This window comes from Gordonia sp. (in: high G+C Gram-positive bacteria), assembly GCF_052106715.1.
Classification (GTDB): domain Bacteria; phylum Actinomycetota; class Actinomycetes; order Mycobacteriales; family Mycobacteriaceae; genus Gordonia.
On sequence record NZ_JBQEDL010000004.1, the window covers coordinates 1 to 57302 of the forward strand.

The 57302-nt window shown below is 66.1% G+C and carries 52 protein-coding genes and 1 pseudogene (1 of these 53 running past the window's edge); 22 read left to right on the top strand and 31 right to left on the bottom strand.

The window, feature by feature from the left end:
* Both ACTIMF_RS02980 and ACTIMF_RS02985 read right to left on the bottom strand, forming a co-directional pair.
* A partial coding sequence (locus tag ACTIMF_RS02980; protein WP_442348790.1) for a DnaB-like helicase N-terminal domain-containing protein occupies positions 1-1113 on the bottom strand: 1113 nt, incomplete at its 3' end.
* 347 nt (positions 1114-1460) lie between these two features.
* A complete protein-coding gene (locus tag ACTIMF_RS02985) occupies positions 1461-2660 on the bottom strand; it encodes an oxygenase MpaB family protein (protein WP_442348937.1) in 1200 nt (399 codons plus the stop codon).
* A 123-nt stretch (positions 2661-2783) separates the two neighbouring features.
* Between ACTIMF_RS02985 and ACTIMF_RS02990 the strand changes: the two genes are divergently transcribed.
* Positions 2784-3338, top strand: a complete 555-nt coding sequence (locus ACTIMF_RS02990) for a TetR/AcrR family transcriptional regulator (RefSeq protein WP_442348791.1) — start codon at positions 2784-2786, stop codon at positions 3336-3338.
* Positions 3339-3341: 3 nt separating this feature from the next.
* On the opposite strand, the gene ACTIMF_RS02995 is transcribed toward ACTIMF_RS02990, so the two are convergent.
* From ACTIMF_RS02995 to ACTIMF_RS03045, 11 genes and pseudogenes are all read right to left on the bottom strand, one after another.
* Positions 3342-4037 (bottom strand): hypothetical protein, encoded by a 696-nt coding sequence (locus ACTIMF_RS02995; RefSeq protein WP_442348792.1) that lies wholly within the window; start codon positions 4035-4037, stop codon positions 3342-3344.
* 16 nt (positions 4038-4053) lie between these two features.
* Positions 4054-4698 (bottom strand): hypothetical protein, encoded by a 645-nt coding sequence (locus ACTIMF_RS03000; protein WP_442348793.1) that lies wholly within the window; start codon positions 4696-4698, stop codon positions 4054-4056.
* The gene (locus ACTIMF_RS03005) at positions 4674-6080 is read right to left on the bottom strand and encodes an MCE family protein (RefSeq protein WP_442348794.1); all 1407 of its coding nucleotides are present in this window, start codon (positions 6078-6080) and stop codon (positions 4674-4676) included. Before ACTIMF_RS03005 ends, ACTIMF_RS03000 begins: the two co-directional genes overlap by 25 nt.
* The gene (locus tag ACTIMF_RS03010) at positions 6077-7177 is read right to left on the bottom strand and encodes an MCE family protein (protein ID WP_442348795.1); all 1101 of its coding nucleotides are present in this window, start codon (positions 7175-7177) and stop codon (positions 6077-6079) included. The genes ACTIMF_RS03005 and ACTIMF_RS03010 overlap by 4 nt, the downstream gene beginning before the upstream one ends.
* A gap of 1 nt (position 7178) precedes the next feature.
* Positions 7179-8315, bottom strand: coding sequence for an MCE family protein (locus ACTIMF_RS03015; protein ID WP_442348796.1), 1137 nt, complete (start codon positions 8313-8315; stop codon positions 7179-7181).
* A 169-nt stretch (positions 8316-8484) separates the two neighbouring features.
* Positions 8485-9300: pseudogene (locus tag ACTIMF_RS03020) on the bottom strand (MCE family protein); the annotation flags it as partial.
* 1 nt (position 9301) lies between these two features.
* Positions 9302-10342, bottom strand: a complete 1041-nt coding sequence (locus tag ACTIMF_RS03025; protein WP_442348797.1) for an MCE family protein — start codon at positions 10340-10342, stop codon at positions 9302-9304.
* A complete protein-coding gene (locus ACTIMF_RS03030; protein WP_442348798.1) occupies positions 10339-11505 on the bottom strand; it encodes an MCE family protein in 1167 nt (388 codons plus the stop codon). The genes ACTIMF_RS03025 and ACTIMF_RS03030 overlap by 4 nt, the downstream gene beginning before the upstream one ends.
* A complete protein-coding gene (locus ACTIMF_RS03035) occupies positions 11502-12371 on the bottom strand; it encodes an MlaE family ABC transporter permease (RefSeq protein ID WP_442348799.1) in 870 nt (289 codons plus the stop codon). The genes ACTIMF_RS03030 and ACTIMF_RS03035 overlap by 4 nt, the downstream gene beginning before the upstream one ends.
* Before the next feature lie 63 nt (positions 12372-12434).
* On the bottom strand, positions 12435-13211 hold the full coding sequence (locus tag ACTIMF_RS03040) for an MlaE family ABC transporter permease (protein WP_442348800.1): 777 nt from the start codon (positions 13209-13211) through the stop codon (positions 12435-12437).
* 299 nt (positions 13212-13510) lie between these two features.
* Positions 13511-14344 (bottom strand): SDR family oxidoreductase, encoded by an 834-nt coding sequence (locus ACTIMF_RS03045; RefSeq protein ID WP_442348801.1) that lies wholly within the window; start codon positions 14342-14344, stop codon positions 13511-13513.
* 205 nt (positions 14345-14549) lie between these two features.
* Between ACTIMF_RS03045 and ACTIMF_RS03050 the strand changes: the two genes are divergently transcribed.
* From ACTIMF_RS03050 to ACTIMF_RS03070, 5 genes are all read left to right on the top strand, one after another.
* On the top strand, positions 14550-15938 hold the full coding sequence (locus tag ACTIMF_RS03050) for an aldehyde dehydrogenase family protein (RefSeq protein ID WP_442348802.1): 1389 nt from the start codon (positions 14550-14552) through the stop codon (positions 15936-15938).
* Positions 15939-15999: 61 nt separating this feature from the next.
* On the top strand, positions 16000-16995 hold the full coding sequence (locus ACTIMF_RS03055) for a PDR/VanB family oxidoreductase (RefSeq protein WP_442348803.1): 996 nt from the start codon (positions 16000-16002) through the stop codon (positions 16993-16995).
* Positions 16996-17069: 74 nt separating this feature from the next.
* The gene (locus tag ACTIMF_RS03060) at positions 17070-18377 is read left to right on the top strand and encodes a cytochrome P450 (RefSeq protein WP_442348804.1); all 1308 of its coding nucleotides are present in this window, start codon (positions 17070-17072) and stop codon (positions 18375-18377) included.
* Between the two features lie 3 nt (positions 18378-18380).
* A complete protein-coding gene (locus ACTIMF_RS03065) occupies positions 18381-19919 on the top strand; it encodes an acyl-CoA synthetase (protein ID WP_442348805.1) in 1539 nt (512 codons plus the stop codon).
* A gap of 40 nt (positions 19920-19959) precedes the next feature.
* Positions 19960-20523 carry a TetR/AcrR family transcriptional regulator gene (locus tag ACTIMF_RS03070; RefSeq protein ID WP_442348806.1) on the top strand — a complete coding sequence of 188 codons (564 nt, stop codon included), beginning with the start codon at positions 19960-19962 and terminating at the stop codon, positions 20521-20523.
* A 12-nt stretch (positions 20524-20535) separates the two neighbouring features.
* Here ACTIMF_RS03070 and ACTIMF_RS03075 read toward each other — a convergent pair whose 3' ends face one another.
* Genes ACTIMF_RS03075 through ACTIMF_RS03085 form a run of 3 tightly spaced genes read right to left on the bottom strand, consistent with a single transcriptional unit; the run spans position 20536 to position 22410 of the window.
* Positions 20536-21192: a TetR/AcrR family transcriptional regulator gene (locus ACTIMF_RS03075; protein WP_442348807.1), complete on the bottom strand. Its 657-nt coding sequence runs from the start codon at positions 21190-21192 to the stop codon at positions 20536-20538.
* A gap of 34 nt (positions 21193-21226) precedes the next feature.
* Entirely contained in the window at positions 21227-22012 is a 786-nt protein-coding gene (locus ACTIMF_RS03080; protein ID WP_442348808.1) for an SDR family oxidoreductase, read from the bottom strand.
* The gene (locus tag ACTIMF_RS03085; RefSeq protein ID WP_442348809.1) at positions 22009-22410 is read right to left on the bottom strand and encodes a nuclear transport factor 2 family protein; all 402 of its coding nucleotides are present in this window, start codon (positions 22408-22410) and stop codon (positions 22009-22011) included. Before ACTIMF_RS03085 ends, ACTIMF_RS03080 begins: the two co-directional genes overlap by 4 nt.
* Positions 22411-22536: 126 nt before the next feature.
* Here ACTIMF_RS03085 and ACTIMF_RS03090 point away from each other — a divergent pair, with 126 nt between their 5' ends.
* Positions 22537-23493 carry an NAD(P)H-dependent flavin oxidoreductase gene (locus ACTIMF_RS03090; protein WP_442348810.1) on the top strand — a complete coding sequence of 319 codons (957 nt, stop codon included), beginning with the start codon at positions 22537-22539 and terminating at the stop codon, positions 23491-23493.
* An 81-nt stretch (positions 23494-23574) separates the two neighbouring features.
* Here ACTIMF_RS03090 and ACTIMF_RS03095 read toward each other — a convergent pair whose 3' ends face one another.
* From ACTIMF_RS03095 to ACTIMF_RS03105, 3 genes are all read right to left on the bottom strand, one after another.
* Entirely contained in the window at positions 23575-24366 is a 792-nt protein-coding gene (locus ACTIMF_RS03095) for an enoyl-CoA hydratase-related protein (protein ID WP_442348811.1), read from the bottom strand.
* The gene (locus ACTIMF_RS03100; protein WP_442348812.1) at positions 24363-25520 is read right to left on the bottom strand and encodes an acyl-CoA dehydrogenase family protein; all 1158 of its coding nucleotides are present in this window, start codon (positions 25518-25520) and stop codon (positions 24363-24365) included. The genes ACTIMF_RS03095 and ACTIMF_RS03100 overlap by 4 nt, the downstream gene beginning before the upstream one ends.
* 198 nt (positions 25521-25718) lie before the next feature.
* Positions 25719-26927 carry an acetyl-CoA C-acetyltransferase gene (locus ACTIMF_RS03105; protein WP_442348813.1) on the bottom strand — a complete coding sequence of 403 codons (1209 nt, stop codon included), beginning with the start codon at positions 26925-26927 and terminating at the stop codon, positions 25719-25721.
* A 77-nt stretch (positions 26928-27004) separates the two neighbouring features.
* Here ACTIMF_RS03105 and ACTIMF_RS03110 point away from each other — a divergent pair, with 77 nt between their 5' ends.
* Positions 27005-28189: an acyl-CoA dehydrogenase family protein gene (locus ACTIMF_RS03110; protein ID WP_442348814.1), complete on the top strand. Its 1185-nt coding sequence runs from the start codon at positions 27005-27007 to the stop codon at positions 28187-28189.
* 83 nt (positions 28190-28272) lie between these two features.
* Here the strand turns inward: ACTIMF_RS03110 and rplI are convergent, their stop codons facing one another.
* The 4 genes from rplI to rpsF form a co-directional block, all read right to left on the bottom strand.
* A complete protein-coding gene (gene rplI / locus ACTIMF_RS03115; protein ID WP_442348815.1) occupies positions 28273-28722 on the bottom strand; it encodes a 50S ribosomal protein L9 in 450 nt (149 codons plus the stop codon).
* Between the two features lie 18 nt (positions 28723-28740).
* Positions 28741-28995, bottom strand: a complete 255-nt coding sequence (gene rpsR, locus ACTIMF_RS03120; protein WP_442348816.1) for a 30S ribosomal protein S18 — start codon at positions 28993-28995, stop codon at positions 28741-28743.
* A gap of 42 nt (positions 28996-29037) precedes the next feature.
* The gene (locus ACTIMF_RS03125) at positions 29038-29601 is read right to left on the bottom strand and encodes a single-stranded DNA-binding protein (protein WP_442348817.1); all 564 of its coding nucleotides are present in this window, start codon (positions 29599-29601) and stop codon (positions 29038-29040) included.
* Between the two features lie 133 nt (positions 29602-29734).
* Complete coding sequence (gene rpsF / locus ACTIMF_RS03130; RefSeq protein WP_236998199.1) at positions 29735-30016, bottom strand: 30S ribosomal protein S6; 282 nt, start codon at positions 30014-30016, stop codon at positions 29735-29737.
* Positions 30017-30155: 139 nt separating this feature from the next.
* Between rpsF and ACTIMF_RS03135 the strand changes: the two genes are divergently transcribed.
* The gene (locus ACTIMF_RS03135) at positions 30156-32228 is read left to right on the top strand and encodes a GNAT family N-acetyltransferase (RefSeq protein ID WP_442348818.1); all 2073 of its coding nucleotides are present in this window, start codon (positions 30156-30158) and stop codon (positions 32226-32228) included.
* On the opposite strand, the gene ACTIMF_RS03140 is transcribed toward ACTIMF_RS03135, so the two are convergent.
* The 3 genes from ACTIMF_RS03140 to ACTIMF_RS03150 form a co-directional block, all read right to left on the bottom strand.
* Positions 32182-33717 carry a glycosyltransferase family 87 protein gene (locus ACTIMF_RS03140; protein ID WP_442348819.1) on the bottom strand — a complete coding sequence of 512 codons (1536 nt, stop codon included), beginning with the start codon at positions 33715-33717 and terminating at the stop codon, positions 32182-32184. The two genes, ACTIMF_RS03135 and ACTIMF_RS03140, sit on opposite strands and share 47 nt — an antisense overlap.
* A complete protein-coding gene (locus tag ACTIMF_RS03145) occupies positions 33717-35942 on the bottom strand; it encodes a transglycosylase domain-containing protein (protein WP_442348820.1) in 2226 nt (741 codons plus the stop codon). Before ACTIMF_RS03145 ends, ACTIMF_RS03140 begins: the two co-directional genes overlap by 1 nt.
* A 144-nt stretch (positions 35943-36086) precedes the next feature.
* On the bottom strand, positions 36087-36476 hold the full coding sequence (locus tag ACTIMF_RS03150; protein WP_442348821.1) for a DUF5318 family protein: 390 nt from the start codon (positions 36474-36476) through the stop codon (positions 36087-36089).
* A gap of 149 nt (positions 36477-36625) precedes the next feature.
* Between ACTIMF_RS03150 and ACTIMF_RS03155 the strand changes: the two genes are divergently transcribed.
* A complete protein-coding gene (locus ACTIMF_RS03155; RefSeq protein WP_442348822.1) occupies positions 36626-37273 on the top strand; it encodes a PadR family transcriptional regulator in 648 nt (215 codons plus the stop codon).
* Positions 37266-38360, top strand: a complete 1095-nt coding sequence (locus ACTIMF_RS03160) for an inositol-3-phosphate synthase (protein WP_442348823.1) — start codon at positions 37266-37268, stop codon at positions 38358-38360. Before ACTIMF_RS03155 ends, ACTIMF_RS03160 begins: the two co-directional genes overlap by 8 nt.
* 88 nt (positions 38361-38448) lie before the next feature.
* Here the strand turns inward: ACTIMF_RS03160 and ACTIMF_RS03165 are convergent, their stop codons facing one another.
* From ACTIMF_RS03165 to ACTIMF_RS03175, 3 genes are all read right to left on the bottom strand, one after another.
* Positions 38449-39114: a hypothetical protein gene (locus ACTIMF_RS03165; protein WP_442348824.1), complete on the bottom strand. Its 666-nt coding sequence runs from the start codon at positions 39112-39114 to the stop codon at positions 38449-38451.
* On the bottom strand, positions 39111-39842 hold the full coding sequence (locus ACTIMF_RS03170; protein ID WP_442348825.1) for a hypothetical protein: 732 nt from the start codon (positions 39840-39842) through the stop codon (positions 39111-39113). The genes ACTIMF_RS03165 and ACTIMF_RS03170 overlap by 4 nt, the downstream gene beginning before the upstream one ends.
* Before the next feature lie 202 nt (positions 39843-40044).
* Complete coding sequence (locus tag ACTIMF_RS03175) at positions 40045-41844, bottom strand: hydroxysqualene dehydroxylase (RefSeq protein ID WP_442348826.1); 1800 nt, start codon at positions 41842-41844, stop codon at positions 40045-40047.
* A 352-nt stretch (positions 41845-42196) separates the two neighbouring features.
* Here ACTIMF_RS03175 and ACTIMF_RS03180 point away from each other — a divergent pair, with 352 nt between their 5' ends.
* From ACTIMF_RS03180 to ACTIMF_RS03225, 10 genes are all read left to right on the top strand, one after another.
* Positions 42197-42772 carry a TerD family protein gene (locus ACTIMF_RS03180; RefSeq protein WP_442348827.1) on the top strand — a complete coding sequence of 192 codons (576 nt, stop codon included), beginning with the start codon at positions 42197-42199 and terminating at the stop codon, positions 42770-42772.
* Positions 42773-42905: 133 nt separating this feature from the next.
* On the top strand, positions 42906-44015 hold the full coding sequence (locus ACTIMF_RS03185) for a DUF475 domain-containing protein (RefSeq protein ID WP_442348828.1): 1110 nt from the start codon (positions 42906-42908) through the stop codon (positions 44013-44015).
* 11 nt (positions 44016-44026) lie between these two features.
* On the top strand, positions 44027-44635 hold the full coding sequence (locus ACTIMF_RS03190; RefSeq protein ID WP_442348829.1) for a TerD family protein: 609 nt from the start codon (positions 44027-44029) through the stop codon (positions 44633-44635).
* Positions 44636-44705: 70 nt separating this feature from the next.
* The gene (locus tag ACTIMF_RS03195; RefSeq protein WP_442348830.1) at positions 44706-45893 is read left to right on the top strand and encodes a hypothetical protein; all 1188 of its coding nucleotides are present in this window, start codon (positions 44706-44708) and stop codon (positions 45891-45893) included.
* A gap of 19 nt (positions 45894-45912) precedes the next feature.
* On the top strand, positions 45913-47100 hold the full coding sequence (locus ACTIMF_RS03200; protein ID WP_442348831.1) for an HpcH/HpaI aldolase/citrate lyase family protein: 1188 nt from the start codon (positions 45913-45915) through the stop codon (positions 47098-47100).
* A complete protein-coding gene (locus ACTIMF_RS03205) occupies positions 47085-49487 on the top strand; it encodes a phosphoribosyltransferase (RefSeq protein ID WP_442348832.1) in 2403 nt (800 codons plus the stop codon). Before ACTIMF_RS03200 ends, ACTIMF_RS03205 begins: the two co-directional genes overlap by 16 nt.
* The gene (locus ACTIMF_RS03210; protein ID WP_442348833.1) at positions 49484-50464 is read left to right on the top strand and encodes an HAD family hydrolase; all 981 of its coding nucleotides are present in this window, start codon (positions 49484-49486) and stop codon (positions 50462-50464) included. The genes ACTIMF_RS03205 and ACTIMF_RS03210 overlap by 4 nt, the downstream gene beginning before the upstream one ends.
* A gap of 9 nt (positions 50465-50473) precedes the next feature.
* Entirely contained in the window at positions 50474-51778 is a 1305-nt protein-coding gene (locus ACTIMF_RS03215; protein ID WP_442348834.1) for a TerD family protein, read from the top strand.
* 58 nt (positions 51779-51836) lie between these two features.
* Entirely contained in the window at positions 51837-52424 is a 588-nt protein-coding gene (locus ACTIMF_RS03220; RefSeq protein WP_442348835.1) for a permease, read from the top strand.
* A 132-nt stretch (positions 52425-52556) separates the two neighbouring features.
* Positions 52557-53132, top strand: coding sequence for a TerD family protein (locus ACTIMF_RS03225; RefSeq protein WP_442348836.1), 576 nt, complete (start codon positions 52557-52559; stop codon positions 53130-53132).
* A gap of 68 nt (positions 53133-53200) precedes the next feature.
* Here ACTIMF_RS03225 and argG read toward each other — a convergent pair whose 3' ends face one another.
* Together argG and ACTIMF_RS03235 are read right to left on the bottom strand one after the other, a co-directional pair.
* Positions 53201-54616: an argininosuccinate synthase gene (gene argG / locus ACTIMF_RS03230; RefSeq protein WP_442348837.1), complete on the bottom strand. Its 1416-nt coding sequence runs from the start codon at positions 54614-54616 to the stop codon at positions 53201-53203.
* 667 nt (positions 54617-55283) lie between these two features.
* The gene (locus ACTIMF_RS03235) at positions 55284-56585 is read right to left on the bottom strand and encodes a TrpB-like pyridoxal phosphate-dependent enzyme (protein WP_442348838.1); all 1302 of its coding nucleotides are present in this window, start codon (positions 56583-56585) and stop codon (positions 55284-55286) included.
* Positions 56586-56651: 66 nt separating this feature from the next.
* Between ACTIMF_RS03235 and ACTIMF_RS03240 the strand changes: the two genes are divergently transcribed.
* A protein-coding gene (locus ACTIMF_RS03240; protein WP_442348839.1) for a quinone oxidoreductase family protein crosses the window boundary here: on the top strand, positions 56652-57302 show its 5' portion. Its footprint extends 291 nt past the window's final position; the window shows 651 of its 942 coding nt (coding positions 1-651); it begins with the start codon at positions 56652-56654; its stop codon lies beyond the right edge, outside the window.

Sequence of the window (57302 nt, forward strand, 5' to 3'; positions counted from 1 at the left end):
CACGTCGACCGGCCCTTCGGCCTCGATCCGCAGTGCGATCTCCGGATCGTCGTACGCCATCCCGGCCAACGCGCCGACCGTGTACGGCCCGTACGCGAGCGGCCGGTACGGCAACTGGATCGGCTCGGAGTTCTGCACGGTTGCGCGACCGGCATACCGCTGCAGCGCATCGGTCGTGAGCACCTCACGACGGCCGTCGATCTCGGCGATCCACTGGTGCTGCTGGTCAGCGATCAACGACGACCCATCGTCGAACTCCACCTCGAAGCAAGGACGGTGCGTCATCACCTCGGTGGCGGCGACGACCTTCGTCGGCCGACCGTCCGCACCGAACAGGCAGTCGCCGACGGCGACCTTGCCCATCGTCGTAAACCCGGTCGGCGTGGGCAGCGGAGTGTCGAGCGCCAGCGCCTTGCCCATGCCGGGGCGCGCAGCGACGATAATCATCTGCCCGGGGTGCAGACCGTTTGTCAGCTTGTCGAAGTCGGCGAACCCGGTCGGCACGCCGAGCGACAGACCACCGCGCGACGCGATCGAGTCCAGCTCGTCGAGCGTCGGCTGCAACAGCTCTTCCAAGACGATGTAGTCTTCGGCCGTTCGCCGCTCGGTCACCTCGTACACCTCGGCCTGCGCACGGTCGACGACCTCGGCCACGTCCTGACCGCCGTCGCCCGCGTACCCGTACTGGACGATACGGGTACCCGCCTCGACAAGACGTCGCAGAATTGCCTTTTCGCCCACGATCTCCGCGTAGTAGCCGGCATTGGCCGCGGTCGGCACCGTCGAGATCAGTGTGTGGATGTAGGGGGCTCCGCCGACCTTACGCAGGTCGCCGCGCCGTTCGAGCTCGGCGGCGACGGTCACCGCGTCTGCAGGTTCACCGCGCCCGTACAGCTCGAGGATCGCGTCGTACACGGCCTGGTGCGCAGGCTTGTAGAAGTCACCGGGGCGGACCCGTTCGAGAACGTCGGCGACGGCGTCTTTGGACAGCAGCATGCCACCGAGCACCGACTGCTCGGCTTGAAGATCCTGCGGGGGCTGACGACCGTAGTCCTCCCGCGGCGGGGCACCGGGCTGGTCCGGCGGTGGCCCCTGTTCCTCCAATGCCGTCACCCGCGCCTCCCCCGTGCAGTCGATCGTCGTCGGCCCGCCAAGACCGTTGTTCCCATCCCGTTCAGCCGCCCATTGACGAACTGAAACCTTCCCAGAGGTTAGGGCTACGCAACCTCCGCATCAAACCACCCCTGTGGATAACACTGTTGATGCAATGTGGACAACGACGAAAACCTCTGGACGTCATGTGCACCCCGCTGTGGATGTTTTGGGGAATTCACCTAGTAGTCACCGCAAACCAGCAGGTCATGGCGGGTTACACAATTCCCCAGCAACGACTTGCGCGATCCTCGGCGTGTTGCGTTGCGCCACGCCCGGAGGAAACTCCACACCGGGTTGAGACCCGGTCAGCGACGGAGCGCACCCGACGCATCGAACTCGGCCTCACGGTCGGCCATCTGCGCCCGATACCAGTTCTCCCGGTGCGCGACCATCCACTTCTCGTGGACGCGGCCGACGGGCGGGATCCGTCGCAACGTCTCGATCGCGAAGACGAGCGGAAAGCGCAGGGCGATCCAGGCGAGTCCGGGGAGGGCGTTCGGCATGTCGTAGCGGGCGTACGTGGTCGGGATCATGAACAGCCGCGAGTACGCCGCGTAGATCATCCCGTTGTACTGCTCGCGCAGACGCTGGAGACCGGTGTGCCCCTCACGCGGAGCGAACGCCCTCGGAAACGACTCGATGAGCTCTGCTCCGTGGGTTCCCGCATCGTGACTGCGCGTGAACGACACCAGTGCGAGCAGTCGAAGCGTGTCCGCGACGGTCTCCGGATACCAGGTGTTGCGGATTCCGAGCAGGTACCCCATGTAGCGCTGGAAGTGGATGAGCGCGTTGATCTCCTTGGGTGTGGTCTGCACGCCGACGCCCCACAGCGCGAGTGCGGGCACGACGCTGCCGCCCGAGAGCGTCAACAGCTGGTACGCCTGACTGATCGGGTATCCCCACCGCGACTCGTCCCATTCGGGATGCGTGGCGACGCCGCGCCGGACGAACACGTGCATGACGCGCACCATCATCGCGGTCGCACGGCCCTGGCTTCCCGGCGTGAGGAGCGCACCCGGTGCAGAGACGTCGATCCAGAACTTCGCCGTCTCGAGGAATCGGCGGAGCGCGTTGTCTCCGGCATATCCGCCGGCCAGTGACAGCGGTGTCGCGACAGCGGCTTCGGTGTACATCTCGAGAGTCTCGCCGCCCGCGACGCTGAACAGGAATGTGCCCCAGCGCCGCCACACCTGTGCGCCGGCCTCGACGAGTTCCGGATCGACCCATTCGGGGACGTCCTCGAACTCATGGAACAGTTCGACCATCGCCTCGGGCGGGTCCTCGATACTGCCGAGCCCGTGATCGAGCGCTTTCTTGAGCATCGCACGGCCGACCTCTTGCCCGATCGCGCCGAGGAACACCTCGTCGACGAACCGTTCGGCCACCGGGTCGGAGTTGTACATGTCACCACAGAACGCCTCGATCTGCTCGGTCGTCGGGAAGACGTCCTTGCCGGTGAGGCTCTTGGCGAGCTTCCGGACGCGACGCACTCGCGGTCGCTTCATCGTCTCCCAGTACGGGAACGCGATCGGCGTCGGACGCTTGACCTGTGCGGATGCGGTGGCGGGGTCAGGTGATGTTGTGGTCACACCCGTGACCATACCATGAGGTACGGTATCGTTGTATCCATGACAATGACACGTCGCGGCCCCCGCCTGTCGGCTACCGACTGGGTCGATGCGGCACTCGCGTTGCTGACTGCCGACGGCGTCTCGTCGGTGAAGATCTCCCGCTTGTGCGAACGACTCGACGTCACAAAGGGCAGCTTTTACTGGCATTTCGGCGATCTCGATTCTCTCTGGGAGGCGATGGCCGAACGCTGGCGTGAAACACACGACGCCACATTCACCGGACTCGGCGAGGTCACCGCGCTGCCGCCCGCAGACCGGGTCGAAGCGCTGGCCACCATGCTCATGAGCGAGCGGAACCTGACCGTCGAGACCGCGATCCGCGACTGGGCCCGCGTCAATCCACGCGTGGCCGAATCGGTGCGCCGAATCGACAACGAGGTCTTCGACGCCGTCTACGCGGCACTGCTGGAACTGGACATAGACGCCGAACGCGCGCGGCTCACCGCCGGCCTGCTCGTCTACGCGGGCATCGGCTACATCCACGCCCACGACGGATTGCCGTCGCCGACCCCGGACGAACTGCGCTCGGTCATCGCGGCGTTGCTCGCGTAACGACTACACCGGCGTCAACGCGGCGATAAGCCACGTTCCATCGACGAGACGCGCTTCCACCCGCACTCGACTGCCGTCCAGTCGAGTCCCCTGCTGATCGGCCGACTCCGTCTTCTGGTTCACGAACAACAGCAGGGTCGTCGAGTCGGACGTGGACGCGACCACTCCGCCGTCGACCACCGTCGCCTCTGTGACGATCTTGTCTTTCTTGGCTGCCGGGACGATCACCTGGCTGCCGAGCTCGGAATAGTCGTCCTTGAACTGCCCGGTGAGATATTTCCCCGCGGTCGCCCCGAATGTCTTGTCGATCGTCGTGTGGTCGTAACTGAGCAGCTTCGGAACCGCGACTCGCACTGACGCCAACGCCTGCCCTCCGGCGTCGACATCGGCTTTCGCATCGTCGGTCTTGACCCATAGGAACGCCAGACCCACCACACCGAGTACCACGATCGCACCGAGCGCCGTCGCCACGTACCGCCGAAGCCGGACGGGGACCGTCAACGCGCCGACGATCCGGCGAAGGCGAGACGGCCGGTTTGATGCCCGGTCTTCGCTCTCGTCGTCCAACGGCGTGGTCTCGACGGCGTCGGCGGACGTCTCCGCTGGCTTGCCTGTCTCGACGTCCCCGTCAACGGTGCCGTCGACTCCGGTATCCCCGTCGAGGTCGACCTCTTCTTCCACCAGGACTGCGACGCTCATACTGTTCTCCCTGTTCTCACTCATCGACGAACTCCACGTTCTCGACCAGCCACTTGTCTCCGTCCAACGTCAGGTGGACACGCATCCGATAGACCCGCTGCTGGCCGTCCTTGGCCTCGGTGTTCGAGACGGTCGACGTCACCGCCGCCAGCACGGTCGCCGAGTCGTCGTCGGCCGAGACGATGCCTGCCTCTTTCACGACGCCGGTCGACTTGACCTTTCCCTGGCCGAGAACCTGCTGAAACGAGTCGGCCATCTGATTGAACTGACCGAGGAAGGCGCCCGTCGAGCTCTCCCGCACGCGCGCCAGATCCTTGTCGGTCCGGGTGTAGTCGAGACTCACCAGTCCTGCTACGACATCCTTCGTCGTGGACACGATCGTCCCGTCTCGGGCGGCTCGCTCGTTCGCCGTATGGAGCTGGACGCCCTTCCACGCGGCGAGACCGATCAAGACGGCGACCGCACCGAGCAGGACGGAGACCGTCACCCCACGCCGCAGAAGCGGCGTCTTCTCCGGCGACGCGCCGCCCTTCGCGCCGTCGCCGGCTGCACGCTGCGCCTCGGTTCTGCGGGTCGCTGCTTCGTCCGCCCGTACTTCGTCGGCTTCTACTTGGTCAGCCCTAGTTTCATCAGCCCCTACTTCATCAACAATGACTGCCATGTCAGGTGCTCCTCTCCACTGTGTCCGTCTGCGATCGATCCGAGTAGGTAGGTGACTCCGTCCGGCCCCCGGAACGTGCCCGTAGTGTCCGAGTAGGGGACCTGCCGGGAGGCCGTCGTCGCGCGACGCTTCTTGGTCGGCGGTGGTTCCGTCGACGACGCCCCGCCCGGTCGGGATAGCATGTCGGACCACGTCGACGGCAGTCCCTTCGGACAGTCGGCGACGAACGCGGTGCGCACGCTGGCGTCCGTGGCACACGGGATGTTCCGGGCGCCGCGCGCGACCTTCGGATTGTTCTTGTTGACATCGCAGTACTGGTCCCGCGGCACCCCGACGGTCCCGACCTCGGACGGGTCACGGCGTACGGTGCGGTAGCCCTCGGTGCACGGCGGCGGGTTGAGACTGTTGCCGAGCTTGACGTCGAGCGGCGCCTGCGGGCTGTCGCCGAGATCGAATCCCTGGAGCGAGCTCACACCGCCCGCGATGAGCGCGGGGTACACGGTGAGAATGCTGCGTATCTGTGGAATGTTCACCCGCATCACCTGACCGACCGTCTGCAGATTCGACAGCAGGATCGGCAGCGACGGTGTGAGCTCCTCGAGTGTGTCGCTCACCGAGTCGGCCGCGGGCGGCGCCACCTCCAGAACCTGGCGGATCGGGTCGTCGCTGGCCGCAAGCTGCCCGGTGAACGACGCGAGGTTCTGCGCACTCATCCGCAGCTGTGGCGCGACCTCATTGCCGACCGTCAGAAGGGGTTCGGCGTCGTCGAGGAGCGTCAGTGTCGGGCCGAGGTCCACCTGGGCCAGGTGCAGCAGACTCTGCGACGAGTCGATGAGCCGGGCGAGGCGCTCGCCCGACGCGTCCATCACCGTCGACAGTTCACCGAGCGCGGTGTCGAGGTTCGTCGGCGAGATGTCGGCGACCAATGCTTTGGCCGCCTCGAGTACGGCGTGCGTCGGCGTCGGAACGTGGTTGGACTTCGCCGGTAGAACGTCACCGTCGACGAGGTCGCCGCCCGCGCCGTCGACCGGCGTCAGGTCGACGAACTGTTCGCCGACGGCCGACGCGCTCTTGATCGTCGCCGAGGACGCCTTGGGGACCGGCGTTCCCGAATTCATCTGCAATGTGACCCGCACCGGCGCACCGGCTCGCGCCACGTCGACGTCCACGCCGACGACCCGTCCGACGGACACACCGCGGTAGGTCACCAGCGCCGACTCGTACACGCCTCCGCTGTCAGAGAACTCGGCGACGACGCGGTAAGTGCCGACACCGGTCATCCTGCCCATGCCGATGTAGGACACCAGCCCGTACACCGTGCTAACGATGGCGAGGATCGCGAACACCGCGAGCTGGATCTTCACGAACGGTGCGAGTCTCATCGGCGGTCCCCTCGAGCATGTGTGGTCGGCACCCGCAGCGGGTCGGCGGCCTGACGCGACAGCCTGCGTGTCTCCAACCCGGGAATGGATCCGATGACCTTGTTCCGGATCGCTCCGACCGACAGATCGAGGGTCAAGAAGAGGTTCTGGTAGTCACCGCGGAGCCCCTTGTCGACGGCGGTCACCGGCCACGGGAACGACAGGCCGAGCAGCAGGCCTCCGGCGAGGTCGTCGCCCGATTTCTGCAAACCGTCAAGGACGGGCTTCAGCGACGCCACCGACGACGCGATGTCGTCTTTGCTCGCGGCGATCACCGTCGAGGCCCGTCGGCCGAAGTCGCCGACCCGGTCGAGCATGGTGACGAGGTCCTCGCGCTGCTCGTTGAGTACGGCGAGGGCGGGCGTGATGGTCTCTATCCCCTCGGCGATGGTGTCCTTCTGCGCGGCGAGCCGATCACTCAGTCTGCCCAACGCATCGATCGCACGACCGATGTCGTCTCGCTGTTTGTCGAGACCGCCCACGAACTTGGTGAGACGTTTGATCGCCTGGTTGGCCTTCTCGTCACGACCGCCGACGGCGGTGTTCAGCTCGGTCATGATCGACCGCAGCTGCTCGAGACCCGACCCGTTGAGCACGAGCGACAGTGCCGCCAGCACCGACTCGGTGGACGGGTACTCATCGGTGTCCCGTAGGTCGATGACGTCTCCGTCGAGCAGCCGCGTCTTCGGGTCGGACTCGGCAGGCGGCACGATCTCCAGGTACTGCGCCCCGAGAACAGACGTCTGAGTGAGAGACACATGGACGCCCCGCGGGATCCGCACATCCGATTCCAGATCTAATTCGACGTCGGCGATGCCCTGCTTCAGCGCGATGCGTCGCACGACGCCGACGATCACGTTGTCGTAGCGGACCAGAGAGTTCGGAACAAGATTCTGGACGTCCTGCATTCGCGCGTGCACCGAATACGAGTCGCCGGCGATCGCGTTGCCAGGCAAGTCGAGCGAGTTGACGCCGTCGAACCTGCACCCGGCGCAGACAGCCGCGAGCATCGACAGTGCCAGTACGATCGCGCCGACGCGCGAGATGACGCGTCTCATGTCACCGGCCTCCCTTCTTGCCCTGGGCCGCGACTTCACGGCCGAACACCCGGCCGAATGTGCCGCTCGCCCGCTGGCATTCGGCCTGCGGCGCATCCACCGTCGTCAGGAGAGCGCAGATCAGCGACAGCGGGTCCGGGTAGTCGGGGATCGCCAGCGCGCCGGTGAGCGAGTTCGACCGGGGGTCGTAGATGTTGTAGAGGTCCGACAACGCCGTCGGTGTGGTGTGCAGGATCTGGGCGAGGTCGTCTTGACGATCGACCAGCAGTCCGGTGATCCGGTTCAGACCGACGACGTCGTCGGAGAGTGCCTGCTTGTTGTCGTCGAGGAACTGCTTCAGGGTCGGCGCCATGTCGTCGACGGCTCGAATCGCGGCATCCAGTTCGGTTCGGTTGTCGTCGAGCAGCTCGGAGGCTCCCGACAGTTGTTTCGCGAACGCGACGATCTGACGGTCGGATCCACGAAGCGCAGTCACCAGCGTCTGCAGGTTTCGTACGGTGCCGAACAGGTCGGGGCCACCCGCCGCAAGCGTGGTCATCGCGTCGGAGGTCGCCTGCATCGCTCGGTGCAGTGCGGCGCCGGATCCTCCGAACTTGTCGGCCGACGCGTTCACCAGTGACGACAGCGTGCCGTGCGAGCCGTCTGTCGGGCCGAGTTGCCGGGAGAGGTCGGTGACCTGATCCTTGATCTCGTCGTAGCTGACCGGCACGGCGGTCCGACCGAGGGCGATCGTCGCGTGGTCGGCGAGCGCACCGTCACTGGGCTCAGTGCGCGGGTTGACGAATTGGACGTATCGGCCGGACACCAGAGTCGGTGCGACAATCGCCGCCTGTGCGTCGGATGCGACGAAGACGTGGTCGTCGTAGGAGACGTCGACATCGACGTAGCCCTGCCCGTGTCCGCCCTTTTCCCCTTGTCGCGGTGTGACCGCGTCGACCGTGCCGATCGTCACTCCTCGGACCTTGACCGGGTCGCCGACGTACAGGCCCGTCGTGTTGGTGAACTGCACGGTGGCGTGCGAGGTGTGCATCGAGCGCCACCACGACGTCGCCGGCCACGCAATGAGGCACACGATGACGATCAGGGCGAGCAGCTTCGCGGTCGGGTGGACGGCGCCCAGCGCCGTGCGGAGCCTCATCGTCCACCCCCAGGCTGCCCGGCTGCTGGCCGTGGAGGTTCGCTGGAGCGATGTTGTGCAGAAGTACCGAGAAGAACGGACCGCTGCCGACCACCTCACCGAGCTGCGTGACGAACGGTCGCAGACCGGTGATGGACCGATTGATGTTCTCGTAGTTCTCGTTCAACGTCGCGATCACCTGCTTGAGTTGGGCCAGCATCGGTGGCGTCGCCGCACGAGCGTCGTCGACGAGCGCGGAGATCTCGGTGGAGACCCTGCGCAGACCGGTGAGGACGGTGCGGATCGTGTCGGACCGGTCGTTGAGTTCCTGGAACAGCACCGCACCGTCGTCGATCATCGTCGTCAACGTCTGATCGCGAGAGGCGAGCACCCCGCTCACCGAACCGGCCCGCTCGAGAAGCGTGCGGATCCCCTGGTCACGGGTACCGATGGTGTTTGCCGCGGCGGTCAGTTCGTTCAACGAGTCGCGAAGCCCATCCGGGAGCCCCTCCACGGTCTGTGTCAGGGATTTGAGGGCATCGACCGCGCTCGCTTTGTTGGTCTCATTCACATCGGTGGTGAGCTGCTCGAGCGAGTCGGTGAGGTCGAACCCCGAGGTGGTCCGGGCGAGCGGGATGCGGTCGGGCAGCTCACCGCCGCCACCGGTCTCGAGCTGGATGTAGCGCTTGCCCAGCGCGGTCTCGACCTTGATCGACGCCGTCGTCAACGAGCCGAGGTCCCGCCACCCGGACGTGAGCCGCATGGTCACCTCGACGTGGTCGTCGGCGAGATCGATCGATCGGACGTCGCCTGCCTGCACACCCGCGATCTGCACGTCGTCACCGGTGTCAATGCCGCCGGTGTCGGAGAACTCGGCGACGAGCGTGGTGATTCCCGGCCAGAACGGGATCGACCGGTAGTTGAAGGCGATCAGGACCGCGGCGACGATGATCACCGTGCCGACCAGGCCGTAACGGACCGACCGTGGTGAGTAGTCGGGTTTCATCTCAGTGGCACCTTCCTGCGGGGGCAGTGAACATCGGGGTGTCCTGGTGTCCGCCGTCGAGCGTCGGATAGCGGATGGCGAGACCGCAGACGAAGAAGTTGACGAAGCTGCCGTAGCTCGACGCGCGGCCGATCAGGCGATACGTCTCCGGAAGCTTGGACAGCAGCAGGTTGACGGTCGACGTGTTCCGGTTGAGGCTGGCCGCGAGCCCGCGCAGATGGTCGATGTCGGCGGTCAGATTCGGACGTGACTCGGCGAGCAGATCGCTGAGTTCGTCGCTCGCCGACGCGATGTGGCCGAGGCCCCGAGTGATGGTCCGCCGGTCCTCGGACAGCCCGCTGACGAGATGCTGCAGCTGGTCGATGAGGGTTCCGAACTGCTTGTCCCGGTCGGCGACCGTCGCAAGTACCTCGTTGAGGTCGGTGACGGTCGACCCGATCGTCGCGTCACGGTCTGCGATCGTCCGGCTGAGCTCCCCTACCTGGGTGACCAGCGTGCCGACGTCCTCGGTTCGACCGTTCAGAACCCCGATGACCGATGCGGTCAGCTTGTTCGCCTGGTCCGGGTCCACCCCTTGGAGCAGCGGCTTGAATCCGTTGACCAGTGCATCCATATCCAGTGCGGGTGATGTGTCGCGCACGGGGATCGTCGCGTCGGCGGGCAACGCCGCCCCCGGTTTCGCGGGGTCGGACTCCAGTTGGACGTACCTGTCGCCGATGAGGTTCTTGTAGCGGATGGCCAGACGTGTCGTTGTCGTCACCGGTACTTCACGGTCGACGTCGAGATCGACCTCTGCGCCCATCCGCGCCGAGCCGTCGCCGACGCCGTCGGCGATGCGGACGTCGACGACCTTGCCGACGACGACTCCGGCGGCCTTGACGTCGTCTCCCGTCCGGAGTCCCGACGCCGACCCGAACTGGGCACTGTACTGGCGGGACGGCACCATCCGGATGTCGCCGACGACGACGAACAGTGCTGCCGTGATCGCCGCAGTGACGGTCATGAAGACGCCGAGTTTGACGGCGGTACGTGTGAAGCTCATCGCGTCATTCCATAGATCAGGGAGGCGAACGGATTGCCGATCACGTCGTCGGGGGTGCGCACGTTCCGGTACGCGTGACTGCCGTCGTCGAACGAGAAGTGGCCTGCACCTTGATCGCCCGGCGCGAACGGGTAGCCGTAACAACTCGCTCCGGCGCGTCCCGCGTGGTTGGTCGGCGCGTCGGTGCCCGGTCGGTACGGAGGGTTGCCGAGCAGCAGTGTCCCGAGGACATTGAGCCCTGCTACCTTGCCGCCGAACGCCTGCTCCAAGTACTTGCGCGCGTAGTTCATACCGGAGAAGAAGCACGGCATGGTGCCGCCGTACTCCTCGATGCCGAGGAGTGTGGGCGCCAATGCGTCGGAGGCTTCGACCAGTGGTTTTCCGCTGCGGCGGGTGAAATCGGACCCGGTGTTGCCGAATCGAGTGAAGCTCAGGAGGAAGGTCGCCAGATCGGATTTCTTGTCGACGACGGTCCGCGACGTGACGTTCACGTTCTTGATGATCTTCATCAGATCCGGGGTCAGATCCGCGAACGTCTCGAGGTTGTCTGCACCCAACCTGAGGTCGCGTTGCAACGTCGGCAGCTTCTTGTTCATCGAACCGAGGTAGTCGTTCGTGGATTCGACGAGCTTCCCGAGTGTGTCGCCGCGCGAGGCGGTGGCCTTGTCGAGGGCGGTCAGCGTGATACCGACATCCGCGGGGTCGATGTGGTCGAGGACTCCGAGTAGCAGTCGGAACGTGTCGTCGACCTCGACCGGACGATGGAGAGTGTCGATGACGGCACCGTCGTGGAGTTTCTCCGACGATGCCGTGGTCGGCACCGTGAGTTCGACGAACTTACGACCGAAGATCGTCGTCGGCTCCAGTGTCGCGGACACATCCACGGGCATGCGCTCGGCAGCACCTGACTGCACGTCGAGGGTCAGACGGGCCCCGTCGCCCTGCGCTCGGATGTCGACGACGCGTCCCACGACGACGCCGGACACCTTCACATCCGATCCCGGCTGCATCATCAGCCCCGCTCGGGGGACGTCGAGATAGACGCGAGTCGTCGACTGGAACCCGCCGGAGTACGACACGAGGGCGACGATGACGAGGGCGACGACGGCGACGACCGCACCCGCCGCATATGCGAGGTGCACGCGACGCGATCTACCGGTCATCCCGATACCCGAACTGTTGCGTGAACGCCGCCGTAGAACGCGATTCCGACGACGAAGTCGACGACCATGATGATGATCAGAGAGGTGCGAACGGCCTGACCGACGGCTACCCCGACACCGGCGGGACCACCGCGGGCGTTGTATCCGTAATAGCAGTGCACCGACATGACGGAGACGGCCATGACGACCACCTTGACCAGCGAGATCAAGATGTCACTCGGTTGCAGGAACAGATTGAAGTAGTGCTCGTAGGTGCCGGGCGACTGTCCCGACATGACGACGCTGACGATCTTCGTCGCCGCGTACCCGGTGAACAGTGCGATGGAGAACAGCGGGATGATGGCGACCAGGCCTGCGGCGATTCGCGTAGAGACGAGGTACGGCATCGACTGGACCGACATCACCTCGAGTGCGTCGATCTCTTCACTCACCCGCATGGCGCCGAGCTGCGCGGTGAAACCGGCGCCGACGGTCGCCGTCAAGGCGACACCCGCGATGACCGGGATGGCCTCACGGGTGTTGAAGAAGGCCGAGATGAAGCCGGACATCGCCTCGACTCCGACTCGGCCGAGAGAACTGGCACCCTGCTGGCCCACTTCGTACCCGGCGGCGGCGGTGAGGAAGCCGATGATGACGACCGTTCCGCCGATCACGGCGAGCGCACCAGACCCGAGTGCGACCTCGGCGAGGACGCGAACCATCTCCCGTCGGTAATGGGTGAACGCCTTCGGTACGGCACGGAGCGCATGCTCGTAGAACGAGAGCTGCCTGCCGAGTGCCTCGAGCGGCCGCGAGACTCGTCCGATGTCGGGACGCCGGTCGACGAGCCGCTTGGACGGCTCGGTCGACGGTTGAATCACGACCATGGTCGTCTCCTTCTATTTCTGCGGTGCTTGTTCGGAGAGCTGTATTGCCCCGTGGGGCGAGCGTCAGTGCAGGGCGAGCGTCGTGATGACCGAGTTGGCGAGGAACAACAGGACGAAGCTGAAGACGACGGTCTGGTTTACCGCGTCGCCCACGCTCTTGGGGCCTCCCGCCACGCTGAAGCCGAGGTGGCAGGCGACGATGCCGGCCAGCAGGCCGAACACACCTGCCTTCAGTTCGCCGATCAGAAGATCGGGGACGCCTGTCAGAATCGGTATCGCCGCGACGAACTGACCGGGGGTCGCCCCCTGGAGGTAGACCGCGTACAGGTATCCACCGCACAGGCCGACCGCGGTGACGAGACCGTTCAGGAATAGCGCCACCACGCATGAGGCGATGACGCGGGGGACCGCGAGGCGCTGGATCGGGTCGATTCCCAGGACTCGGACGGCATCGATCTCCTCGCGGATCGTCCGTGACCCCAGGTCTGCGCAGATCGCGGTCGCTCCGGCGCCCGCGACGACCAGCACCGTCACGACCGGTCCGATCTCTCGGATCACCGCAACGCCCGCACCCGCGCCGGAGAGGTCGATCGCACCGATCTCGTTGAGCAGCACGTTGATCTGGAACACGACCATGACGCACAGCGGGATCGACATGAGCAGGGTCGGCACCACCGAGACGCTGGCGATGAACCACGCCTGTGAGACGAGTTCACGCCATTGGAACGGGCGCTTCGGCATGGCCTTCACGATCTTCCAGGCCGTACCGTAGAACGCTCCGACGGTCCCGACCGCTCCGATGAGCGGACGGACCGACGACTTCGCGGTGGACATCACCATGTGTCCGCCCCTCCCTTGCCCGGTAACGATGTGTGGTTGCACTCACTGATCTGGTCGATAATGTGGCGCATCACACGAAGAGTACGGGTCGATTCAGTAGCAGTCAATAGTGACTGTTTAGTATTTACCACGGATAATTTCGCAACCGACATGCCACCCCTGAGCGCGAAGATTCAACCGAATAAATGGCTGATGAAGTCCGCATACAGTAGGCATTCAGCACACAGGCCAGCGTGGCCGACCGAGCACAGAAGTTCTACACCACTGACTGTTATAACGCGGTCCAGGCTATCGACGGATCACTTTCCGGCGATCCGACCCTCGTACGCGGACCGCCTCTTCGGGTCGAACGTCAGGAACGTGTCGTAAGCGCCTATCGCCTTGCCGAAACGATCCCGCAGGCGACGACCGAGAAGGGGCTGGGTCGCCATCACGGGCCCCATGACCGAAGGGACGTAGACGTCCGCACGCGGACGCTCGAGCGCGTCGGCCACCCCACGAGCCACATCCTCAGGCCCGACGAGCGGAAAGAAGCGAGTCTTGGCCGTGCCCGCAATCAGTTCCGTCTTGGTGAAGTGCGGGAGGACGCACGTGAAGTCGACGCCGGAGTCGGCGAATTCGACTCGCGCAGTCTCAGTGAGGGCGACGACGCCTGACTTCGTCGCGCAATAGACCATGCCACCGGGAACCGGCGTCTTCCCCGCGGTCGATGCGACATTGACGATGTGCCCGGTGCCGCGCGCGGCCATGTCCGGCAGCACGGTCCGCATACCGTTGACGCATCCGCCGAGATTGACCTCGATCGCCTTGTGGAGAGTCGCAGCAGACTGTTCGAGAAACCCGCCGATCGGCATGATGCCCGCATTATTGATCAGGACGTCGATCCGTCCTCGTTCGGTCGCAGCCGCATAGAAGCGCGCGAAGCTCTCCGCGTCCGCGACGTCGACGACGGACCCCGATGCCCGGCCCCCCAGTTCGCCGACCGCGACGTCGACCACTTCCTGATCGAGGTCGCCGATGACTACATCGGCACCCCGACGGATCAACTCCGCCGCCGTCGCCCGGCCGATGCCGCGGCCTCCACCGGTAACCATGGCTCGCCGACCCGCCAGATTGGAACCGCCACCCGCCATAACCAACTCTCCTCCGTGTCCGTCGCCGCACCCGCGCCGCGAACGATGATTGTGTCCTACATCTCGATTCTGAAAGGATTCGACCCTCACGAGATATAACATAGATTACACTTCAGTATGCAGGCCAGAGTGATTTAATGGCGATCTACCGGTTGACCAGGCCGAAACTATGACTTGCCTTACGATCCGCGAAAGGGAGGAATCGATGTCGTTCACACCATCGCCGGAGGTCGAGTTGATCTCAACGAAGGCCCGCCTGAGCGCCACGTTCGCGACGGGACGTACCAAGTCGTACGAGTGGCGGATTCGCCAGCTCGCGGCCATCGAGCGTCTGTGTGAGGAGAACGAGCCCGCGATCGCGAAAGCGCTCGCCGACGACCTCGGGCGCTCGGATGTCGAGGCCTTCCTCGGCGACATCGCTTCGACCGTCGGAGAAGCACGTTACGCCCGCGACCATCTCCGATCGTGGATGCCGAAGAGGTCCGTCCGGCTACCCCTCCTCCACCGACCGGGGCGAGCGTGGTACCAGTACGAACCGCTGGGCGTAGTCCTCGTGATCGGACCGTGGAACTACCCGCTTGGTCTGGCTCTCGGCCCACTGGTGGCCGCCGTCGCCGCGGGCAACTGCGCCGTGGTCAAACCCTCCGAAGTGGCGCCTGCGGTGTCCGCGCTCATCGCCGAGCTGATTCCGCGCTACCTCGACACCGAGGCGATCGTGGTGGTCGAGGGTGACGCCGCCGTCACCCAGCGGCTGCTCGCCGAAGGCTACGACCTCGCCATCTTCACTGGCGGCACCGAGATCGGCCGCAAGATCATGGCGGCCGCCGCCCCCACGCTGACCCCGGTGATCCTCGAGCTCGGCGGTAAGAGCCCGGTCATCGTCGCCCCCGACGCCGATCTGGACATCGCTGCCCGACGCATCGCCTGGGTGAAGCTGCTCAACTCGGGGCAGACCTGCATCGCACCCGACTACGTGCTCGCCCACCGATCCGTCGCCGCCGATCTCGCGCGCCGCATCGCGGACTACACGGCGCAGTTCCGCAGCGGTGAGCCGGACACGTCGCTGCCCATCGTCAATCAACGACAGTTCGACCGTCTGGCCGACCTCATCTCCACGACTACCGGCGAGATCGTCCGGGGCGGCGCCGCCTATCCCGACAGTCGCCGCATCGAGATGACGATCATCGCCGACCCGGCGCCCGCCGACCCGGTGATGAAGGACGAGATCTTCGGGCCGATCCTACCCATCGTGTCGATGCCCAGCACCGACGCCGCGGTCGAGTTCGTGAACGACCGGGAGAAGCCTCTCGCCGTCTACGTCTTCACCGAGGACGAGAAGGCCGCGCGCGGCATCGTCGACCGGATCCCGTCGGGCGGAGCGGTCATCAACCATTGCGCGATGCACTACCTCGTCCCACAGCTCCCGTTCGGCGGTGTCGGAGCGAGCGGGATGGGCGCCTACCACGGTCGATGGGGGTTCGAAGCCATGAGTCACCGGCGACCGGTCCTGTCGCGACGGACGTTCCCCGATTCGAAGATGTTCTACCCGCCTCAGTCGAGGCTCGCCGTCGCGATCATGCGGAGAGTGTTCTGATGCGGCGCCCCACGAAACGACTCGCCGAACCACACGTCCCCGAGAATGTGAGGGCCGAACCATGACCACCGAGTTGCTCAGCAGCGTCCCCGCAGACACCGAGTTCACCGCCGAGCTCGTCGTTCGCTCCCGACGTGACGCCGCCGAGGGCGTCGTCCGCCTCGAGCTCGCCGTCCCCGACGGTTCCGACCTCCCCTCATGGGAGCCGGGTGCCCACATCGACCTGATCCTCGACGACGACCTGGTTCGCCAATACTCCCTGTGCGGCGACGCCTTCGACTCGTCGACCTGGGCAATCGCCGTACTGCGGACCATGGACAGCCGCGGCGGATCCGATGCCGTCCACTCGCGCCTGCACGAGGGCGCGACGGTTCGCGTCCGGGGCCCGCGGAACCACTTCGCCGTCGTCGACTCGCCGAGTTATCTGTTCGTCGCAGGCGGGATCGGCATCACGCCGATCATGCCGATGATCGAACAGGCCGCACACGTCGGAGCGGATTGGCACCTGTACTACCTGGGCCGAAGCGATTCGTCGATGGCGTTCGCCGACGACCTGGCCGCGACGTACGGCGACCAGGTGACACTGTGGGCAGACGATGCACGAGGAGGCCCGATCGATCTGTCCACGATCGTCGGCGAGCCGGGTGCCGACACCGTGATCTACAGCTGCGGGCCCGAACCACTGCTCGCCGCACTCGAGGAACGGTGCCTCGATTGGCCTGCCGGTGCCCTTCACGTCGAGCGATTCGCTCCGCGGACACCCGCTCCCGACGCAGCGACCGACGGCCTCGCGACGTTCGAGGTCGAGTGCCGCCGTTCCGGGGTCGTCGTCACCGTCGAGGAGGATCAGCCATTGCTCGAAGCACTGGAGGATGCCGACATACCCATCATGTCCTCCTGCCTCGAGGGCATGTGCGGCACCTGTCAGGCGACTGTGCTCGACGGCGTGCCCGATCACCAGGACTCCATGCTCTCGCCCGCCGAACGGGACAGCGGCAGCGTCATCTTGACCTGCGTGTCCCGCTCACGCACTCCCCGGCTGGTACTCGACCTGTGAACAGCCGCCCCGCCGGCGCGACATGACCCCCGACTTCCTTCCTTCAGCCCCCGAACACGATTGGAGTGACATCCGTGTCCATCGAATCCACCACCGTCGATACAACCCCCAGCGACGCCAGCACCGTCGATCCCAGCACCATCGATCCCGGAACAGTGGACTTGTCGACCCTCGACCTGTCCGATCTGTGCTACTTCGAGGACGGCCCGCCCTACGCGCTCCTCGCGCGACTCCGCGAGGAGGCGAGCCCACACTGGAATGCCGTCGGTGACGGTGAGACCGGCTTCTGGTCGTTCACCAAAGCAGCGGACATCCAGGCCATCAGCGCGGACCCCGAGACGTTCTCGTCCGCGCGCGGCGGTGTGTTCTTAGCGCAGGACGGCGCGGTCCCCGTCGACGCACTCCGTCAGATCATCCTCGGGATGGATCCGCCGCAGCACACACGCGTGCGGAACATCGTCCAAGCGGTGTTCACGCCGCGCCTCATCAAACAGAAGGAGGCGTCGATCCGGGCCGTCGCCACCGAGCTGATCAACGAGGTCGTCGAGCGCGGCGAGTGCGACTTCGTCGACGACATCGCCGTGGAGCTGCCGCTGCGGGTGATCGCCGACATGCTGGGCGTACCGCAGGACGACCGACGCAAACTGTTCGACTGGACCAACCAGTTGTCCCGTGCCGCAGCAACCGCCGACCCGACGCTGGGATTCGGCGCTCTCCTCGAGATCGGCGGCTACATCTCCGCGCTCACCGCGGCTCGTGCCGCCGATCCCCAGGACGATCTGATCTCGCGCCTGATCGAGGCAACGGTCGATGGCGAGAAACTCACCGAGGCCGAGGTGACGTACTTCTTCGCACTGCTAATGTTCGCGGGAAACGACACGACCCGGAACACGACTGCGGGCGCCATGCGCGCATTGATCAATAATCCCGACCAGCGCGACCTGCTGCTGGAGGATCCGAGTCTGATCGACACGGCGATCGAGGAGTTCCTGCGCTGGGTGAGCCCAGTCATCTACTTCACGCGCACAGCTCAACGTGACGTCGAGGTGGGAGGCCAACTCGTCAAAGAGGGCGAGCGGGTGGCCATGTGGTACTCGGCGGGCTCGCGTGACCCCGAGCGGCACGAGAACCCCGAGACCTTCGACGTCACGCGCGTGAAGCCCCGGCACCAGGCGTTCGGTGGCGGCGGGCCGCACTTCTGCCTCGGCAACGCGCTCGCGCGCCTCGAACTCCGCGTTCTGTTCGAAGAACTGCTCCGCCGGGTCCCTGATATGACGATCACCGGGCCGGTGACCCGCCTGACGTCGAACTTCAGCAATGAGCTCACCTCGATGCCCGTCCGCTTCACACCGGGCGTCCGCGAACCGGTCAAGGAGTCCTGACCGATGTATCCAGGCACCCACGCACAGTCGTTCCCGGACAAGCCCGCCGTCGTCATGAGCGGATCCGGTGAGGTAATCACCTACTGCCGGCTCGACGATGACTCCCGCCGTGTCGCCGTCGCGCTCGCCGACCTCGGTCTCCGCAAGGGCGACGTCATCGCGATGATCAGTGACAATCGTCCCGAATGCTTTGTTCTGTACTGGGCCGCCCTGCGGTCCGGACTGTATCTGACGGCTGTGAACTTCCATCTGACTCCTGCCGAAGCCGCCTACATCGTCGACGATTGTGACGCCAAAGTCCTCTTCTCCTCGGCGGAGCTGAGCGAGGCAGCCGAGGAGGTCCGGGAGCTCAGTCCGCGGGTCGAGCACGCATACTCGATGGGCGGCACGCTGGCCGGTCACACGCCACTCGACGAGCTGATCGCGCCCATCGGCGACCGCGCCTTGGCGGACCAACCTCGGGGCAGTGACATGCTGTACTCCTCCGGAACCACCGGGCGCCCGAAGGGCATCCGCGGACCGTTGCTCCCGATCACGGTCGACCAGCCCGGCGACCCGCTCACCGCCATCGTCGGGCAGTCGTTCGGGCTGGGTCCCGACGATGTGTACCTCTCGCCTGCGCCGGTCTATCACGCGGCTCCGCTTCGGTGGGGAGGCTACGTCCACGCCTACGGCGGGACCGTGGTGGTGATGGAACAGTTCAAGGCCGAATCCGCACTGGCCGCGATCGAGAAGTACGGAGTCACCGTCACCCAGGTCGTACCGACCATGTTCGTTCGGATGCTGCAACTCGACGACGAGGTGCGCGAGAGGTACGACGTGTCGTCCCTGCGTCTGGCGATCCACGCGGCCGCGCCGTGTCCGCCCGACGTGAAGGAGGCCATGATCGATTGGTGGGGCCCGATCCTCGTCGAGTACTACTCGTCGACCGAGGCCAACGGCCTGACCGTGATCTCCACCCAGGAGTGGACGTCGCATCGGGGCTCGGTCGGACTGAGCAAACTCGGCCCGGTCCACATCTGCGACGACGACGGCGCCGAGCTGCCTGCGGGCGCACCTGGGCGCGTGTACTTCGAGCGGGCGAACCTGCCGTTCGAATATCACAAGGATCCGGAGAAGACGCGACAGGCGCAGCACCCGGACCACCCGAACTGGACGGCGATCGGCGACATCGGCTACGTCGACGACGACGGATACCTGTACCTGACCGACCGCGAGTCGTTCCTGATCATCTCCGGCGGAGTCAACATCTATCCACGCGAGATCGAGGACGCTCTCACCATGCACCCCGCGGTGTTCGACGTAGCCGTGATCGGCGTCCCCGATCCCGCACTCGGTCAGACCGTCAAGGCCGTCGTCCAGCTCAAGCCCGATGTCGAGGAGAACGACGAACTCGCCGAGCAGCTCCTCGAGCACGTCGCCCAGCGCGTCGCCAAGTACAAGGTGCCCAAGAGCGTGGACTTCGTCGCCTCACTGCCCCGCACCGCCACGGGTAAGCTGGTGAAACGGCAGCTCGTGGACGGCTACGCCGTCACTAGGTGACCTCGAACCCGGACCTACATCTTCAGGAGTGCGGAGGATCGTGCACATCGTCGTGAATCGCGCCGACTACTTCAAAGCGGCGCTGGCGGTTCTCAGCACGGACGGTTTCGGCGGCCTCAAGATCACCCGTCTCTGCAAGTCGCTGAAGGTGACGTCGGGATCGTTCTACGGATACTTCGGGAGCCTCGCCGGGTTCGTGGACGAGTTCCTCGAGGACTGGGAGACAACCCAGACCGACCGGATCGCGGCGCTCCTGTCGGCGGAGCCCGATCCTGTCCTCCGGGTCCACGCCCTGAAGGAGATGGCCGCAGACCTTCCCCACGACGCCGAGGCGTCGATTCGCAGCTGGGGCAATGTGAATGAGAAGGTCAAGGCCGTCGTCCGGCGGGTCGACGAGCGACGTCAACAGGTGATCTTCGAGCTCGTCGAACCGATCGTCGGACCCGAGCGGGCACACGCCCTCGCGGTCATCGGTATGACGATGCTCGTCGGGCTCCAGCAGTGGCATCGGCCGGTCGCACGTCCCGACTACGACCTAGTGTTCAACGAGTTCGAAGACCTGATCATCGCATCGGCGTCGACGGGCGTGCGTCTGCCGAAGTGACCGGGGACCAGTTCAGTCGAGAAGCGACTCGAACAGCCACTGCCAGTGTTGCAGGCCGGCATCGGTCGACGAGTCACGATCGTTGAACGAGTACGCCATCCGTGCCCCGCGCATACTTGTGAGCATCAGCTCGCGCGCATGCTGATACCCCGGTAGCGCCGTCATCGTCTGCCCGAACAAGTAGTCGGTCTGAGCTCTCACGAACGCACCCATCTGATGCTCGACCTTCGACAGCGCATCGCGCAGATCACCGCCCGCCGTCCGCGCACCCATCCACAGTTCCATGGACGCCCAGAAGTACGGCTCGCACGTGTTGTCCCACATGGCGGCGACGGCCACCTCGATCCGCTCTCTCGGGTCGGCGGGGAACTCGATGTCGGAGAACAACTGCTGCATCCGTTCCACACCGAGATGGTTGACGGCGCCGCTGAGCAGTTGAGCACGGGACGGGAAGTGGTGCAGGAGTCGTCCTCTAGACACACCTGCCACCTGCTGGATGTGCAGTGTGCTCGCCGCGGAGAACCCCTCCTCGATGAGAACCTTCGCCGCGGCGTCGAGGATCCGCTCCTTGGTGTCGACTGCTCGTGCCTGGACCCGCCTACGCGGTGTCCGCCCGTTTCCGTCGGCACCCGGCCCTGAGCCGGACTGGGCCCCGGTTGGAGTACTCATCATCGCCTACCCTATACGTCCGCATTCTCGGGGTTCACGCCGTGATCGCGGATGCGATTGCTCCGGCACCGCCCAGCGCGAGCCCTCCGTCGACCGATAGGACCTGTCCCGTCACGTAGGACGCAGCGTCCGAGCACAGCCAGTCGATCGCGCGGACCACGTCATCGGTCTCGGCGAACCGGCGGAGCGGAACGGCTTGGGTCCATGCCTTCACCGACGACTCGGTCGGCGCGAGACGTCGCATCCCTTCGGTTCCCGACACCGGTCCAGGAGCGACGGAGTTGACCCGGATACCGTTCGGCCCCCACTCGACGGCGAGCGTGCGGGTGACCTGATCGATACCAGCCTTGGCCGCGTTGACGTGGATCTGTCCGGGAATGGGCAGCCAGGACTGCGCCGCGGTCACGTTGACGATCGCTGCTCCCGGCGTCGAGAGGCGACCCCATGCCGCACGCATGACGTTGAAAGTGCCGACGAGGTCGATGTCCACGACAGTCTCGAACCCCCGTGGACTCAGTTCGGAGGCCGGAGCCGCGAAGTTGCCTGCGGCACCGGACACGAGGACATCGATCGGTCCCCACGCCTGGGCGGCCCGGGCGAACGCATCGTCCACCGCCTGCGCGTCGCGCACGTCTGCGGCGAATCCGATCGCATCTGCACCGGAGTCGGCCAGTGCGTGTACCGCCGCATCCACCTTGTCCTGGGAGCGGCTGAGCACCGCGACTCGGCAGCCGAGTGCGGCGTAGTGCTGGGCGACGGCGAAGTTGATGCCGCTGGTGCCGCCTGCGACGAACACGACACGCGGAACGGCGGTGGTCATCGTGCCTCCTCGGTGAGGGCCGCGCCCATCGCGGCGATCAGGGCGAGGAGGCCCCTGTAAGGACGAACCATGACGGTGAACTCGACGATCCGACCCTCATCGTCCCAACGGATGATGTCGACCCCTTCGAGGGTGAGGTCGTCGACCGTCGCCGTGAACGACAGCACCGCCGATGAATCCGATATCCACTCCTGTCCGTACGCGAGCGACGGCCCGAGCACCGTGAGCGCAGCCCAGAGGTATGCGAGCGTCTTGTCCGCGCCCTCCTGTGGGGCGTGCACGGCGGGAGACCGGAAGACGGCACCGGGCGCGATCAGGCGGGTGAGCCCGTTCCGATCGGGTCGTGCGACGAGTTCATGCCAACGGGCGACAGCGGCGGGCCGAGAGCTTTCTGTCACTAGACATCCTTTCAATACAGTCAATTATGACTGTATTATAAATGCGACCACGACGGAAGGGGCCACTCTTTCGTCTGCCCCTCAAGGAGAACGATGTCGCAGCTACCCGAAATACTCCGCCGACCAATGACAGTTCCGGTGGTCGCCTCACCGATGTTCATCGCGTCGGGGCCGAGCCTTGTCACCGCACAGTGTCAGGCGGGGGTCATCGGCTCGTTCCCCGCACTCAACGCTCGCCCGACCGCACAGCTCTCCGACTGGCTCAGCGAGATCACCGAGTCGAACACCGCGTACGCCGCGGCCCACCCGGAAGTCTCCATAGCTCCGTTCGCCGTAAACCAGATCGTCCACAAGTCCAACGACCGCTTGGACGCCGATATGGAGGTCATCGTCGAACACCGTGTTCCGATCGTCATCACCTCGCTCGGGGCACGCCCGGAGATCAACGAGGCCGTTCACTCGCACGGCGGAATCGTCCTGCACGACGTCGTCAACGATGTGCACGCGCACAAGGCCATCGACAAGGGGGCGGATGGACTGATCGCCGTCGCCGCCGGGGCAGGCGGTCACGCGGGAACGCTGTCCCCGTTCGCCCTCGTCCAGGAGATCCGCCGCTGGTTCGACGGCCCGCTCCTGCTGTCCGGGTCAATCGCACACGGCCGGTCCGTCCTCGCCGCGCTGGCCGCGGGTGCCGATTTCGCCTACGTCGGCTCCGCCTTCCTGTCGACCGAGGAGGCGAACGTCGACGACGACTACAAGCAGATGATCGTCGATTCGACGGCCAACGACATCGTCTACAGCAATCTCTTCACCGGAGTGCACGGCAACTACCTTCGCGGCAGCATTGACGCGGCGGGCCTGGACCCGGACAACCTACCGACGTCGGACCCGACGACCATGGACTTCGCATCCGACACCCTCGGGGAGACGAAGGCGTGGCGCGATATCTGGGGCTCGGGCCAGGGCATCGGCGCGGTCACCGAGCGCGGGACCGTCGCACAACTCGTGTCGCGGCTCGCCGCAGAGTTCGACACCGCTTCGCGCGAGCTGGTCGCGCAGGTCACGGCGTCTGCCGGTGCCTGAGCGACGACGAGACGAGCGCCGCCGGAGTCCGGTCGGAACTTCGGCGGCGCCGCGCCGCATTGCATCAGACTCGGCTTTGCGTCAGGCTCCGGTGAACACGACTCGCTCACGCGTGCGGAACGCGGCGACGGCGGAAGCGAAGTCGCGTGATCCGAGAAGCGTCCGCTGCTCGCGCCGCTCCCGCTCCAGCGCCTCGGGCAGGTCGGCGAGCGCGCAGGCGTCGATACCGCGCTTTATCGCTGCGAACGCAGCCGTCGGACCGGCCGCCAGACGCTCGATTAACGCGGTCGACTCAGCGTCAAAATCGTCTGCAGGCCACACCCGCGCGACTAAACCGGCCCGCAGCGCCTCGGCAGCGTCAATCTCATCGTCGAGAATCGCGACCGCTAGCGCCCGATTACGTCCGAGCGCAGCTGCGAGGTATGCAGTCCCTCCACCGTCCGGCATCAGGCCGATGCCCGCGAATGCGGTTTTCAGCCGCGCTGCGTCACTGGCAACGGCGAGGTCGGCGCCAAGAACGAAGGAACTCCCCACGCCAGCGGCGACACCGTTTACGAGCGCGACGACGAGCGGACGGGCGGTCCGCATCGCCAACGTGAAACGGTTCACCGCGTCCACCAGCCCGACGGGCACCGGCTCCCCCTGCCGGTAGTTCGCCGGATCGATTCCGTCCGCGAGGTCGGCACCTGCGCAGAACGCCGATCCAGCACCCGTGAGCGTGATGAGCCGGACCGTCGGGTCGGTGTCGGCGGCCTCGAGCGCTGTAGTCGCGGACTCGACGACCTCGAGCGTCAGCGCGTTGAACCGGCTCGGACGATTGAAGACTATGGATACGACGGCGCCGTCGCGGCGCACCAGGAGGTCGTCATTCACCGTTCTCCCATCACTTCCCGGCCGATGAGCTCTCGCATGATCTCGCTGGTCCCGCCGTAGATGCGCTGCACGCGACCGTCGACGAACGCCCGCGTGATCGGATACTCGAGCATGTATCCGTACCCGCCGTGGAGTTGGACGCAGGCGTCGAGCGTGCGCGACTGCGCCTCACTGGCCCATAGCTTGGCTGTCGCTGCGTCGGTCGCGGTCAGCTCGGCTGAGTTCCACAGTCCGATGGCGCGGTCGACGAACGCCTGAGTCGCCGCGACCTCCGTAGCGAGGTCGGCAAGACGGAATCGTGTGGCTTGGAAGTCGCCGATGCGTTTGCCGAACGCGACACGGTCGGTCACGTGGGCGACCGTCCACCCGAACGCCGCCTCCATGCTGGCCAACGCACCGCCCGCGATCGACAGGCGTTCCAACGGCAGATGCTCCATCATCGCCTTGAAGCCCAAGCCGATCTCTCCTAGAACGTCCGAATCCGGGACGAACACGTCGTCGAAGAACAGTTCGGCTGTGTCCTGCGCAGGCAGGCCCATCTTGGCGAGTTTGCGACCCCGGGTGAAACCCTCGGCACCGTCGGTCACGACGAAGAGACTGAAGTCCCGCGCACCGTTACCGTCCCCGGTCTTGGCGACGACCACGACCAGATCGGCCTGGTAGCCGCTTGTGATGAACGTCTTAACACCGTTGATCCGCCAGCCGCCGTCGACTTTCGTCGCGGTCGTCTTGATTCCACGCAGGTCGCTGCCGGTGCCTGGCTCGGTCATCGCGATCGCGGGGATGATCGCACCGGCTGCGATGCCCGGGAGCCACCGTCTCCGCTGCTCGTGGTCACCGAGGTCGACGAAGTACGGACCGACGATGTCGTCGTGCAGCGCCCAACTCGCCGACAGAGAGCCGGCTCCGGCCTTGTTCAGTTCTTCGGTGACGACCTGACGGAAACGGTAGTCGCGAGCTTGGCCCGCGCCACCGAACTCCTCCGGGATGCTCAGACCTATGACGCCCTGTTCTCCCGCCTTGACCCACACGTCACGGTCGATGATCCGCTCCTCGTCCCAGCGCTCACGATTCGGTTCGACATAGCGCTTGACGAACTCTGCGACGGACAGTCTGAAGTAGTCGTGATCGTCCGCGTAGAAGGTGCGTTTCATGGTCGAGCGTTCCTTTCACTTGTCAAGCCCCGGTCCGATGACGCGTAGAACTCGTGGCGACCACAATACAGTCAATGCTGACTGTTGTATAGCGAAAGGCGTCCCGCAGTGCCTGCGCGACCGACTAACGCTCCTTTCCCATGCCGCGTCTGTGCACACAACGGTCCATCACCGAATAGGCAAGCGAATGGAGCGGCATCACACCCGCTCGAGCACGGCCGCCAAACCCTGCCCACCGCCGATGCACATCGTCTCCAACGCGTACCTGCCCTGTCGGCGATCGAGCTCGCGCAGCATCGTCGCGAGAATCCGGACACCCGTCGCACCGACCGGATGGCCGAGTGAGATCCCGGACCCGTTGACGTTGATCCGCTCGTGGTCGGCCGTGCCGAGTCCCAGTGCGCTGGTACACGCGAGGACCTGCGCGGCAAACGCCTCGTTCAACTCGATCAGATCCATGTCGGCCATCGTCAGCCCGGCACGCTGCAAAGCCAGGGTGGATGACGGCACCGGCCCGATCCCCATCCGGGACGGTTCCACACCCGCCACCGCCCACGTCACCAGGCGGGCGAGCGGCCGGAGCCCGAGACGCTCGGCCTCGTCGGGAGTGGCGACGATGCATGCGGCCGCACCGTCGTTCTGGCCGCTCGAGTTGCCCGCCGTGACCGTCGCATCCGGGTCGACCTTCTGCCGGACCGGCCGCAGCGCCGCCAACGCCTCCGACGAGACATCCGGCCGCGGATGCTCGTCGCGGTCGTGGACGACCTCCCCCTTACGCGAGGAGAGGGTCACGGGCACGATCTCGTCGTCGAATCGGCCGTCCCGCTGGGCGGCGACCGCGCGCAGATGCGAATCGAGGGCGAGCCGGTCCTGTGCCTGCCTGCTGATCGCATACTCGGCGCGAAGGTTCTCGGCCGTCTCGAGCATCCCACCGTCGACCGGATGCAGACGTCCGCCTGCGGTCACCCTGCCACGTCCGATGCGATCCATCAGCTTCGCATCGGCGCCCCGAAGGCCGAACCGCAGGCCGAGCGCGTAATGCTCGGCCTGGCTCATGCTGTCGGCTCCGCCCGCGACGACCAAGTCGGCGACTCCGGTCTGCACGCGCATCGCCGCGTCGATCACGGCTTGAAGGCCCGATCCGCACCGCCGGTCGACCTGCATGCCGGGCACCCGTACGTCGAGACCGGCGTCGAGAAGCGCGACACGGCCGATGGCCGGAGCTTCGCCGTTGGGATAGCACTGCCCGAAGACGACGTCGTCGATGTCCCGACCGTCGATACCGGTCCGCTCCACCAAGGCCTTCACCACCGTCGCTGCGAGTTCGGCGGCGGGGACGGATGCGAACATCCCGCCGTAGCCCCCGACCGGGGTTCGGATGGGTTCACAGATCACCGCGTCGCGCATACTCGATTTCCTCTCTCGGCAGACACCCGTCCGCCTCCGACGATAGGTTGGCGTATGCATGTGTCTGGAAGGAACCGATGAACCGACTCTGCGCCACAGACGATCTCACCGACGTCCAGCGGGACATCCTCGCGACCGTCCGGACATTCGTGGACGAGAAGATCGTTCCGGTCGCGACGGCCCTCGAGCACGCCGACGAGTATCCGACCCAGATAGTCGAACAGATGAAACAGTTGGGTCTGTTCGGTCTGACGATCGACGAGTCGTACGGCGGGATCGGCGAATCCCTCCTGACGTATGCCCTTGTCGTCGAAGAGATCTCACGCGGTTGGATGAGTGTCAGCGGTATTCTCAACACCCATTTCATCGTCGCGTATCTGATTACGCAGCACGGCACCGACGAGCAGAAGGCGACGTACCTGCCGCGGCTCGCGACCGGCGAACTCACCGGCGCGTTCTCCATGTCCGAGCCGGCGCTCGGCTCCGACGTCGCCGCCATCACCACGACGGCGACCCCGACCGGCGACGGCGACTACTCGATCACCGGGCAGAAGATGTGGCTCACCAACGGCGGCACGTCGAGCCTCGTCGCCGTCCTCGTCCGCAGCCCGGAGGGCAGCGACCGTCCACACCGCAACCTGACGACGTTCCTTCTGGAGAAGACGCCCGGTTTCGGCGACGTCGCACCGGGCCTCCAGATCCCGGGAAAGATCGAGAAGATGGGGTACAAGGGTGTGGACACCACCGAACTCCTCTTCGACGGATACCGGATCGGGGCTGACGAGATCCTCGGCGGCACACCGGGTCGTGGCTTCTACCAGATGATGGACGGCGTCGAGGTGGGCCGTGTGAACGTCGCCGCGCGCGCCGTCGGCGTCGCTCATCGTGCATTCGAACTCGGCACGTCGTATGCCAAAGCGCGCGAGACGTTCGGCAAGCCGATCGCCCAACACCAGGCCGTCCTGTTCCGAATCGCGGAGATGGGCACGAAAGTCGAAGCCGCACACCAGATGGTCGTTCGTGCGGCACGCGTGAAGGATGCCGGCGAGCGCAACGATCTCGAAGCGGGCATGGCGAAATACTTGGCCTCCGAGTACTGCCGCGACGTCGTCGAAGACTCGTTCCGCATTCACGGCGGTTACGGCTACGCGAAAGAGTACGAGATCGAACGCCTGTACCGGGAGGCTCCGATGCTGTTGATCGGCGAAGGCACCGCCGACATCCAACGGATGATCATCGGGCGTCGATTGTTGGAGGACTGACCCTCCGCGTACCAGCGACGTCCCGACCGACGACGAGAGGCCGGTTCCCCTGCGGGAACCGGCCTCTCGAGTCTATCGGTGCGTCAGGCGACGACCGTCAGGTTGAACTTCGCTTCGACCTTCGGGTGCAGCTTGACGACCACCGGGTAGGAGCCGACGGTCTTGATGTGTCCCTTGGGCAGCGACACGTTGCGCTTGTCGACGACAGGGCCGCCGGCGGTGCGGATCGCTCCGGCGACGTCGCCTGCCGAGACCGAGCCGAACAGCTTGCCCGAGTCGTGGGTCTTGACGGTCAGTGCGACCGACTCGAGGCCCTCGAGCGCCTGCTTGATCTCGTTGGCGTGGTCCAGGTCGCGCACCGAGCGCGCTTCCTGGGCGCGGCGGATGCCTTCGACCTGCTTCTCGGCGCCACGGGTGGCGACGATGGCCAGGTTGCGCGGCAGCAGGTAGTTGCGGCCGTAACCGTCACGGACCTCGACGAGGTCCCCGGCTTCGCCGAGGTTCTCGACTGCGGCAGTCAGGATCAGCTTCATATCAGTTGTCCTTCCCGCTCAGCGTCCGGTCGAGGTGAAGGGCAGGAGAGCCACTTCACGCGAGTTTTTGACGGCCACCGCGATGTCACGCTGGTGCTGAACGCAGTTGCCGGTAACGCGACGCGAACGGATCTTGCCGCGGTCCGACAGGAAGCGACGCAGGAGCGCCGTGTCCTTGTAATCGATATCGGTCTTCTTGTCCTTGCAGAAGGTGCAGGCCTTGGCCTTGGTGACCTTCTCTACGCGGACCTTGCGGCCCTTTTGCTTTGCCATGTGATGCTCCAGTCGAGTGCCTCCGGGCTGGCGGGCCCGGAATCAGAAAGGTGGTTCGTCGTCCCCACCGGTGAATCCCCCGCCGCCGGCAGCTGGTGCGCTGCCCCACGGGTCGTCCGCCGGCTGGCTCGATGCGGGAGGACGGCCGCCTCCGGAGTTGTTTCCGCCTCCGTAGCCGCCACCGGAGTTGTTTCCGCCTCCGTAGCCTCCGCCCGAGTTCCCTCCGCCGCTGAATCCGCCGCCGCGCGGGGTCTTGGTGACCTGCGCGGTTGCGTAGCGTACTGAGGGACCGATCTCGTCCACTTCGAGCTCAACGACGGTGCGACGCTCCCCTTCACGGGTTTCGAACGACCGCTGCTTGAGCTTGCCCTGCGCGATGACTCGGGTGCCCTTCTTGAGTGACTCGGTCACGTTCTCCGCAGCGTCACGCCAGATGCTGCAGCGGAGGAACAGCGCTTCGCCGTCCTTCCACTCGTTGGTCTGGCGATCGAAAGTGCGCGGAGTGGATGCCACGGTGAAGTTGGCGACCGGTGCTCCGGACGGCGTGAAACGCAGTTCCGGATCAGCGGTCAGGTTTCCGACAACCGTGATGACCGTGTCAGTCATGAGACTCCCCTAAGTCGATGTGGAACGCCGTGCGGCGAACCTGAAGGATGGTTACGCACCACCCTAGAGGTGACCGCCGACAATGTCAGGGACGAATTCCACAAGTTCGTGCAGGTGTGGACGCGCCCGGCGCTTACTTGCGCAGGACCTTGGTGCGCAGAACCGACTCGTTCAGCTTCAGCTGACGATCGAGTTCGTTGACCGTGTCCGGGGTCGCGTTCAGATCGATGACGGCGTAGATGCCTTCGTTGTTCTTGGCGATCTCGTAAGCAAGACGGCGCTTGCCCCAGATATCGACATTGTCCACACTGCCGCCGTCCTTACGGACGACATTGAGGAACGTATCCAGTGAAGGGGCGACGGTACGCTCGTCCAGACTCGGATCGAGGATGACCATCAGTTCGTAGTGACGCATGAAACCACATCACCTCCCATGGGCTAGGTCGGCCGCGGACTGTCCGCGGCAGGAGGGTCGCCTGCGTCGGCAACCGTTCTAGGCTACATGAGCGGTCCGTGACCAGCGAAATCGCGGACCCTTCACTACGATGTCCCCCATGCCACGAGACTTGTCGACGGCACCGTCGGGCCCACTTCGTTTCGGTGAGCGGGTGCTCGTCCTGACCGTCTCCCTGCTGGCCACCGTGGTGACCGTCTTCTGGGGGTTCCGCGCCAAGTTCGTTTGCGGCGGAGCCCCTTTCGACGATGCCGGTCGCAGCGAGGGCTTCCCCAGCGGGCCGCGAGGAACTCTCATCCCCTGCTATTCGGACGTGATGGAGCTGTGGAGCACACGCGGCCTCGGCGAGCATCTGATGCCGTATGTGCACGGCGGGATCGACGCGCAGGGCCAGTTGTTCGGCGGCGTCGTCGAGTACCCGGTCCTGTCCGGGCTGCTCATGTGGCTGAGCGCGGGCGGAACGCACACGGACGTGGACTTCTTCGTCCACAGCGCGCTGGTCCTTGCGCCGTTCGCGTTCGCGACGACGATCCTGCTCGCCCTGATGACGCGCTGGTGGGTGCTCCTGTGGGCGGCCACCCCGCCGCTCGTGCTGTACGCGTTCCACAACTGGGAACTGCCGGTCGTGTTCACTTCGGTCGCGGCGATCGCGATCATGGCGTACGGAGCCAGCGTGAGCCCGACGACCGGACTGCGGCGAATGCCGGTGCGCACCACCGCCGTCGCGGCGACGGTGATGCTCGGCATCGGATTCTCGTTGAAGATCTATCCCGGACTGTTCGTGCTGCCGATCGCGATATACGTGCTCACCGCCCGGGGGCGTCGCGCCCGGGACTGGGCAGGCGCCGCGTGGGTCGTCGTGACCGCGGTGGTCACGGTCGCCGTGACCCAACTCCCGTTCATGATCGCGGGATTCGACGGGTGGAAGGCCGCGCTCGACTTCCAAGGGCAGCGTCGCGCCGACATCACCACGAACAGCATCTGGTACTGGGGCGTCCGCTACCTGGTCGGGGACGAGACCCCCGCCTATGACACGGTCGTCGAGATCGCGTCGCCCGTGGCGATCGCGCTCGGCATCGCCGCGGTCGTGGCGATCGGCTGGCGGATCCTGCGCCGGGACGGCGTCTATCCGTGGCTTCCCGTGGCCGCCGCGATGCTCGCCGTCTTCATGCTCTTCCACAAGGTTCACTCACCGCAGTACACGCTGTGGATCCTGCCGTTCTTCGCGTTGCTCCGCGTCCCCTGGCCGCTGATCGCGTCGTATCTGGTCGCGGACGTCGCACTCGACGTGTCGGTGTTCCGGATGCTCGGGATGTCGCCGCACGACGAGTCGTCTGCACCGCAGTGGGCAACCGGGGCGGTCATCGTCAGCACGTGGGCACAGGCCCTGCTCCTGGCCGTGCTGATCGTGTGGTTCGCGCGCGCACAGGTCCGCGAACCGCTCGCGTCGTACTTGGCGAGCAGGACACCCCGCCCGGGTCCGCTGACTCGGCTGGCGGCCGCCGACGGGAGCGACGCCCGGACGTGGCTCGGTACCCCGACCTGCACGCGTGGCGACGTCACGCTGCGTCCGATCACAGCGTCCGACGCTCCGGCACTCGCCCGCCTCGTCGACGACGCCGACCTGCCCCTCTACCGGTGGACCGGGCCGATTCCCCGCACTGACGACGCGGCCGCGGCCTGGATAGACGACGCGACGACGACACCCTCACGCGTCGCGTTCGCCGTACTGCATGAGGGGCGTCTCGTCGGTACCACGAGCTTCTACGACGTCGACGTCGCCAATAGGAGTCTGGCGATCGGCTACACGTTCTACGGCGCCGCCGCGATGGGCACCGCGGTGAACCCGACCGCCAAGCTGCTCCTGCTCGACCACGCATTCGCCGAGTCCGGCGCGGCCCGCGTCGTGTGGCACACCCATGAGGCCAACGCCCGTTCGCGGGCGGCGATCGCCAAGCTGGGAGCCGAGTTCGAGGGCCTCCTCCGCAAGCATCGACGGTTCCGCAGCCCCAGCAACCCGGAGTCGGCTCCCACCGGCTGGCGTACCACGGCACAGTTCGCGATGACCGACGACGACTGGCCCGCCAACAGGGAGGCCCTCGTCGCCCGGATCACGGCCGCGTCGATCAGCCGACCGGAGAGCGCAACAGATGCTCGGCCGGTGCAGGCCTGACCAGGACGGGTTTCACCATCTCCCACACAACGTACGCGCACAAGCCGACCACGATCAGCCACCGCGCGGCCGACACGACATAGAAGAACTCGACGGGCAGCCATTTGCGGTCGGGGTCGAGGAACAAGGCCATTCGCGGGATCCACAGCAGGGCGTCGAACGTCATCCACGCCAGGAGGATCCGCGGATGCGGTATCGCGAGGACGGCTAGTGGGACCAGCCACAGCGAGGTCTCGGGCCGCCATTGGTTGCCGATCAACAGATAGCCAGCGACGAGCAGGAACATCAGCGCGGCCACCTTGGGCTCGCGCGGGGACCGCATCGCCGCGTATGTGACACCCGCGACGACGGCGAGCATGAGCACGATCACGAGGCCGGTCACCAGCACCGTCGGCGGCGCCCAGCCCGTCATCTGGGTGATCAGTCGGTAGACGGTGTCCGGGCCCGGTGCGGTGTCTCGCCAGGTGGTGAACGTCGCGCTCCAGCCCGACGGATAGAGCACGGCGATCGGGACATTGACGACGGCCCACGTGGCGACCGCTGCCGCGTCGACGATGAGCGAGTCGCGAATCCGTCTCTGCCGCACACACAACAGACCGATCGCGACGAGCAACAGCACGGGATAGAACGCGGTGGCCGCGCCCAACCCGATGAACAGGCCGGCGAGTTTGAATCGCTCGCGCGACCACGCGAGCATGGCGAGCGCCGTGAACATGACGGGCAGCACTTCGAACGCGGTGAACACATGCACGAGGGCGAGCGGTGAGACGACGATGACGGCGACGATCCACGGGTCGCGCCGACGCGTCCGCATCGTCGCCCAGATCGCGAGGAGCCAACCGAGCGCCAACAGCACCGCCGCGATGTTGAAGTAGTTGACGACGTCGAGTGCCCTCGGCAGGCCGATGGCATCGGTGAGGTTGCCCCACCCGCGTGCCGCCTGCGCGACGACGTACATGAACGCCCCGGTGACGACGGGTTCGGAGAGGTACTGATGCTCGCCGTCGACATCCCAGAACGTCCGGTAGGGAGCCGCGCCCCCGGCGAGATCGTCCGGTGTCAGCCGGTTCTCGGAGAATCCAGCGACGATGTTCGAATAGCACAACCCGTAGAACTGGCGCTGATCGTCCCAGTCGAGACGGCTCTGTCCCGGCTGGCCGTCGACGGTCGTCTGCTGGATGCAGCCCGCTTTGCCGAACCAGCCGAGAGCCAGGACGGCCAAAGCGATCAGGAACACCACGCGCAACGGAGTCCAGTGACGGCTGCGGCCCACGGCCGCGTGCACGCCTACCGGACCACCGATCGACGTGCTGAGTTGCCCGACCATCGGCTCGGTCCACGACGGCAGCATCCGGTCCGTCGCCAGACGGCGGTCCTCAGACAGCGGCGCAGGCGAATCGAAGTCGCCGGGACCGACGCGCGCAGGGGAGCCGCGCCCGGCCGACGATGTCGGCTCGGGCTCACTCGACGACGACGCGGCGGAGTCCACTACCGCGTCGTCGTGGCAGCGCCCGCGGAGTCGCCGTCATCGGCGCCTTGGCCACCGAACTCGGGTTCCTGCGTTGTTCCGCCGCCACCGCCGGAGTCGTCGTCACCGCCTCCGCCGCCGTTCTCGCCACTACCGAAAGGGATGGTCACACCCGGGGCGATCGTGATGTCACCGTCCTCGCCCTGGCCGGGGACGCGCGGACGGCTATTGTTCCGCGGCCGCGTAGTCGGGCCTTCGGTCTCGGTCGGGGTGTACGTCTCCGGCGGCGGCTCGTACGGCACGCCTGCCTGGCCACCGACGGATTCGGGGTCCGGGAACTGCTCGATCGGATCGCCCGCGAGCGCGGCGTCCATCTGCGCCTTCCAGATCTGCGCGGGCAGGCCGCTGCCGTAGATCGTCGCGCCGGAGTAGCTCCGAAGGGCGGTGCCTTTGTTGGTGCCGACCCAGACAGCAGTAGACAGTTGCGGCGTGTAACCGACCATCCAGGCGTCCTTGTTCTCGCCGCTCTCGCCGAGCTGCGCCGTACCGGTCTTCGCCGCCGACGGGCGAGCGCCCAACGACGGGTCCGACAGGCTGTTGCCGTTCGAGTAGGCCGCAATCGGCTCCATCGCCGAAGTCACATTGTCGGCGACTGCCTTCGACAGGACGCGCTTGCCCTTGTTCTTCTCGCGGTCGAACAGGACTTCGCCGGTCGACGTCTCGACCTTCTGCACAAAGTAGGGCTCGCGATAGATACCCGACGCGGCAAGCGTCGCATAGGCGGACGCCATGTCGATGACGCGGCTCGGGTACTGGCCGAGGACCACACCGCCTTCGGGCCGGCCGTCCTTCTCCGCGAGAGTCTTCTCGATGTTGCCGAAGCTCTCGGCGATGCCGAGACTGTGCGCGGTGTCGGCGACAGCCTGAGCACCGCCCTTGAGGTCCATCATCAACCGGTAGTAGACGGTGTTGAGCGACATCTTCAACGCAGTCGCAAGGTTGCACGTACCGCAGCTCTCACCGTCCGAGTTATTGATCGTGAGGCCGTTCGGTCCCTCGTACGGCGCAGACGAGTACTGCTGCGAGAGCGGGATGTCCTGCTCAAGGGCGGCGACGAGCGCGAACACCTTGAACACCGAACCGGTCTGCAGACCGGCCGACGCGTAATCCCAGCCATTACCGTTCGTGCCGCCGAAGTAGCCTTCGACGCCGCCAGTCGCCGGGTCGATCGAGACAGATGCGGTACGCAGATCCTCCGGTTCGCCGGACAGCTTGGCCTTGGCCTGGTTGACAAGAGCGTTCTGCACCTTGGGCCGCAGCGAGGTCGTGACCTTGAGACCGCCGGTGCGGACGTCCTGCTCGCTGATACCGAGTTTGTCTAGCTCGGCGAGCACTTGCTGCTTGATGTGACCGCTCGGACCGTCCTTGGTACTGGTCGGACTGTCCTTGACGGCGCCGACCTTCGGGAACTTCTGACGGTCGCGGTCGACCTTGGGCAGGAATCCGATGTCCTGCATACCGTCGAGCACATAGTTCCACCGACTGGTCGCCGTCTCTGGGTCGACGGCCGGATCGTAAATCGACGGACCACGGATCACGGCTGCTAGAAGCGCAGCCTCGCTCGTCGTCAGCTTCTTCAAGTCGTGACCGAAGTAGGCCCTCGAGGCCGCGGCGACACCGTATGCACCGCGTCCGAAGTAGATCGTGTTGAGGTAGGCGGCCATGATGTCTTCTTTGGGCCACTGGCGCGACATCTTGGTCGCGACCGCGAGTTCCTTGAACTTGCGCTTGTAGCTGACTTCGTCGCCGACGATCGCGTTCTTCACATACTGCTGGGTGATGGTCGAGCCGCCACCTGCGTCGTTGCCGTTGAGTTTACCGAGCGCGGCACGGGAGAAACCGGTCAGCGAGAATCCGACGTTGTCGTCGAAGTCACGGTCCTCCGCCGCCTTCACGGCAGCGACCATCGACGGTGGGATGTCCTCGTACTTGACGTCGGTACGGTTGCCTTCCTCCGGAACGATCCGAGCGATTGTCCCGCCGTTGGCATACGTGATGGTGGCGACCTGGTTCTGCTTGATGTCGCCCGGTGCGGGGACGTCGACGGTCACGTAGGTGAACACGAACATGATCACACCGAGAATGGCCACCACCGGCACCACGCCGGCTGCCAGACCGAGGACCCATGCCACCGCTTTCGCAGTTGTCCGTCTTCCTTCGGAGTTGTCACCAGCCTCGCTGGTCATCGCTCACCTACTTCTCTTGCACTCGTCAGCCCGTGTAGAACTGTCTTCACAACTTTGACGCACAGCAGCGCTGCTGCCAACTCTGCACGGCACCGACCGGGTCACACGGAGACCGTTCCTACCGTCTGTATCGCTCTTCGCCGACTATTTCGCTACCCGTCGCCGCTTCGTTGCGGGTCGAGGCACACCGGCAACGTACGACTGGATCAGATAGTTCCAGTGGCACGTCCGGCACACTTCGACGACATGCACGGTGAACTCGGGAGACGACGCCGCGAGTGCCGCTATCTCCGATTCACTGCGGGCGGTACCAGCCGGCGCTCCACCGGTTCCGCCGAACACCCACGACACCAACGTGACCTGCTCCTTGCGGCACACCGGGCACGTCCGCTCGGTGCTCCTGCCGTGGAATTTCGCAGCTCGAAGCAGGTACGGGTCGCCGTCGCAGACTTCTGACAGCGCCATCTGGCCCGCTCGTAGGCGGGCCAGGACGCTACGCCGCGCGAGGGCGTAGTCGACGAGTTGGCGCTGCACGGCTCCCAGCGTAGACGCGCAGCGTCCGCGAATGCCGCTGTGATGGAGATCAAAGACCAGAAGCACCCGCGCAATTCGGCATCAAATATATCGATGCGATACATTGAGGATTGCATCTAGCCGTCACAACGCGTCGAAAGGGGTCCGCCGTGCTCGAAATGGCCGTGTTGGGCCTTCTTCTCGAAGCGCCGATGCACGGCTACGAGCTGCGAAAGCGTCTGACCGGCCTGTTGGGCGCGTTCCGCGCGTTCAGCTACGGCTCGCTGTATCCGACCCTGCGTCGGATGCGCGCCGATGGCTTGATCACTGAGGACGAGCCGGAGACGGTGACCGTCACCAAGGTTCGCCGCGGTCGCCGCGTCTACCGTCTGACCCCCCAGGGGGAGGCTCGATTCAGCGAGTTGGTCGCCGACACGGGACCGCAGAACTACACCGACGACGGGTTCGGCGTGCATCTCGCATTCTTCAGCCGAACGCCCGCCGTCGCGCGGATGCGGATTCTGGAGGGTCGACGTCGCCAGGTCGAGGAGCGTCGCGAGGGTCTGCGCGACATGCTCGGACGCTCGTCGCGGGGCAACGACCACTACACGCGGCAGATGCACGAACTGAGCTTGGAGACCTCCGAACGCGAGGTCCGATGGCTCAACAAGCTGATCGCCGACGAGGCATCAGCGGAGTCGCAAGATTTGCATGCCGAACCGCCGACCAACGGCGACGGCATCGAAGAAGGAAATGAAACGGCGGTACCGCATTCCGCCGTATCGCCACAGAAAGAAGGAGAGCCCGACCATGGGTGAAACCAACAGCGTGCGCGTGGCCATCGTCGGCGTGGGTAACTGCGCCTCATCCTTGGTCCAGGGCGTGCACTACTACAAGGACGCAGACGAGAACGCGACCGTGCCCGGCCTCATGCACGTCAAGTTCGGCGGTTACCACGTCCGCGACGTCGAGTTCGTCGCCGCGTTCGATGTCGATGCCAAGAAGGTCGGCTTCGACCTCGCCGAGGCGATCAACAACAGCGAGAACAACACCATCAAGATCACGGACGTCGCCCCGCTGAACGTTCCGGTGCAGCGCGGCCACACGCTCGACGGGCTCGGCAAGTACTACAAGGAGACGATCACCGAGGCCGACGGCGACGGCGTCGACGTCGTGAAGGCACTCAAGGACTCGGGCGCCGACGTCCTGGTGAGCTACCTTCCGGTCGGCTCGGAGCAGGCCGACAAGTTCTACGCACAGTGTGCGATCGACGCGGGCGTCGCCTTCGTCAACGCCCTGCCCGTCTTCATCGCCTCCGACCCGGAGTGGGCCAAGAAGTTCGCCGACGCGGGCGTCCCGATCGTCGGCGACGACATCAAGAGCCAGGTCGGCGCCACCATCACCCACCGGGTGATGGCGAAGCTGTTCGAGGACCGCGGCGTAGCCCTCGACCGCACGTACCAGTTGAACGTCGGCGGCAACATGGACTTCAAGAACATGCTTGAGCGTGAGCGCCTGGAGTCGAAGAAGGTCAGCAAGACCCAGGCCGTCACCAGCAACCTGACCGGTTCGCTGTCGGGCAAGATCAACGACAAGAACGTGCACATCGGACCGTCGGACTACGTCGCATGGCTCGACGACCGCAAGTGGGCCTACGTCCGCCTGGAGGGCCGCGCCTTCGGTGACGTCCCCTTGAACCTCGAGTACAAGCTCGAGGTCTGGGACTCGCCGAACTCGGCGGGCATCATCATCGACGCCGTCCGCGCCGCGAAGATCGCCAAGGACCGCGGCCTCGGTGGTCCGATCCTCCCCGCCTCGGCCTACCTGATGAAGAGCCCGCCCGAGCAGATCGCCGACGACGTCGCGCGCCAGCAGCTCGAAGCCTTCATCATCGGCGCCGACTAGTAGCGCCACTTCGGCAGATCCCTGAACGTTGTGCTCGACGGTGTCCCAGGGACACCGTCGAGCACAAAGGTTCGCGCGTCCGACTCGGTCAGCCTCCGACCGGCGCGGGCGGTGCAGACCTCGGGAAGCCCTGTGGCCGGGGACGCGGTCGGATCGACAGATGCGACGATGCGACGGCCTGCCACGTCGTGAGAGCGAAGATCACCGTAAGGTCGATCGCCGGAAGGTAGAGGCCCGGGCCGACGGACATCGTCACTTCCGAGTTGCCATCAGTGGTCGTGGCGTCGTCGAACTGCCCCATCGAACCCGTTCCGGAAATCGCCGCGCCCGGGTTGAACCACGTGAACAGCAGCACGAACAGCGCCGCCGCGCTGGCCAGGGCGAGGAACGTGAAGACCCGTCGGTCCCGGCCGCGCGACGCGTACAGCGCACCGGCCGCGACCCCGAGCGCCAACACGATCGGGATGAGTGCGCCTACCGCATAGCCGGAGACGATCAGGTCGTAGCCGCTCACGTCGACGTGGGCGCCGCCCGAGTTCTCGCAGTACTTGCCCGACCGCTCACAGCCCTGCTCCCAGTAGTCGGTCAACGACGAGGCGCCCCCGAAGATCAGATACGTCAGATAGTCGTCATCCCCGAGCGACATGAGGAGTCGTCCGCTGACGCTGACCGAGATCAGCGGCAGCATCGTCAGGCCGAGACCGACGAGTCCGAGCACCGCGGTGACGGCCGCGACGATCCGCGCGCGACTCACGGCATTCCCGGGCCGCCGGTCGGCGGCTGCTGTGGCTGTGGGGCCTGCCCCCACCCCGTCATCGGCGCAGGCCCCTGCGCTACGGGCATCGGAGCGAACGCACCCGACTGCGGCCCGATGGGACCGAACGCGGTGTGCCCGAACCCGTTCTGCTGCGGCTGATCGGTCCCGTTGCGCCAGTACGCGACGCCTGCGGCGGCCGAGGCGAGGAACCCGAACACGACCGCGACGATGAGGCCTGCGCCCGGCCCGACGTCGACGACGCGGTCGAAGAGGTCACCGACCGAATCTGCGCCCATCTTCTTCATCTCCGGGGTCGCCTCCTTCTCGAGATCACCGGTGATGGCGACGTCGGGAAGCGGGTTGGACATCATCATGATCAGGCCGAGGAGGGTGGCCCCGATCGCGCTGACGGCCGACACGAGCGAGCCCTGCCGACGACCGAGGACACCGGGAATCGCTGTCACCGCGGCGATCAGCATCAGGATGGGGATGGCGAGCGCCACGACGGGCGCGTTGAAAGGCACGATCGTGTAGAAGCCCATCCCGACATCGACGGTCCCGTTCACCGAGTCGTCGACCGCTCCGGGGTCGACAGTGATCGAGTACAGGTCGAGCAGCGAGCAGAACAGCACGATCACGCCCGCGACCGCAGTGGCGGCGGATGCGATCGGGCCGATGTCGAGTGGTCGACGCGGCCCAGGCGCCATCGGCGGATACCCGGGCATCGGGCCCGCCTGCCCCTGCGGCTGGACCCCCGGTCCGGGATCCTGGTTGAACGGCTACATCCGTGGCGCTCCTTTTAGACTCCGACTCTCTGTCCGACGCCAACCCCTCGAGGGCGTCGTCGAGTGGAGCGTAATGCCCATCACCGGCATCTGCGCAGCGGTATGCCGTGCGTGTGAACCGTTCGAACGACCCGACGAATCGTCAGACGTCGAGCACGTGCCGCTGCCCGGACCGATAGCGTTTACGATCTTCTGCCTTCAACGGCGCGAGGAACGACGGTTCCCACAGTGGATGCACCGCAGCGTCTTTCGCCGGGCTGTCGGACGCGGCGATGATCGCATTCGCGACGCGCCTGCCCGCCTCGTTGGCGCCTTCCATAGTCGCGAGATCGATGTTGGTGCGGACGTGGTCGCCGCCGATGAAGAAGTTGGGGATCTTCGTGTAGGCGTGCGGGCGGTGCTCGTACGACCCGGCGGTGTTGACCATGAGCGGCGTCGCGTTGGTGATCTTCGGCGTCCAACTGATCCCGGGGTCGAGCGACCAGGCAACGATCTCCTCCTCGCGAAGGATCTTCTTTCCACCCGCATTCATGGCGCGGCTCATCTGCGCCCAGACCTCCTTGGCGATCTCCTTCTTGGTGCAGCGTTTGGCCGGTTTACCGTAGAGGACTCCCGGCTTCTCCCAGTCGGAGATGTCGATGGACAGACAGTCACGGGCACGACCGTCGCCGTACTTCTTCGCGAAGTCGACACCCCACGGCTTCGCTTGGAACAGTCCGGTCAACGCCCACGGGGTGCCGAGCGCAGCGATGTGGCCGGGCGGCAGCTCGCTGCGCCGTGACAGATAGAACTGGATGCCGACCATCCAGTCGTCGTTCAGCTTCCCGATGCCGCGAAGCGACGGATCGGCCGCCAACAGTGTCGGACTCAGCAGCGGGCCGAGGCGATCGATCGGCATCGCCGCGACGTACCAGTCGGCGTTGACCGTCGCTCCCGACGCCAGTCGCGCACCGGTGATCCGGCCGCCCGCGTAGTCGAACGCGGCGACGCTCTGGTTCATGGCGAAGGTGACGCCTCGCCGTGTGAGGTAGGCGACCCACGGGTCGATCCACGCGTGGCTGGTCGGCGCGTTGAGGACCTGGTCGACGCCGCCGAAGATCGGACCGGTCTCGTACTGCGGCACCAGTCCGGTGGCCGACGTGGCGAGCGCCAGGCCGATGGAGCCGATGGTGCGGGCCGACGCGGTCTCGGACTTGGCCGCGACGAGCGCGCGGGTGAGTGCCCCGGCGAGGTAGCGCCGATACGCGGGCGACTTGCTGTCGGCTTTCACGAACTCGCGCCACGACATCTTCTCCCACTGCCCGTACCGTCGTTCGTCGCAGCTGGTCGCGAAGATCAGTTCGCGATTGACGAAGTAGGCGAGTTCCAGTGGTGAGATGTCGCGGACGAAGCTCAAACCGGTGGTGAGCGCGTTGCGCAGATTATCCAGATCAACGATCGGGCCCGCGTGCTCGATCATGCCGATCGCGGACGTGGGGGTCGTCGTCGGCGCGTACCCGGCGTCGTCGAACGCGACGAGGGCGGTCTCGACATTCACCAGATGTCTGCTGCGGACGTTGCCGCCGCCCGGCACCGGGATGCGCTCCATCGTGTCCGGGACATGCTGATAGCAACCGGGGAAGAAGCGGAACCCGTGTTCGCCCGGCAGCGCCTCGCGGCCTCCCTTCGCGGTACCGGGCACGTCGTGACTGAACGCCTTGCCACCGAGCCTGCTCGGCTCGTAGACGGTCACCGTGAACCCGCGCTCGATCAGTTCGTGGGCCGCCGACAGGCCGGCCATCCCACCACCGAAGATCGCTACCTCGCGTCTGGCCCGGGTCCGAGGGGCGGCGTGCGCGTACGACGCAAGCGGGCTCGTCGCCAGCACTCCGGTCGCCACCGCCGCGGCCGCGGCGCCTTTCAAGGCTGTTCTGCGCGTGATCGACTCGCCTACGTCGTTCATGGATTCCTCGTCCGTGGATTCAGCGTCCGCACCACTCGACGCCCCTGTGACATGTACCACCCGGAGGCCCCAAAATGGGACTGATCCGAGAAACAGTCTCATTCTTGGTCGGCATCTGGGGAATGACCCCCATGCCGACACGGTGAGTTCACGCTAATCTGGGGAAATGAGGGCGGCAGGCGGACGTTTCGGGCCTCTCGCGTTTCGGACCTCTCGGAAGGCGCGCCCTCGTTCACACGACCGACTTCTCGTACAACCTGACATCGTCAGACGCCGTTACAGTGACGCTGCACCGGGCTTCGGGGCGCGCGTCCAACCCGAGCAGCCAGCTCGCCGATTGAAAGGAATGCACATGGGTGTGAGCTTGACCAAGGGCGGCAACGTCTCCCTGACGAAAGAGGCCCCCGGACTGACCGCCGTCACCATCGGCCTAGGCTGGGATGTCCGCACCACCACGGGCACCGATTTCGACTTGGACGGCAGCGCCATCGCGCTCAAGACCGATAAAAAGGCCGTCTCCGACCAGCACTTCGTGTTCTTCAACAACCTCCGTTCGCCCGACGGCTCCATCGAGCACACCGGCGACAACACCACCGGTGAGGGCGACGGCGACGACGAAGCGATCAACATCGACCTGGCCGCCGTTCCGCCCGAGGTCGACTCCATCGTCTTTCCCGTCTCGATCTACGACGCCGACGCCCGCAGCCAGTCGTTCGGGCAGGTCCGCAACGCGTTCATCCGCGTCGTCAACCGCGCCAACGGCTCGGAGATCGCCCGCTACGACCTCACCGAGGACGCGTCGACCGAGACCGCGATGGTGTTCGGTGAGCTCTACCGCAACGGCGCGGAGTGGAAGTTCCGTGCCATCGGCCAGGGGTACGCCTCCGGACTCGCGGGCATCGCCCGCGATTTCGGCGTCAACGTCTGACGCACTCGACCAGTACCGCTGCCGCGGGCGCGTCGCCGATCTCGGCGGTGCGCCCGCGACGGCGCCCGGCCGCTGCAGACTCTTCTCGTAGGGGATGCGCGCCGACCATTCTCCTGAAAGGCCGTCACCGCACGTGATCCTCCGAATATTCGGTCTGTCGTTCCTCATTACCATCGTCTCGCTGGTGGTGGCGTTCATCTACGGCGGCCCCGAAGCTCTGCTTCTGACCCTGATCCTCGGCATCCTCGAGATCTCGCTCTCGTTCGACAACGCCGTCATCAATGCCACTGTGCTCCGTCGCATGAGCGATTTCTGGCAGAAGATCTTCCTCACCATCGGCATCTTGATCGCCGTGTTCGGCATGCGCGTGCTGTTCCCGCTGGTCATCGTCTGGCTGGCGTCAGGGCTCAACCCGGTCGACGCCCTCGATCTGGCGCTGAACCCGCCTGCGAATGACGCCTCGCACTTCGCCAACGGCGATCCGAGCTACGAGACGATCATCACTGACGCCCACCCGCAGATCGCGGCGTTCGGCGGCATGTTCCTGCTCATGCTGTTCCTCGGCTTCATCTTCGAGGACAAGGAGATCACCTGGCTCTCGTGGATCGAGCGGCCACTGATCCGCATCGGCAAGCTCGACATGCTCAACGTCGTTATCGCCACCGGCGTTCTCGTGATCACCGCGAGCTTCATCGCTCATGAGGGCGAGGCGAGCACGGTCATGATCGCCGGCGCACTCGGCATGATCACCTACATCGTCGTCAACGGACTCGGCGAGATGTTCAACACCGACGATGAGGACGAACCCTCGTCAGGTCCGTCCGATCTGGTCAAGGCGACCGGCAAAGCCGGCTTCTTCCTGTTTCTGTACCTCGAGGTCCTGGACGCATCGTTCTCGTTCGACGGCGTGATCGGCGCGTTCGCGATCACCGCGGACCCGATCATCATCGCGCTCGGCCTGGGTCTGATCGGTGCGATGTTCGTCCGTTCGCTGACCGTGTACCTGGTCCGCAAGGGCACGCTGTCGGAGTACGTCTACCTCGAGCACGGCGCCCACTGGGCGATCGGTGCGCTGGCGTTCATCCTCATGTACTCGATCGGGACCCCAGTCCCCGAGGTCATCACCGGGCTCGTCGGCGTGGTCCTGATCGCCGCCGCACTCGTCACCAGCGTCATCCGCAAACGACGTGAGGCGAATGACGACGGACTCACCAACGAACTTCTCGACGTAGAAGCGAAATAGGACGGCAGATCATGGCTGTGAACATGAACAAAGTGACACTCGACAAGGACACCCCGTCGGTGTCGCTCACCAAGCGGGGCGAGTCCCAGGGCACGATGCGCGTGAACTTGAACTGGACGCAGTCGGCTCCGTCGCGCGGATTCTTCAAGCGGAACACGGCCGTAGACCTCGACCTGGCCGCGATGTACGAGCTGGCAGACGGGTCCAAGGGCGTCGTCCAGGCGCTCGGCAATTCGTTCGGCGACCTGAATCGTCCACCGTTCATCTTCTTGGACGGCGACGACCGCAGCGGCGGCTCGGAGGGTGGCGAGAACCTGCACATCAACCTCGGCGACGTGAATCGTTTCCGGCGAGTGCTGATCTTCGCCTACATCTACGAGGGCGCCCCGAACTGGTCCGCCGCGAACGGCGCGGTCACGCTGATGCCGACCTCCGGCCCACAGGTCGAAGTCCGACTGGACTCGGCAGACGACAAAGCGATCTCGTGCGCCATCGCGATGCTCACCAACGTGGACGGCGAGATGCAGGTGCAGCGAGAGGTCCGCTACATCCGCGGCGCGCAACGCGACGTCGACGCCGCGTACGGGTTCGGCATGAAGTGGACTGCGGGGAAGAAGTGACTACTGCGGTCGGCCGGGGCTCCCGCCGGCTGACCCGGTGATCACCGCTGGTAGTCGATAGCATCGAAGAGTGCCCAGCAACCCGCGCCGCAGCCTGTTCGGCAGGCGACCGCAAGCTGATCGCGCCACCCCGGCGCAGCTCGCGGCGTTGACGGACGCGTTCTTCGCCTGTGAGTCGACGATGGGTCAGATCGCGCCGGCGGTGCGCGCCGCCCGCGCGGTGTCGCCCGGGTCCATCCCGCCTGCCGAATGGGATGCGGTGCGCGACCAGTACGACGGGGTCATCACGCAGTACTTGACGGTCTCCGCAGAAGGGTCGCCCGAGGCGACACCTCCCGCGGTCGACAACTGTCTGCGCGGATTCGCCCAGGTGTCGGCGACACTGGATCGTTTCGGTCGGACGCACAGCCGTGCGTTGAACGCGGGAAAGGCCGCGGTCGCGGGCGCCGAGCAGGCCGATCGCGATGCGCGGGTGGCGGCCACGAGCGCGCTCGCCGCACTCGACTCCGCACGATCCGAGTACGTCGGCCTGACGTCGGTACGGGCGGCTGCCGATGCCCTCGCCCAGAATCTGTCGGCATTCGAGGCGGCCTCGGGGATCACGGATCGCCGACAAACCGGCGAGGCCGTTGTCGCCGCGGCCACGAACGTGCAGCAGTTGCTCGACAAGGCACCGAACATGGCCGCGGACGCAGACCGCACCATCCGGTCACTGGACACCCGGCGGCAGGCCGTCACCACCCGTCTGGAGAAGATCCCCGCGGTGGTGTCGTCGCTGCTCCGCGAGTTCAGCGCCGAATGCTCGGCAGACCTGGTCTCGACGCCGGACGACGTGCGCGCCGACCTCGCGGCGGCGACGACAGAACTCGATCGCGCCCGATCGCTGGTGTCGGGGGCGCCCGACGAGGCGCTCGCCGCCACCGAGCGGGCACGGACCCTGTTGACCCACGCGGACGACGAACTCGACCGCGCCTTCGACCGCCTGACCGATCTACGCGAGGTGCGTCACGACCCGGTGGAGGCGTCGGCGCAGGTGCGGTTCCGGGTGCGCGACGCGCAGCATTTCGCCCTCGGTCACGGACTGGAACGCGAATGGGGGTCGGTCCTGGACGCACAAAGCGATCGCATCGACCGTGCGGCGACGACCCTCGAACGCATCCACCCCGACTATTGGAGCTACCTCACCCAGTTGCGTGCCGTCGACAGCCGCATCACCGAGATCATCACTCGGATGCGCGAGCAGGTCGCGCGCCACTGACGCGCCTCCCCGAAAGGAGATGACCGTGACCGAGCGAGCCACGACCCGAGGAATCACTCATTTCTCGCATCTCGACGACGCGCAGTGCGAGCGTCTGTTCCGATGCCGCCCCCAGCCGGTGACCCTCGAGTCGCCGATCACGCATCTCTCGGTGGCGCTGGGCGCCACCCTGTACGTCCCCGCGACCAGGCCTGACCTGGCCGCCCTCGTGCGGCGTCGCGCCGCCGAGGGTGTCACCTCGATGGTCATCGATCTGGAGGACGCCGTCCCCGACGACGACGAGGCGCTCGCCCTCGCCGGAACCATCGCTGCGATCACCGAGTTCGCCGAGCAGGGTTGGTCGGGGATGCTGCTGTTCGTCCGTATCCGATCGATCGCGCAGATCGAGACGATCACCGCCGCGCTCGACACCGGGCACTGCCTCGCCGGTTTCGTCATTCCGAAGTTCGAGGCGTCCACCGGTGGAGCAGCATTGGACGCGGTCGCTGCGGCGTCGGTCGACCTGGGTAGACCGCTGTTCGCGATGCCGGTACTGGAGTCTGCGCGCATCGTCCACCGGGAGACCCGCGACGCCGAGCTCACCGCGATCCGCAACGTCTTGAACCGGCATCGTGACCGTGTCCTGGCGGTCCGGATCGGGGCTACCGACATCTGCGGGCTGTTCGGGATCCGCCGCGACCGCGACGTAACGATCTACGACGTGCGCGTGGCGGCCGACGTGATCGCGGCGATCGTCAACATGCTCGGACGGGCCGACGGCACCGGCTTCGTGATCACCGGACCAGTGTGGGAGTACTTCGCCAACCACGAGCGGATGTTCGCGCCCACGTTGCGGCACACACCGTTCCGCGAGCTCGACGCCGTGTATTTCCGACAGCACCTGGTCAGCCGCGACATGGACGGGCTCCTGCGCGAGATCGCGTTGGATCGCGCGAACGGGATCACCGGCAAGACCGTCATCCATCCGGTCCACGTGGGGGCGGTGCACGCATTGTCGTGCGTCGCCGACGAGGAGTACTCCGATGCGCTCGACATCCTCTACCGAGACAGCGGTGGCGCGCAGGCGTCGTCGTACCGCAATAAGATGAACGAGCTCAAGCCACACCGCAATTGGGCGCTGGCCGTGCTCGATCGAGCCCATGTATTCGGGGTGGCGCGCCCCGACGTCAACTTCGTCGACCTCCTCACCGAATGGAGCAGCGAGTGACCGCGAGTACCACGGCATCCTGGGTCACCGCCGAGTTCGGCGCCACCGTCTCCGGCGACAGAGTCGACGCACTGGTGCAGCTCGGGCTGCGACGTAACCCGAAACGGGCACACCTGCTGGTGTCCACGGTGCTCGGCAAGCATCTACCGACGCCGCCCGCCCGAGTACGCGCGGCCGCCGACGCGCTCGCCGACGCCGTGGTCGAACTCCTCGGCGACGACGCTGCGGCGGCCACCGTCCTCGGCTTCGCGGAGACGGCGACGGGGCTCGGCCACTGCGTCGCCGAGCGCATGGAAGCTGCCCGCTACCTGCATTCGACGCGGCGGGCGGTCGCGTCGGCGACGGTGCACGGCTCGTTCGAGGAAGGGCACTCGCATGCGACGACCCATCTGCTGCAGCCGACCGACGCCGCCATCCTCGCCACCGAGCCCACGGTCCCGGTCGTGTTGGTCGACGACGAGATCAGCACCGGGCGAACCGCCCTGGAAGCGATCGAGGCGTTGCACGGCCTCGACCCCCATCACCGATACGTGGTCGCATCCCTCGTCGACATGCGTTCACCCGAGCATCACGCCGAGTGCGCCGCCACCGCCGACCGCATCGGAATCACCGTCGACTTCGTCGCGCTCGCCTCGGGCCGAGTGAGCCTGCCCGACGACCTGACCGCCCGGGTGTGCGCGTTGGCGCCCGCCGAGCTGAATCCGACAGGCGACGACCGCGGACCCGTCGAGTTCGTGTCGGCGCCCTGGCCAGCGTGTGTGCCGGACGGCGGCAGGCACGGCTTCCTCGCCGACGACACCGCAGCGTTCCACCGGGCGGTCGACGATCTCGCTGCGGGGCTGCGCGGCGTGCTCGCCGTCGACGAGTCGGTGACTGTCGTCGGCCACGAGGAGCTGATGTATCTGCCGCTGTGCATCGCCGAGCGGCTCGCCGACCAGGGCGTCGACGCGGCGTTCCAAACCACGTCGCGCTCGCCTGCGCACGTCGTCGACGAGGACGGCTACCCGCTCCGACGCGGCTTCTCGTTCCCTTCCCCGGAGGGAATCGACGACCTCGGCCGGTTCCTCTACAACGTCGCCGCTCCGGGATCGTCGGCGACGCCCACGGTCCTGCTGGTGATCGACGATCCCGCCGACACTGCTGCGTTGCGCGCGGACGGCGGGCTCCTGGACGTGCTCACCGCGGCCGGGCACCGCGTCGTCGTGGTTACAATCCCCTCGGCCGATCCGGCCCGACTGAGCGCGGCCCGCGCGCATGCGTCGAGTCGACCCGCGCCGGTCGGCGACCCGCTGCGCGGACCGCAGTTCGGCTCGTACGCTCCCGGTGAGGTCGCGTGGCTGCTGAAGGATCTGTCGGAGTTCTCGCTGGAGGGCGATCTCGCCGAACGTGAACGTCGTATCCAGGCGGGTCTCGCGCATTACGCGGAATCGCTGCCGATCGAGTTCCAGCCGGGCGCGGACTATCTGGAACTGTTCGACGCGGCGCTGGCCGGGTCGGCACGACGTCTGGCGCTCGCGGTCGGCACTGTCGCCGAACTGATCCTGGTCGAGCGGTCGCCGAACCCGACGCTGGTGTCGTTGGCGCGTGCGGGCACCCCGATCGGTGTCCTCATCGCGCGCTGGATGCGGTGGTCGCGCGGGATCACGCCCGCCCACTACGGGGTGTCGATCGTGCGTGGTCGCGGAATCGACGCCGTCGCACTCGACTACATCGCCGCACGTCACGACCCCGATTCGGTGGTGTTCGTCGATGGCTGGACGGGTAAGGGCGCCATCGCGCGAGAGCTGACCGCAGCGCTCGACGAGTACGCGGCTGCGGGCGGCGCACGGTTGAACGACGAGCTCGCGGTCCTCGCCGATCCCGGCTCGTGCACCCGCTTGTTCGGGACTCGGGACGACTTCCTGATCGCATCGGCCTGCCTCAACTCGACGGTGTCCGGGCTCGTCTCGCGAACCGTGTTGAACGACGAGTTGATCGGGCCCGGCGATTTCCACGGTGCGAAGTTCTATCGCGATCTCGCGCCGTTCGACGTCTCGAACCGGTTCCTCGACACAGTCGCAGCCGAGTTCGCGTCGGTCGCCGACGACGCCGTAGCGCATGCCGCCGTCCTGCGGGACTCCGATCGCACCCCCCAGTGGGACGGTTGGGCGTCCGTCGAGACGATGCAGCAGCGGTACGAGTTGTCGTCGATCAACTTCGTGAAACCGGGGATCGGTGAGACCACCCGCGTCCTGCTGCGCCGCGTCCCGTGGCGGATCCTGGTCCGCGTACCCGATCTGCCCGATCACGAGCACATCCGAATGCTCGCCGCCGAGCGCGGCGTGCCCGTCGACGTGATCGACGACCTCGCCTATTCATGCGTCGGCCTGATCAAGGAGAACGTATGAACGCCCTGATCGCGACCGACCTCGACCGCACCATGATCTACTCGCGCTCTGCAGTTACTAACGCCGGTCGAGCGGATTCGAGACCCCCATCTCCCGGTCGAGCAGAGCTCCCATCCGCTGGTCGAGCAGAGCTCTCATCTGCTGGTCGAGCGGAGTCGAGATTTCAAACCGAGCGGTCGAAACCCCCCGTCTGCGTCGAGATCTACAACGACGCACCGCTCAGCTTCATGACGGCGCCTGCCGTCGACGCCCTCACCGCGCTGGCGGCGCACACCAACGTCGTCCCGGTCACGACCCGCACCCGCGCGCAGTTCGAGCGGATCTCGCTGCCGGGCGGTCCGTTCCGGTACGCGGTGGTCTCCAACGGCGGGCGGATCCTGTGCGACGGCGACGACGACGCGCTCTGGCGCGCGCGTCTGCACGAGCGCGTCTCCGAGCGGTCTGCTCCTCTCGCAGATCTGCACGCCGACTTGCTGAGCAGGATCGACGACTCGTGGGTGCAGTCCACCCGCATCGCGGACGACTTGTTCGTGTACCTCGTCGTCGATCCCGACCGCCAGCCCCCGGACTTCGTTCCGTCGTGGCGAGAATGGTGTGCGCCTCGCGGTTGGACGGTGTCTCAGCAGGGTCGGAAGATCTATGCGATGCCCGTCGCCGTCACGAAGTCCTCCGCGATCGCCGAGGTCCGACGCCGCCTCGTCGAAGAGGGCGTCCTACCGACCGACGCTCCGGTGCTCGCGGCCGGTGACGGCCGACTGGATGCCGACCTGCTCGAGTTCGCCGATCACGCGATCCGGCCGCGTCACGGCGAACTCCACGACGCAGGCTGGACGATCCCCGGCCTGAAAGTCACTCGCGTCGCGGGTGCGGCGGCCGCCGAGGAGATCCTCGCCTGGTTCGCTGCACGCGCATTCGCCGCTCCCGCTCCTCCCGTCTCCACCGATCCTGTTTCCGATCCGGCATTCGCCGAGAAGTAGAGGTATCTCGTGTCATCACTCGCCAAAGGTCAGAATGCCCCGCTGCCGGGCCCGGAGATCGTAGTCTCGGTCGAGGTGGCTGCTCCCGCCGATCTGTCCGGGCTCCTGGTCACCGAGACCGGTAAGGTCCGCAGCGACGCCGACTTCGTGTTCTTCAACCAGCCGTCGGGACCGGGCGTGCAGTTGCGCGACGGCCGCCTGCACATCTCGACGAGCGGTATTCCCGCCGACATCGCGGCGGTCCGGGCGATCATCACGCTCGACGATGCGTCGCGTAGTTTCGGTCAGTTCGCCCCGCCGGTGACGCGCGTGTTCGACGCTGCGGGTTCGCCGTTGTTCGATTACGTGGTGGACGGCCTGAGCAGCGAATCCGTGGTGATCGCGGTGGAGATCTACCAGCGCAACGGCCAGTGGAAGGTGCGCGCCGTCGGCCAGGGGTATGCCGGTGGTTTCGCCGACTTGGTCCGAGATCACGGCGTCTCGGTGGACGACGCGCCTGCTCCCCCTGCCCAGCCTGCTCCTGCGGCCCCGGCTCCTGCTCCTGCTCCGACTCCCCCGCCGTACACCCCGCCCCAGCAGCAGTACGCACCGCCACAGCAGCCTGCTCCCCAGCAGCAGAGCTATGCGCCGCAACCCCAATACGTTCATCCGCAGTACGGCCAGCCCCAATACGGTCAGCAGCCCCCTGCCCAGCCCGCCGCCGCTCCCGAGGTCAGCCTCTCAAAGGACCGCCCCGTCTCGCTGGTCAAGGGCCAGAAGGTTTCCTTGCGGAAGGAGGGCGGCGTCGATCTCACCCAGATCTGGATGGGACTCGGCTGGGATCCGGTGCCCCGACCCAAGCGCGGCTTCTTCGGCGGAGGCGGCAGCAGCGAGATCGACCTGGACGCGTCGGTCCTGATGTTCTCGCAGGGTCAGTGCGTGGAGACCGTCTACTTCGGTCATCTCAAGTCGAAGGATCGGTCGATCATCCACTCCGGCGACAACCTGACTGGTGAGGGCGACGGCGACGACGAGGTGATCTCGGTGAACCTCGCGGCGATCCCGCCGCACGTGGACAATCTCGTCTTCGTGGTCACGTCGTACCGCGGCCAGACGTTCGCCGAGGTGCAGAACGCGTACTGCCGCCTGATCGATCAGAGCACCAACGCCGAGCTCGCCCGCTACACCCTGGCCGGTGGCATGCCGTTCACCGGCGTGACGATGGCCATCGTGCACCGGGAGGCGGGCACGTGGAAGATGCGTGCGATCGGCGAAGGCTTCAACGGGAAGACGGCGAACAAGGCCATCCCATTCGTCTCGCAGTATCTCGGCTGATCGGGCGGCGCCGACCAGTCCCCCGCCATCAGAGGCCGGTCTGTGCCACAGTTGTCATATGAGCGAACTGCCCGATGTCCCACCGGAACCCGTGGCCGAGACGACCGCGAGTAAGTCCAGCCGATGGTCGCTGCCTACGCTGTCCACCAAGAACAAGGTGATCCTCGGCATCGGCACCGTGATCATCGTCGTGATCGCCTACTTCATCCTGCAGCGTCTCCTGCCCGACTGGTGGGGCACGCGGATGGGCACCCGCATCGACCGGAGTCTCACCTCGGGCACGCTGTGGGGTCTGTTCTACGGCATCCTGGGCTCCGCGGTGCCACTGATGCTCGGGCTCCTTGCGGTCTTCTCGATCGGCAAGACCTCGAAGAACGTCGGCTCGTGGCTGATGGGCATCGTCGCTCTGCTCCTGTTGATCCCGAACCTGTTGACCCTCGCCGTCACCATCGGCGGCGGTCAGGGCGCGAAGGCCGGCCGCCTGCAGCTCGACCTCCTCGGCCCCGGCTTCCGCGGCGCAACCCTGATCGGTGTAATCGTCGGCATCGTGATCGGCGTCGCCGTCGACTTCTACCTTCTCGGCAGGCGGCGTGCGAAGCGAAAAGCATTGGCTGTCAAAGCGTCTGGCAACCCGAATGGGAAGTGACGTCATTCGTACGATTCACGTGAAACGACTTCTCGTGGTTCAGTGGTAACAGCATGATTCAGTAGAAACGACCCCGTCCGCTCGCGCCTGTTCGCGGGCGGATGCCACCGCGCAGAGAAAGGGCATTCCACTATGAGCGTCAGCCTGAGCAAGGGCGGAAACGTCTCCCTGTCAAAGGAGGCCCCCGGCCTCACGTCGGTCGCGATCGGCCTCGGCTGGGATGCGAGGAGCACGACCGGCGCCGACTTCGACCTCGACGGCAGCGCACTGATCCTCGGTGCGGACGGCAAGGTGCTCTCGGACCAGCACTTCGTCTTCTACAACAACCTGCGTTCGCCCGACGGCGCGATTGAGCACACCGGTGACAACCTGACCGGTGAGGGCGACGGCGACGACGAGTCGATCAACGTCGACCTGGCCGCAGTCCCGCCGAACGTCCAGTCGATCGTCTTCCCCGTCTCCATTCACGATGCGGACGTCCGCGGACAGTCGTTCGGACAGGTCCGCAACGCATTCATCCGTGTCGTGAACCGCGCGAACGGCTCGGAAGTGGCTCGCTACGACCTCACCGAGGACGCGTCGTCGGAGACCGCGATGCTGTTCGGTGAGCTCTACCGCCATAACGCCGACTGGAAGTTCCGCGCCATCGGCCAGGGCTACGCGTCGGGTCTCGGCGGCATCGCCCGCGACTACGGAGTGAACGTCTAACGTCAGCAAGCGAAAAGGAGCGCATCGCCGTGGCGATGCGCTCCTTTCGTTTCCAGGTCCTCGGGCCGCTAGTCGACGCCCGAATCGATCGCCGCGCGATCGAGGGACTCCGACGCGGCGTCCTCGGGCTGTCCGCCCGCGATAGCCTGCGCGCCGCCGACCGACAGTTCGCCGACGAGGTCCGCAGTCGCACCGCCGACGACGCCGAGCTGCGCGTACTGCTCGAGGCGGGCCCGCGAGTCCGCGATGTCGAGGTTGCGCATGGTGAGCTGACCGATGCGGTCGGACGGGCCGAACGCGGCATCGCCGACACGCTCCATCGACAGCTTGTCCGGGTGGTACGACAAACCGGCGCCTTGCGTGTTCAGGAAGTGGTAGTCGTCGCCGCGGCGCAGCCGGACGGTGACCTCGCCGGTGATGGCCGACCCGACCCAGCGAACCAACGATTCGCGGAGCATCAGCGCCTGCGAATCCATCCAGCGGCCCTCGTACATGAGGCGGCCCAGGCGACGGCCCTCGTTGTGGTAGTTGGCGACGGTGTCCTCGTTGTGGATCGCGTTCACCAGACGCTCGTAGCCGATGTGCAGCAGCGCCATGCCCGGAGCCTCGTAGATACCCCGCGACTTCGCCTCGATGATGCGGTTCTCGATCTGGTCCGAGACACCGAGACCGTGCCTGCCGCCGATCTCGTTGGCCTTGAGGACGAGCGCGACGGCGTCGTCGAACACTTCGCCGTTGATGGCGACCGGACGTCCCTGCTCGTAGCGGATCGAGACGTCTTCGGTGGCGACCTCGACGTCGTCCCGCCATGCGGCGACACCCATGATCGGATCGACGACGTCGAGGCCGTGATCGAGGTGCTCGAGGGTCTTCGCCTCGTGCGTGGCGCCCCAGATGTTGGCGTCCGTCGAGTACGCCTTCTCCTGCGAATCACGGTAGGGAAGGTCGCGTGCAGTGAGCCACTCGCTCATCTCGTGGCGTCCGCCGAGCTCGTCGACGAACTCGGTGTCGAGCCACGGCTTGTAGATGCGCAGCTGCGGGTTGGCCATGAGGCCGTAGCGGTAGAACCGCTCGATGTCGTTGCCCTTGTAGGTGGAGCCGTCGCCCCAGATATCGACGCCGTCCTCCTTCATGGCGCGGACCAGCAGCATGCCGGTGACGACGCGGCCGAGCGGCGTGGTGTTGAAGTAGGTCTTTCCCGACGTCCGGATGTGGAACGCGCCGCACTGCAGGGCCACCAGGCCCTCTTCGACGAGCGCCGACCGGCAGTCGACCAGACGTGAGATCTCCGCACCGTACTGACCCGCGCGACCGGGCACAGACGCGATGTCCGGCTCGTCGGCCTGACCGAGGTCAGCGGTGTACGTGCAGGGAATCGCGCCCTTCTCACGCATCCAGGCAACGGCGACGGACGTATCCAGGCCACCCGAGAACGCGATTCCAACGCGCTCCCCAATAGGCAGAGAGCTCAGCACTTTCGACATACGTCCAGCTTAAACAGTGATTCGGCCCACCGGCGAATCCCCACCGACTTTCGACACCTTCGCACCTCGCCACTCGAGTCGGAGTGTCGTGGAACCGAACGGTCGACGGATGCGTCTGACCTGACGTGGAGGACCCTGGGATCTACACACGACGTCGGTTGCGCACGCTCGGCTATTCGGACGACGGCATCCGGCGCGCTGTCCGAACAGGCGATCTGCTGCAACTCCGTCACGGGTGGCTGGCCACCCGCCTCCACGACACGACAACGGCCGCGGCCGTTCGGGACGGCGGAGTCCTCACCTGCGTGTCCGCGCTGACCATCTACGACTTGTGGGTGCCACCGGGTCACGCGGGTGAACTCCATCTGCGGCGGTCGCGCGGCATGACGGGCAAACATCGTGCGTGCCGCCCACTGCAGGGACCCGTCCACGTGGCAACCGAACCCGTCGACCCGATTCCGATCGCACTCAAGTACGCGGTCCGATGCCTGACCGCGGACGAATGGATAGCCGTGCGACTCGTACCTGAACGCGACCCGGACGACCGCCGTGCGCTCGTCGACGGCTGGATGACCATGCGGTTGACCATGCGGTTGACCTACGACGACATCATCTACGGCTGGGACGAGACGCTCGCCGACATCCGCGCGATCTCAGCGCTACCTGATCAGAAGCCGCCGTCGAGGAAGCTCGCATACGACGGAAGATCGAGTTGGCCGTGTCCGGACAACCCGATGACCACCACCTCTTCTTTGTCGCTGTTCGCTACGTGCGCGGCGCACGCGGCGATCGCATGCGTCGACTCCGGTGCGGGAACGATGCCCTGGGTGCGCGCGAACTGAACTCCGGCGCTGAACGCGTCGTGTTGGTCGATCGCCGTGCCCTCCACGAGTCCCAGTTCCACGGTGTGACTCAACGCGGGCGCCATGCCGTGGTAGCGCAGGCCGCCTGCGTGGATCGGGTCCGGGACGAAGTCCATGCCGAGGGTGTGCATCTTGAGCAACGGGGTGAGTCCGGCGACGTCGCCGTGGTCGTAGCGGTACTCGCCCTGCGTGATCGACGGGCATGCAGCGGGCTCGGCGGCGACGATGCGCGGGCTGCTACGACCGTTGAGCTTCTCCCGAATGAACGGAAACGATAGTCCGGCGAGGTTCGATCCGCCTCCGGCACAACCGAAGACGACGTCGGCGCCGGCAGATTCGACGGCGTACAGCTGCTCGACGGCCTCCTGACCGATCACGCTCTGGTGCAGGACGACGTGGTTCAGGACGCTGCCGAGCGCATAGCGGGTGTCGTCGTTGTTCGCGGCGACCTCGACGGCCTCCGAGACGGCCATGCCGAGGCTGCCGCTGGTGTTCGGATCCTTCTCAAGCATCGCGCGGCCGGCCTCGGTCAGGTCGGACGGGCTCGGATGCAAGGTGCCGCCGTAGGTGCGAATAAGGAAGCCGCGGTATGGCTTCGAATCGTAGGAGGCACGCACCTGCCAGACCTCGACGTCGATCCCGAACTGTGCGCCCGCGAATGCGAGGGCACTGCCCCACTGTCCGGCTCCGGTCTCCGTCGTCAGCTTCTTGACGCCGTCGATGCTGTTGTAATACGCCTGCGCGACAGCAGAGTTCGTCTTGTGACTGCCGACTGGACTGACGCCTTCGTACTTGACGTAGATGCGCGCTTTCGTGTTGAGCGACTCCTCGAAGCGGCGGGCACGGATCAGCGGCGCGGGGCGCCACATCTTGTAGATCTCGCGGACCGGCTCCGGGATCTCGATGTACGGCTCCCTCGAGACCTCCTGGGCGATGAGTCCCGCCGGGAACAACGCCGCGAGATCGTCCGGTCCCACCGGTTCCTTGGTGCCCGGGTGCAGGTGCGGCGGGATCGGCGTGTCCAGCTCAGCGGCCAGGTTGTACCAGTGGGTGGGGACGTCCACCGTCACCAGATCTGGATTCGACGCGTCAACGTTGCTTGTCATGCAGGTCACATTAATGGGCGCGGGGCGTCTTCGGCGCACGCGGGCGCATGAGCCTACTCTCGGGCCATGCGAGGTCAGCGGTGGCAGGCGATGGGCACAGGTGGTCTGAACGAGTTTCAGCTGACCGACTACACCGCTCCCACACCCGAATCAGGGCAGGTCAGAGTCACGATCACGGCGGCAGGCGTCAACCCCGCAGACCTCAAGCACGTGGCCCGCGCGACCTCGTTTCCGCTGCCCATCGGCTACGAGATCGCGGGCGTCGTCGACGCCGTCGGACCGGACTCGGTCGGTGGATCGGGTCCGCTCGCGGTGGGCGATCGCGTCGTCGCGTTCCGCGTTCACGGCGGCTACGCGACATCGGCGACCATCCCCGCCGACACCGCGTTCGCGCTCCCCGGCTCGGTCGACGATGTCTCCGCGGCCGGACTGCTGCTGGCGGGTACGACTGCCGCCGACATGCTGCACCGCAGCGCGCTCGAGAGCGGCGACACGATCGTCGTCCACGGCGCGTCCGGGGCCGTCGGCGCCACACTGCTGCAACTCGCCGCGCGAGCGGGCGTCTCGGTCATCGGCACGGCGAACCCGGCACGACTCGACGCCGTCCGACGCTTCGGCGCGAGCGCGGTCCCGTACGGACCCGGACTCCTGGACCGGCTCCGCGCCGCCACCTCGAAGCCAGTCGTGGCCGCCCTCGACCTGACCGGTACCGACGAA

Coding starts and splice junctions, on each gene's coding strand:
- ACTIMF_RS03105 (WP_442348813.1), bottom strand. CDS start 26,927: ATGCGCGACGCGGTGATCTGTGAACCCATCCGAACCCCGGTCGGGGGC.
- ACTIMF_RS03050 (WP_442348802.1), top strand. CDS start 14,550: ATGTCGTTCACACCATCGCCGGAGGTCGAGTTGATCTCAACGAAGGCC.
- ACTIMF_RS03160 (WP_442348823.1), top strand. CDS start 37,266: ATGGGTGAAACCAACAGCGTGCGCGTGGCCATCGTCGGCGTGGGTAAC.
- ACTIMF_RS03200 (WP_442348831.1), top strand. CDS start 45,913: ATGACCGTGACCGAGCGAGCCACGACCCGAGGAATCACTCATTTCTCG.
- ACTIMF_RS03000 (WP_442348793.1), bottom strand. CDS start 4,698: ATGGCAGTCATTGTTGATGAAGTAGGGGCTGATGAAACTAGGGCTGAC.
- rpsR (WP_442348816.1), bottom strand. CDS start 28,995: ATGGCAAAGCAAAAGGGCCGCAAGGTCCGCGTAGAGAAGGTCACCAAG.
- ACTIMF_RS03180 (WP_442348827.1), top strand. CDS start 42,197: ATGGGTGTGAGCTTGACCAAGGGCGGCAACGTCTCCCTGACGAAAGAG.
- ACTIMF_RS02995 (WP_442348792.1), bottom strand. CDS start 4,037: ATGAGCGTCGCAGTCCTGGTGGAAGAAGAGGTCGACCTCGACGGGGAT.
- ACTIMF_RS03205 (WP_442348832.1), top strand. CDS start 47,085: ATGGAGCAGCGAGTGACCGCGAGTACCACGGCATCCTGGGTCACCGCC.
- ACTIMF_RS03025 (WP_442348797.1), bottom strand. CDS start 10,342: ATGAGCTTCACACGTACCGCCGTCAAACTCGGCGTCTTCATGACCGTC.
- ACTIMF_RS03040 (WP_442348800.1), bottom strand. CDS start 13,211: ATGGTGATGTCCACCGCGAAGTCGTCGGTCCGTCCGCTCATCGGAGCG.
- ACTIMF_RS03125 (WP_442348817.1), bottom strand. CDS start 29,601: ATGACTGACACGGTCATCACGGTTGTCGGAAACCTGACCGCTGATCCG.
- ACTIMF_RS03080 (WP_442348808.1), bottom strand. CDS start 22,012: ATGACCACCGCCGTTCCGCGTGTCGTGTTCGTCGCAGGCGGCACCAGC.
- ACTIMF_RS03170 (WP_442348825.1), bottom strand. CDS start 39,842: ATGCCCGGGTATCCGCCGATGGCGCCTGGGCCGCGTCGACCACTCGAC.
- ACTIMF_RS03110 (WP_442348814.1), top strand. CDS start 27,005: ATGAACCGACTCTGCGCCACAGACGATCTCACCGACGTCCAGCGGGAC.
- ACTIMF_RS03090 (WP_442348810.1), top strand. CDS start 22,537: ATGACAGTTCCGGTGGTCGCCTCACCGATGTTCATCGCGTCGGGGCCG.
- ACTIMF_RS03035 (WP_442348799.1), bottom strand. CDS start 12,371: ATGGTCGTGATTCAACCGTCGACCGAGCCGTCCAAGCGGCTCGTCGAC.
- ACTIMF_RS03145 (WP_442348820.1), bottom strand. CDS start 35,942: ATGACCAGCGAGGCTGGTGACAACTCCGAAGGAAGACGGACAACTGCG.
- ACTIMF_RS02985 (WP_442348937.1), bottom strand. CDS start 2,660: ATGAAGCGACCGCGAGTGCGTCGCGTCCGGAAGCTCGCCAAGAGCCTC.
- ACTIMF_RS03055 (WP_442348803.1), top strand. CDS start 16,000: ATGACCACCGAGTTGCTCAGCAGCGTCCCCGCAGACACCGAGTTCACC.
- ACTIMF_RS03220 (WP_442348835.1), top strand. CDS start 51,837: ATGAGCGAACTGCCCGATGTCCCACCGGAACCCGTGGCCGAGACGACC.
- ACTIMF_RS03065 (WP_442348805.1), top strand. CDS start 18,381: ATGTATCCAGGCACCCACGCACAGTCGTTCCCGGACAAGCCCGCCGTC.
- ACTIMF_RS03100 (WP_442348812.1), bottom strand. CDS start 25,520: ATGAAACGCACCTTCTACGCGGACGATCACGACTACTTCAGACTGTCC.
- ACTIMF_RS03225 (WP_442348836.1), top strand. CDS start 52,557: ATGAGCGTCAGCCTGAGCAAGGGCGGAAACGTCTCCCTGTCAAAGGAG.
- argG (WP_442348837.1), bottom strand. CDS start 54,616: ATGTCGAAAGTGCTGAGCTCTCTGCCTATTGGGGAGCGCGTTGGAATC.
- ACTIMF_RS03210 (WP_442348833.1), top strand. CDS start 49,484: ATGAACGCCCTGATCGCGACCGACCTCGACCGCACCATGATCTACTCG.
- ACTIMF_RS02990 (WP_442348791.1), top strand. CDS start 2,784: ATGACAATGACACGTCGCGGCCCCCGCCTGTCGGCTACCGACTGGGTC.
- ACTIMF_RS03005 (WP_442348794.1), bottom strand. CDS start 6,080: ATGAGACTCGCACCGTTCGTGAAGATCCAGCTCGCGGTGTTCGCGATC.
- ACTIMF_RS03015 (WP_442348796.1), bottom strand. CDS start 8,315: ATGAGGCTCCGCACGGCGCTGGGCGCCGTCCACCCGACCGCGAAGCTG.
- ACTIMF_RS03030 (WP_442348798.1), bottom strand. CDS start 11,505: ATGACCGGTAGATCGCGTCGCGTGCACCTCGCATATGCGGCGGGTGCG.
- rplI (WP_442348815.1), bottom strand. CDS start 28,722: ATGAAGCTGATCCTGACTGCCGCAGTCGAGAACCTCGGCGAAGCCGGG.
- ACTIMF_RS03190 (WP_442348829.1), top strand. CDS start 44,027: ATGGCTGTGAACATGAACAAAGTGACACTCGACAAGGACACCCCGTCG.
- rpsF (WP_236998199.1), bottom strand. CDS start 30,016: ATGCGTCACTACGAACTGATGGTCATCCTCGATCCGAGTCTGGACGAG.
- ACTIMF_RS03075 (WP_442348807.1), bottom strand. CDS start 21,192: ATGAGTACTCCAACCGGGGCCCAGTCCGGCTCAGGGCCGGGTGCCGAC.
- ACTIMF_RS03045 (WP_442348801.1), bottom strand. CDS start 14,344: ATGGCGGGTGGCGGTTCCAATCTGGCGGGTCGGCGAGCCATGGTTACC.
- ACTIMF_RS03010 (WP_442348795.1), bottom strand. CDS start 7,177: ATGAGACGCGTCATCTCGCGCGTCGGCGCGATCGTACTGGCACTGTCG.
- ACTIMF_RS03175 (WP_442348826.1), bottom strand. CDS start 41,844: ATGAACGACGTAGGCGAGTCGATCACGCGCAGAACAGCCTTGAAAGGC.
- ACTIMF_RS03135 (WP_442348818.1), top strand. CDS start 30,156: ATGCCACGAGACTTGTCGACGGCACCGTCGGGCCCACTTCGTTTCGGT.
- ACTIMF_RS03235 (WP_442348838.1), bottom strand. CDS start 56,585: ATGACAAGCAACGTTGACGCGTCGAATCCAGATCTGGTGACGGTGGAC.